At 72.3% G+C, this 55,705-nt stretch carries 57 protein-coding genes (2 of these 57 cut by a window edge); 33 read left to right on the forward strand and 24 right to left on the reverse strand.

Features of this window, described 5'->3' with window-relative positions; translation table 11 throughout:
- A protein-coding gene (locus ASC58_RS05070) for a hypothetical protein (protein ID WP_157598368.1) crosses the window boundary here: on the forward strand, positions 1-336 show its end. The gene continues 1,251 nt to the left of window position 1, outside the view; the window shows 336 of its 1,587 coding nt (coding positions 1,252-1,587); its start codon lies off the left edge, out of view; its stop codon occupies positions 334-336.
- Between the two features lie 6 nt (positions 337-342).
- On the opposite strand, the gene ASC58_RS05075 is transcribed toward ASC58_RS05070, so the two are convergent.
- Together ASC58_RS05075 and ASC58_RS05080 are read right to left on the reverse strand one after the other, a co-directional pair.
- Positions 343-567 (reverse strand): RNA-binding S4 domain-containing protein, encoded by a 225-nt coding sequence (locus ASC58_RS05075; RefSeq protein WP_056916633.1) that lies wholly within the window; start codon positions 565-567, stop codon positions 343-345.
- A 19-nt stretch (positions 568-586) separates the two neighbouring features.
- Complete coding sequence (locus ASC58_RS05080; RefSeq protein WP_056916634.1) at positions 587-880, reverse strand: WhiB family transcriptional regulator; 294 nt, start codon at positions 878-880, stop codon at positions 587-589.
- A 205-nt stretch (positions 881-1,085) separates the two neighbouring features.
- On the opposite strand from ASC58_RS05080, the gene guaB reads away from it, so the two are divergent.
- The 4 genes from guaB to ASC58_RS05100 all read left to right on the forward strand — a co-directional run bounded on the left by guaB (position 1,086) and on the right by ASC58_RS05100 (position 7,471).
- A complete protein-coding gene (guaB, locus tag ASC58_RS05085; RefSeq protein WP_082552979.1) occupies positions 1,086-2,642 on the forward strand; it encodes an IMP dehydrogenase in 1,557 nt (518 codons plus the stop codon).
- A 270-nt stretch (positions 2,643-2,912) separates the two neighbouring features.
- Entirely contained in the window at positions 2,913-4,034 is a 1,122-nt protein-coding gene (locus tag ASC58_RS05090; protein WP_056916635.1) for a GuaB3 family IMP dehydrogenase-related protein, read from the forward strand.
- 129 nt (positions 4,035-4,163) lie between these two features.
- Positions 4,164-5,756, forward strand: coding sequence for a succinic semialdehyde dehydrogenase (locus ASC58_RS05095; protein ID WP_056916636.1), 1,593 nt, complete (start codon positions 4,164-4,166; stop codon positions 5,754-5,756).
- The gene (locus ASC58_RS05100; protein WP_056918570.1) at positions 5,753-7,471 is read left to right on the forward strand and encodes a GMC oxidoreductase; all 1,719 of its coding nucleotides are present in this window, start codon (positions 5,753-5,755) and stop codon (positions 7,469-7,471) included. Before ASC58_RS05095 ends, ASC58_RS05100 begins: the two co-directional genes overlap by 4 nt.
- A 134-nt stretch (positions 7,472-7,605) precedes the next feature.
- On the opposite strand, the gene ASC58_RS05105 is transcribed toward ASC58_RS05100, so the two are convergent.
- Positions 7,606-9,351, reverse strand: a complete 1,746-nt coding sequence (locus ASC58_RS05105; protein WP_082553052.1) for an ABC transporter ATP-binding protein — start codon at positions 9,349-9,351, stop codon at positions 7,606-7,608.
- Positions 9,352-9,449: 98 nt separating this feature from the next.
- Entirely contained in the window at positions 9,450-11,204 is a 1,755-nt protein-coding gene (locus ASC58_RS05110; RefSeq protein ID WP_056918571.1) for an ABC transporter ATP-binding protein, read from the reverse strand.
- Positions 11,205-11,312: 108 nt separating this feature from the next.
- Between ASC58_RS05110 and ASC58_RS05115 the strand changes: the two genes are divergently transcribed.
- The 9 genes from ASC58_RS05115 (at position 11,313) to ASC58_RS05155 (ending at position 18,720) form a co-directional block, all read left to right on the forward strand.
- On the forward strand, positions 11,313-12,608 hold the full coding sequence (locus ASC58_RS05115; protein ID WP_157598369.1) for a YncE family protein: 1,296 nt from the start codon (positions 11,313-11,315) through the stop codon (positions 12,606-12,608).
- Between the two features lie 4 nt (positions 12,609-12,612).
- Complete coding sequence (locus ASC58_RS05120; protein ID WP_056916640.1) at positions 12,613-13,410, forward strand: SURF1 family protein; 798 nt, start codon at positions 12,613-12,615, stop codon at positions 13,408-13,410.
- Positions 13,382-13,750: a DUF3817 domain-containing protein gene (locus ASC58_RS05125; protein WP_082553053.1), complete on the forward strand. Its 369-nt coding sequence runs from the start codon at positions 13,382-13,384 to the stop codon at positions 13,748-13,750. Before ASC58_RS05120 ends, ASC58_RS05125 begins: the two co-directional genes overlap by 29 nt.
- An 86-nt stretch (positions 13,751-13,836) precedes the next feature.
- Positions 13,837-15,417 (forward strand): glutamine-hydrolyzing GMP synthase, encoded by a 1,581-nt coding sequence (guaA, locus tag ASC58_RS05130; RefSeq protein ID WP_157598394.1) that lies wholly within the window; start codon positions 13,837-13,839, stop codon positions 15,415-15,417.
- 7 nt (positions 15,418-15,424) lie between these two features.
- Positions 15,425-16,159, forward strand: coding sequence for a 1-acyl-sn-glycerol-3-phosphate acyltransferase (locus tag ASC58_RS05135; RefSeq protein WP_235529111.1), 735 nt, complete (start codon positions 15,425-15,427; stop codon positions 16,157-16,159).
- A 146-nt stretch (positions 16,160-16,305) separates the two neighbouring features.
- Entirely contained in the window at positions 16,306-16,638 is a 333-nt protein-coding gene (locus ASC58_RS05140) for a cupin domain-containing protein (RefSeq protein WP_056918573.1), read from the forward strand.
- 111 nt (positions 16,639-16,749) lie between these two features.
- Positions 16,750-17,082, forward strand: a complete 333-nt coding sequence (locus ASC58_RS05145) for a hypothetical protein (RefSeq protein ID WP_056918574.1) — start codon at positions 16,750-16,752, stop codon at positions 17,080-17,082.
- A 223-nt stretch (positions 17,083-17,305) separates the two neighbouring features.
- Positions 17,306-18,313, forward strand: a complete 1,008-nt coding sequence (locus ASC58_RS05150; protein ID WP_157598370.1) for a molybdopterin-dependent oxidoreductase — start codon at positions 17,306-17,308, stop codon at positions 18,311-18,313.
- Positions 18,314-18,360: 47 nt separating this feature from the next.
- Complete coding sequence (locus ASC58_RS05155; protein ID WP_056918576.1) at positions 18,361-18,720, forward strand: MmcQ/YjbR family DNA-binding protein; 360 nt, start codon at positions 18,361-18,363, stop codon at positions 18,718-18,720.
- 67 nt (positions 18,721-18,787) lie between these two features.
- Here the strand turns inward: ASC58_RS05155 and ASC58_RS05160 are convergent, their stop codons facing one another.
- Entirely contained in the window at positions 18,788-19,219 is a 432-nt protein-coding gene (locus ASC58_RS05160; RefSeq protein ID WP_056918577.1) for a DUF309 domain-containing protein, read from the reverse strand.
- Between the two features lie 121 nt (positions 19,220-19,340).
- On the opposite strand from ASC58_RS05160, the gene ASC58_RS05165 reads away from it, so the two are divergent.
- Both ASC58_RS05165 and ASC58_RS05170 read left to right on the forward strand, forming a co-directional pair.
- On the forward strand, positions 19,341-19,646 hold the full coding sequence (locus ASC58_RS05165; protein WP_200947740.1) for a putative quinol monooxygenase: 306 nt from the start codon (positions 19,341-19,343) through the stop codon (positions 19,644-19,646).
- Positions 19,647-19,687: 41 nt separating this feature from the next.
- The gene (locus ASC58_RS05170; RefSeq protein WP_056918578.1) at positions 19,688-20,440 is read left to right on the forward strand and encodes an AraC family transcriptional regulator; all 753 of its coding nucleotides are present in this window, start codon (positions 19,688-19,690) and stop codon (positions 20,438-20,440) included.
- 95 nt (positions 20,441-20,535) lie between these two features.
- Here ASC58_RS05170 and ASC58_RS05175 read toward each other — a convergent pair whose 3' ends face one another.
- Positions 20,536-21,042 (reverse strand): DUF4232 domain-containing protein, encoded by a 507-nt coding sequence (locus ASC58_RS05175; protein WP_056918579.1) that lies wholly within the window; start codon positions 21,040-21,042, stop codon positions 20,536-20,538.
- Positions 21,043-21,259: 217 nt separating this feature from the next.
- Between ASC58_RS05175 and ASC58_RS05180 the strand changes: the two genes are divergently transcribed.
- A complete protein-coding gene (locus ASC58_RS05180; protein WP_056918580.1) occupies positions 21,260-21,907 on the forward strand; it encodes a hypothetical protein in 648 nt (215 codons plus the stop codon).
- Between the two features lie 74 nt (positions 21,908-21,981).
- On the opposite strand, the gene ASC58_RS05185 is transcribed toward ASC58_RS05180, so the two are convergent.
- The gene (locus tag ASC58_RS05185; protein ID WP_056916649.1) at positions 21,982-22,311 is read right to left on the reverse strand and encodes a VOC family protein; all 330 of its coding nucleotides are present in this window, start codon (positions 22,309-22,311) and stop codon (positions 21,982-21,984) included.
- Positions 22,312-22,493: 182 nt separating this feature from the next.
- Here ASC58_RS05185 and uvrA point away from each other — a divergent pair, with 182 nt between their 5' ends.
- Positions 22,494-24,974, forward strand: coding sequence for an excinuclease ABC subunit UvrA (uvrA, locus tag ASC58_RS05190; protein ID WP_056918581.1), 2,481 nt, complete (start codon positions 22,494-22,496; stop codon positions 24,972-24,974).
- Positions 24,975-25,086: 112 nt separating this feature from the next.
- Here uvrA and ASC58_RS05195 read toward each other — a convergent pair whose 3' ends face one another.
- Positions 25,087-26,208, reverse strand: a complete 1,122-nt coding sequence (locus tag ASC58_RS05195) for an FAD-dependent oxidoreductase (RefSeq protein WP_056918582.1) — start codon at positions 26,206-26,208, stop codon at positions 25,087-25,089.
- A 241-nt stretch (positions 26,209-26,449) separates the two neighbouring features.
- Here ASC58_RS05195 and ASC58_RS05200 point away from each other — a divergent pair, with 241 nt between their 5' ends.
- The 3 genes from ASC58_RS05200 to ASC58_RS05210 all read left to right on the forward strand — a co-directional run bounded on the left by ASC58_RS05200 (position 26,450) and on the right by ASC58_RS05210 (position 29,025).
- A complete protein-coding gene (locus ASC58_RS05200) occupies positions 26,450-26,893 on the forward strand; it encodes a hypothetical protein (RefSeq protein ID WP_056918583.1) in 444 nt (147 codons plus the stop codon).
- A complete protein-coding gene (locus ASC58_RS05205) occupies positions 26,893-27,180 on the forward strand; it encodes a transcriptional regulator (protein ID WP_056916653.1) in 288 nt (95 codons plus the stop codon). The genes ASC58_RS05200 and ASC58_RS05205 overlap by 1 nt, the downstream gene beginning before the upstream one ends.
- A 210-nt stretch (positions 27,181-27,390) precedes the next feature.
- The gene (locus ASC58_RS05210) at positions 27,391-29,025 is read left to right on the forward strand and encodes a DHA2 family efflux MFS transporter permease subunit (RefSeq protein ID WP_056916654.1); all 1,635 of its coding nucleotides are present in this window, start codon (positions 27,391-27,393) and stop codon (positions 29,023-29,025) included.
- 9 nt (positions 29,026-29,034) lie between these two features.
- On the opposite strand, the gene ASC58_RS05215 is transcribed toward ASC58_RS05210, so the two are convergent.
- Positions 29,035-29,853: a hypothetical protein gene (locus tag ASC58_RS05215; protein WP_056918584.1), complete on the reverse strand. Its 819-nt coding sequence runs from the start codon at positions 29,851-29,853 to the stop codon at positions 29,035-29,037.
- A gap of 182 nt (positions 29,854-30,035) precedes the next feature.
- Here ASC58_RS05215 and ASC58_RS05220 point away from each other — a divergent pair, with 182 nt between their 5' ends.
- From ASC58_RS05220 to ASC58_RS05230, 3 genes are read left to right on the forward strand one after another with little or no spacing between them, the layout of a single operon-like run.
- Positions 30,036-31,352, forward strand: coding sequence for a Mur ligase family protein (locus ASC58_RS05220; protein ID WP_056918585.1), 1,317 nt, complete (start codon positions 30,036-30,038; stop codon positions 31,350-31,352).
- The gene (locus ASC58_RS05225) at positions 31,349-32,170 is read left to right on the forward strand and encodes a type 1 glutamine amidotransferase (RefSeq protein ID WP_056916657.1); all 822 of its coding nucleotides are present in this window, start codon (positions 31,349-31,351) and stop codon (positions 32,168-32,170) included. The genes ASC58_RS05220 and ASC58_RS05225 overlap by 4 nt, the downstream gene beginning before the upstream one ends.
- A gap of 47 nt (positions 32,171-32,217) precedes the next feature.
- Positions 32,218-33,117, forward strand: a complete 900-nt coding sequence (locus ASC58_RS05230) for an aminoglycoside phosphotransferase (RefSeq protein ID WP_235529112.1) — start codon at positions 32,218-32,220, stop codon at positions 33,115-33,117.
- 10 nt (positions 33,118-33,127) lie between these two features.
- Here ASC58_RS05230 and ASC58_RS05235 read toward each other — a convergent pair whose 3' ends face one another.
- From ASC58_RS05235 to ASC58_RS05245, 3 genes are read right to left on the reverse strand one after another with little or no spacing between them, the layout of a single operon-like run.
- Positions 33,128-33,565, reverse strand: a complete 438-nt coding sequence (locus ASC58_RS05235; RefSeq protein ID WP_056918586.1) for a hypothetical protein — start codon at positions 33,563-33,565, stop codon at positions 33,128-33,130.
- Positions 33,558-34,646, reverse strand: a complete 1,089-nt coding sequence (locus ASC58_RS05240) for a lysylphosphatidylglycerol synthase transmembrane domain-containing protein (RefSeq protein WP_056918587.1) — start codon at positions 34,644-34,646, stop codon at positions 33,558-33,560. Before ASC58_RS05240 ends, ASC58_RS05235 begins: the two co-directional genes overlap by 8 nt.
- Positions 34,643-35,464 carry a PIG-L deacetylase family protein gene (locus tag ASC58_RS05245; protein ID WP_056918840.1) on the reverse strand — a complete coding sequence of 274 codons (822 nt, stop codon included), beginning with the start codon at positions 35,462-35,464 and terminating at the stop codon, positions 34,643-34,645. Before ASC58_RS05245 ends, ASC58_RS05240 begins: the two co-directional genes overlap by 4 nt.
- A gap of 35 nt (positions 35,465-35,499) precedes the next feature.
- Here ASC58_RS05245 and ASC58_RS05250 point away from each other — a divergent pair, with 35 nt between their 5' ends.
- Both ASC58_RS05250 and ASC58_RS05255 read left to right on the forward strand, forming a co-directional pair.
- Positions 35,500-36,624 (forward strand): glycosyltransferase family 4 protein, encoded by a 1,125-nt coding sequence (locus ASC58_RS05250; protein ID WP_056918588.1) that lies wholly within the window; start codon positions 35,500-35,502, stop codon positions 36,622-36,624.
- Entirely contained in the window at positions 36,621-37,310 is a 690-nt protein-coding gene (locus tag ASC58_RS05255; RefSeq protein WP_056916662.1) for an NUDIX hydrolase, read from the forward strand. The genes ASC58_RS05250 and ASC58_RS05255 overlap by 4 nt, the downstream gene beginning before the upstream one ends.
- Positions 37,311-37,322: 12 nt before the next feature.
- Here the strand turns inward: ASC58_RS05255 and ASC58_RS05260 are convergent, their stop codons facing one another.
- Together ASC58_RS05260 and ASC58_RS05265 are read right to left on the reverse strand one after the other, a co-directional pair.
- Positions 37,323-37,862, reverse strand: a complete 540-nt coding sequence (locus tag ASC58_RS05260) for a hypothetical protein (RefSeq protein ID WP_056918589.1) — start codon at positions 37,860-37,862, stop codon at positions 37,323-37,325.
- A 5-nt stretch (positions 37,863-37,867) separates the two neighbouring features.
- A complete protein-coding gene (locus tag ASC58_RS05265) occupies positions 37,868-39,292 on the reverse strand; it encodes a PspC domain-containing protein (protein ID WP_056918590.1) in 1,425 nt (474 codons plus the stop codon).
- Positions 39,293-39,417: 125 nt separating this feature from the next.
- Between ASC58_RS05265 and ASC58_RS05270 the strand changes: the two genes are divergently transcribed.
- Complete coding sequence (locus tag ASC58_RS05270; RefSeq protein ID WP_082552982.1) at positions 39,418-40,821, forward strand: ATP-binding protein; 1,404 nt, start codon at positions 39,418-39,420, stop codon at positions 40,819-40,821.
- Positions 40,808-41,488: a response regulator transcription factor gene (locus ASC58_RS05275; protein ID WP_056918591.1), complete on the forward strand. Its 681-nt coding sequence runs from the start codon at positions 40,808-40,810 to the stop codon at positions 41,486-41,488. Before ASC58_RS05270 ends, ASC58_RS05275 begins: the two co-directional genes overlap by 14 nt.
- 18 nt (positions 41,489-41,506) lie before the next feature.
- Here ASC58_RS05275 and ASC58_RS05280 read toward each other — a convergent pair whose 3' ends face one another.
- Positions 41,507-42,013: a pyridoxamine 5'-phosphate oxidase family protein gene (locus tag ASC58_RS05280; protein ID WP_255353251.1), complete on the reverse strand. Its 507-nt coding sequence runs from the start codon at positions 42,011-42,013 to the stop codon at positions 41,507-41,509.
- A 145-nt stretch (positions 42,014-42,158) separates the two neighbouring features.
- Between ASC58_RS05280 and ASC58_RS05285 the strand changes: the two genes are divergently transcribed.
- Positions 42,159-42,515, forward strand: coding sequence for a hypothetical protein (locus ASC58_RS05285; protein WP_056918592.1), 357 nt, complete (start codon positions 42,159-42,161; stop codon positions 42,513-42,515).
- A gap of 6 nt (positions 42,516-42,521) precedes the next feature.
- Here ASC58_RS05285 and ASC58_RS05290 read toward each other — a convergent pair whose 3' ends face one another.
- The 4 genes from ASC58_RS05290 to ASC58_RS05305 form a co-directional block, all read right to left on the reverse strand.
- Positions 42,522-43,628 (reverse strand): DNA polymerase IV, encoded by a 1,107-nt coding sequence (locus tag ASC58_RS05290; RefSeq protein WP_056918593.1) that lies wholly within the window; start codon positions 43,626-43,628, stop codon positions 42,522-42,524.
- Positions 43,629-43,659: 31 nt separating this feature from the next.
- A complete protein-coding gene (locus tag ASC58_RS05295) occupies positions 43,660-44,643 on the reverse strand; it encodes a quinone oxidoreductase (protein ID WP_056918594.1) in 984 nt (327 codons plus the stop codon).
- Between the two features lie 97 nt (positions 44,644-44,740).
- Positions 44,741-45,310, reverse strand: a complete 570-nt coding sequence (locus ASC58_RS05300) for a GNAT family N-acetyltransferase (RefSeq protein WP_056918595.1) — start codon at positions 45,308-45,310, stop codon at positions 44,741-44,743.
- Positions 45,252-46,142, reverse strand: a complete 891-nt coding sequence (locus ASC58_RS05305; RefSeq protein ID WP_056918841.1) for a uracil-DNA glycosylase — start codon at positions 46,140-46,142, stop codon at positions 45,252-45,254. Before ASC58_RS05305 ends, ASC58_RS05300 begins: the two co-directional genes overlap by 59 nt.
- A gap of 73 nt (positions 46,143-46,215) precedes the next feature.
- Here ASC58_RS05305 and ASC58_RS05310 point away from each other — a divergent pair, with 73 nt between their 5' ends.
- Positions 46,216-47,556, forward strand: coding sequence for an FUSC family protein (locus ASC58_RS05310; RefSeq protein ID WP_157598372.1), 1,341 nt, complete (start codon positions 46,216-46,218; stop codon positions 47,554-47,556).
- 176 nt (positions 47,557-47,732) lie between these two features.
- Here ASC58_RS05310 and ASC58_RS05315 read toward each other — a convergent pair whose 3' ends face one another.
- Both ASC58_RS05315 and ASC58_RS05320 read right to left on the reverse strand, forming a co-directional pair.
- Positions 47,733-49,109, reverse strand: a complete 1,377-nt coding sequence (locus ASC58_RS05315; RefSeq protein WP_056918597.1) for an MFS transporter — start codon at positions 49,107-49,109, stop codon at positions 47,733-47,735.
- A gap of 66 nt (positions 49,110-49,175) precedes the next feature.
- Positions 49,176-49,742: a GNAT family N-acetyltransferase gene (locus ASC58_RS05320; RefSeq protein ID WP_056916672.1), complete on the reverse strand. Its 567-nt coding sequence runs from the start codon at positions 49,740-49,742 to the stop codon at positions 49,176-49,178.
- Between the two features lie 45 nt (positions 49,743-49,787).
- Between ASC58_RS05320 and pcrA the strand changes: the two genes are divergently transcribed.
- Positions 49,788-52,232: a DNA helicase PcrA gene (gene pcrA, locus ASC58_RS05325; RefSeq protein WP_056918598.1), complete on the forward strand. Its 2,445-nt coding sequence runs from the start codon at positions 49,788-49,790 to the stop codon at positions 52,230-52,232.
- A gap of 164 nt (positions 52,233-52,396) precedes the next feature.
- On the opposite strand, the gene ASC58_RS05330 is transcribed toward pcrA, so the two are convergent.
- Positions 52,397-53,188, reverse strand: a complete 792-nt coding sequence (locus tag ASC58_RS05330) for a M23 family metallopeptidase (protein ID WP_157598373.1) — start codon at positions 53,186-53,188, stop codon at positions 52,397-52,399.
- Positions 53,189-53,333: 145 nt separating this feature from the next.
- Positions 53,334-54,356: an alpha/beta fold hydrolase gene (locus ASC58_RS05335; RefSeq protein ID WP_082552985.1), complete on the reverse strand. Its 1,023-nt coding sequence runs from the start codon at positions 54,354-54,356 to the stop codon at positions 53,334-53,336.
- A gap of 124 nt (positions 54,357-54,480) precedes the next feature.
- On the opposite strand from ASC58_RS05335, the gene ASC58_RS05340 reads away from it, so the two are divergent.
- Positions 54,481-54,882 (forward strand): cobalamin B12-binding domain-containing protein, encoded by a 402-nt coding sequence (locus ASC58_RS05340; protein ID WP_056916675.1) that lies wholly within the window; start codon positions 54,481-54,483, stop codon positions 54,880-54,882.
- Between the two features lie 97 nt (positions 54,883-54,979).
- On the forward strand, positions 54,980-55,321 hold the full coding sequence (locus tag ASC58_RS05345; RefSeq protein WP_056918600.1) for a helix-turn-helix transcriptional regulator: 342 nt from the start codon (positions 54,980-54,982) through the stop codon (positions 55,319-55,321).
- A gap of 13 nt (positions 55,322-55,334) precedes the next feature.
- Here ASC58_RS05345 and ASC58_RS05350 read toward each other — a convergent pair whose 3' ends face one another.
- Positions 55,335-55,705 carry the 3' portion of a ClpP family protease gene (locus ASC58_RS05350; RefSeq protein WP_056916677.1) on the reverse strand. It continues 229 nt past the right edge of the window, so only the last 371 of its 600 coding nucleotides appear in the window; the start codon falls outside the window, past its right edge — the gene reads right to left on this strand; the stop codon is at positions 55,335-55,337.

The raw sequence follows: 55,705 nt of genomic DNA on the forward strand, positions 1-55,705 counted from the left end.
CTCGTCGAGGCCACCGCCTGCCTGCACCCGCTCGCCGAGGCCAGGCCACCCGGCATACCGAGCTTCCGGGCGGTCCGCGCCAACGTGCTGGGCGGCCCGACCGTGGCCCAGCTGAACGCCGACCTGGCCCGGTCCGGGTCGAGGCGCACCGGCAAGGGCGACTGCGCCTCGGGGCCGCAGCGCTACGTGATCAGGGCGCGCACCGACACCGGGCGGCTGGTCGAGCTCAGCAGCATCTGCGGTCACGAGTTCGCGGTCGACGGGCACCTGCGCGACACCTGGCGGGTCAGCGGTGAGACGACGAGCATGCTGCGGGCCCTGCTCGTCGCGAACTAGCGAGCCTCAGCCGCCGGCGACCACGCGGATCGTCTGGTCGGCGAAGGTGACGCTCTGCCCGGGACGGACCTGGGCGCCACGACGGGTCTCGCGCGAGCCGTCGACCGACACCTCGCCGAGCTCGATCACCGACCGCGCCATCGCCCCGTCGTCGACGACGCCGGCGAGCTTGAGCAGCTGACCCAGCCTGATGGACTCGTCGCGGATGGGGACCTCGTGCTCGGCGTTCACGAGGGGAGTCTACGAGCGCTCAGCTCGCAGCCGAGACCGCCCGGCCCGAGTAGTGGCGCTCGCGGTCGTCCTCGGTCATCGCACCCCACACGCCGTAGGGCTCGCGCACCCGAAGGGCGTGCTCGCGGCACAGCTGCAGGACGGGGCAGCCGAGGCAGACCTCCTTGGCCTGCGAGTCGCGCGATCGGCGAGCAGGACCGCGCTCACCCTCGGGGTGGAAGAAGACCTCGGGGTTGACCTGGCGACAGGACCCCTCCATCTGCCAGTCCCACAGGTCGGCCACCGGTCCCGGAAGTCGTGACAACTCCGCCATGTCTTCCCTCAGCTCTCCGACGGCTCCGTGCCGCTCGGTTCGGACGCTACTCGTCGCTGACCTGCAGGAACTTGTGCAGAACGTATGGACTTGTTCAAGGGCTGGCCACGTTTGGCCCGAGCGGTCGCCGGACGGGAGCCGTCCGCGACCCGGACGCCGGACGGGCGCGTCGGTCGCACCCGCAGCGCTGCCTTACGATTGGGCAATGAGCCTTGGGTTTGACGACCGCCTCCCCGAACTCGCCCAGCAGGCCCCCGACGTCGAGGACCACGACCCCTTCGCGAAGCTCGGGCTGACCTACGACGACGTGCTGCTGCTGCCCGGCGAGACCGACGTCATCCCGTCCGACGTGGACACGACCGCGCGGCTCACCCGCGAGATCTCGCTGCGCATCCCGCTCGTCTCGGCGGCCATGGACACGGTCACGGAGTCGCGGATGGCCATCGCGATGGCCCGGCAGGGCGGCCTCGGCGTGCTGCACCGCAACCTCTCCATCGAGGACCAGGCCTACCAGGTCGACCTCGTGAAGCGGACCCAGACCGGGATGATCAGCAACCCCATCACGATCGGGCCCGACGCGACGCTGGAGGAGCTCGACCGCATCTGCGGTGAGTACCGCGTCTCCGGCCTGCCGGTCGTGCAGCCGGACAACACCCTGATCGGCATGATCACCAACCGCGACCTGCGCTTCACGCCGGTGGCGGAGTGGGCCGGCACGCGCGTCCGCGACGTGATGACCCCGATGCCGCTGGTCAGCGGCGCGGTCGGCATCTCCCGGGACGACGCCACCGCGCTGTTGCGCCAGCACAAGCGCGAGCGGCTGCCGCTGGTGGACGACCAGGGTCGCCTCGCCGGCCTCATCACGGTCAAGGACTTCGTGAAGTCCGAGCAGTTCCCGCACGCCAGCAAGGACGACCACGGCCGGCTCCTCGTCGGTGCCGCCATCGGCTTCTTCGGCGACGCGTGGGAGCGGGCCACCACCCTCGTCGAGGCCGGGGTGGACGTGCTCGTCGCCGACACGGCGAACGGCCACGCACGGCTCCTGCTCGACATGATCCGCCGGCTCAAGGCCGACCCGGCCACGCGCCACGTCCAGGTCATCGGCGGCAACGTCGCGACCCGGGCCGGGGCGCAGGCCCTCGTCGATGCCGGCGCCGACGGCGTCAAGGTCGGGGTCGGCCCCGGCTCCATCTGCACCACCCGCGTCGTCGCCGGCGTGGGCGTTCCCCAGGTGACGGCCATCCACGACGCGTCGCTGGCCTGTCGCAGGGCCGGGGTGCCGGTCATCGGTGACGGTGGTCTGCAGTTCTCCGGCGACATCGCCAAGGCCCTCGTGGCCGGCGCCGACACCGTGATGCTGGGCTCCCTCCTCGCCGGTTGCGAGGAGTCGCCCGGCGACCTGATCTTCGTCAACGGCAAGCAGTTCAAGTCCTACCGCGGGATGGGTTCGCTGGGCGCGATGGCCTCCCGTGGCAAGAAGTCCTACTCCAAGGACCGGTACTTCCAGGCCGACGTCGCCAGCGACGACAAGATCGTCCCGGAGGGCATCGAGGGCCAGGTGGCGTACCGCGGCCCGCTCGGCAACGTCGTCCACCAGCTCGTCGGGGGCCTCGCCCAGTCGATGTTCTACGTCGGCGCCAACACCGTCCCCGAGCTGCAGGCCCGCGGGAAGTTCGTCCGGATCACGTCGGCCGGGCTCAAGGAGAGCCACCCGCACGACATCCAGATGACCGTCGAGGCCCCCAACTACGGCGGCCGCTGACCCTGGTACGGCTGGGGCTGGTGGTGTCCAGGGTGGTGTCCAGCCGGGGGTACGCCATCCGGCTGAGCCGCTGCCTCGACCCGCGCTCCTAGTCTGCTTCCACGACCCATCCCCCACGGTCGCAGCTGGGCTGTGCCCGTGCTGACGTCGTCGGGCGACGCCTTGCGCGTGCCCGACGATCCCAGATGCCCCGTCGCCGGACACCCCCCTCACCCGGCGGCGGGGCATCGCCCTTTTCGCCCCTGCGTCCGCGGCCGATAGCCTTGCGCGGTGACTGAGATCGAGATCGGCCGAGGCAAGCGCGGCCGTCGGGCCTACTCCTTCGACGACATCGCCGTCGTCCCGTCCCGCCGCACGCGCGACCCCGAGGAGGTGTCGGTGGGCTGGCAGATCGATGCCTACCACTTCGACATCCCGGTCATCGCCGCTCCGATGGACTCGGTGATGAGTCCCGAGTCGGCCATCAAGCTCGGCAACCTCGGCGGCCTGCCGGTGCTCGACCTCGAGGGCCTGTGGACGCGGTACGACGACCCGACGCCGCTGCTCGCCGAGATCGCGACGCTGGACCCCGCGACCGCGACCGCGCGGATGCAGGAGATCTACGCGGCCGAGATCCAGCCCGAGCTCATCGTCGAACGGCTCAAGCAGGTCCGTGCGGCCGGCGTGACCGTGGCGGGGGCGCTCAGCCCGCAGCGCACGCAGCAGTTCTGGAAGCACGTCGTCGACGCCGGGGTCGACCTGTTCGTCATCCGTGGCACCACGGTGAGTGCCGAGCACGTCTCCGGCCGTGCCGAGCCGCTCAACCTCAAGCGCTTCATCTACGAGCTGGACGTGCCCGTCATCGTCGGCGGCGCCGCGTCGTACACGGCGGCGCTGCACCTCATGCGCACCGGTGCCGCCGGTGTCCTCGTCGGCTTCGGTGGGGGAGCGGCGCACACCACGCGGCGCACCCTGGGCATCCACGCCCCGATGGCCAGCGCCATCGCCGACGTGGCCGCGGCGCGTCGTGACTACCTCGACGAGTCCGGCGGCCGCTACGTGCACGTCATCGCCGACGGAGGCATGGGCGACAGCGGTGACATCGTCAAGGCCGTGGCCTGTGGCGCCGACGCGGTCATGCTCGGTGCGGCGCTCGCGCGGGCGACCGACGCACCCGGTCGCGGGCTGCACTGGGGTCCCGAGGCGCACCACCAGGAGCTGCCGCGCGGCTCGCGCGTGGAGGTGGGCGCCGTGGCCCCGCTCGAGCAGATCCTGTTCGGGCCCGGCCGCACCGCCACCGGCCAGACGAACCTCATCGGTGCCCTGCGCCGCGCGATGGCGACGACGGGCTACTCCGACCTCAAGGAGTTCCAGCGCGTCGAGGTCGTCGTGGCCCCCTACCAGGCCACCTGAGCCCCGCCCGACGCCACGACGGCGGCCCCACCGGAGACCTCCGGGAGGGCCGCCGTCGTCGTCACGGGACCGTGAGATCCCGCTAACTTACTACTGGTAATAACCGTGGGGCCCACCTACGCTGCCCCTATGGCTCCCGAGCTCATCGCCGACCCCGAGACCGACCCCACTGCGACGTATGCCGTGGACCCGGCCCTCGTCCGACGGCTGGCCAGGAGGGTGGTCGCCGCGCCGCGTGCGGAGCACCACGTGAGCCACACCCCGATGACCGGCGCGCCCCTGGCGTCGCTGCCGCTGTCCACCCGTGAGGACGTCGTCGTGGCGGTCGACGCGGCGCGGGCGGCCCAGCGCGCGTGGTCCCGCACGCCGATGGAGGTCCGCGAGCGGATCATGCTGCGCTACCACGACCTCGTCCTGGACCGGCAGGTCGAGCTGCTCGACGTCGTCCAGCTCGAGTCGGGCAAGACGCGGGGTCAGGCGTTCGAGGAGGTCGCCGACGTCGCACTGGTGGCCCGGCACTACGGCCGCTCGGCGGCGGCATACCTGCGTCCGAAGCGGCGGGCCGGACTGTTCCCGGTGCTGACACAGTCGACCGAGCACCACCACCCGCGCGGGGTTGTGGGGATCGTCAGCCCGTGGAACTACCCGCTGTCCCTGGCCATCACCGACGCCATCCCGGCGATCATGGCGGGCAACGCGGTGGTCCTTCGCCCCGACCTCCAGGCCTCGCTCACGGCGCTGCAGGCGGTGCAGCTGCTCACCGAGGCGGGTCTGCCCGAGTCGGTGCTGCAGGTCGTGCTCGGTGACGGGCCGACGGTGGGGCAGGCCGTCGTCGACCTCGCGGACTACGTCTGCTTCACCGGTTCCACGGCGACCGGGCGCAGCGTCGCGACGTCCGTGGCGGGACGCCTCGCCGGGTACTCCCTCGAGCTCGGTGGCAAGAACGCGATGTACGTCGCCGACGACGCCGACCTCGACAAGGCCGTCGCGGGGGCGGTGCGCGCGTGCTTCTCCTCGGCCGGGCAGCTGTGCATCTCGGTGGAGCGGCTCATCGTGCACGAGAGCGTCGCCGACGAGTTCACGAGCCGGTTCGTCGAGGCGGTGGGGGCGATGAGCCTGGGGCCGGCGCTGGAGTTCGGCACCGACATGGGTTCGCTGGTCTCCGCGGCGCAGCTCGCCCGCGTGACCGCGCACGTCGACGACGCCCGCGCCAAGGGGGCGCGCGTGCTCACCGGTGGCCGGGCCAGGCCCGACCTGGGGCCCTTCTTCTACGAGCCGACCGTCCTCGCGGGGGTCTCCGCGGCGATGGACGTGCGCGACGACGAGACGTTCGGCCCCGTCGTGGCGATCTACCGCGTGCACAGCGACGACGAGGCGATCCGTCTCGCCAACGACACCGACTACGGCCTGAACGCCTCGGTCTGGACCCGTGACGTCGCCCGCGGACGCCGCATCGGGACGGCCATCGCGGTCGGCACGGTCAACGTCAACGAGGGGTATGCCGCCGCGTGGGGGAGCGTGGCCGCGCCGATGGGCGGGATGAAGCAGTCCGGTGTCGGGCGCCGCCACGGGTCCGAGGGCATCCTCAAGTACACCGAGTCGCAGAACGTCACAGCGCAGCACGTCCTGCCGATCGCCCCCTCCCTGGGCCTGTCCGAGGAGGCGTACGCCCGGGTGATGACCGCGGCCCTGCGCACCCTGAAGGCGGTCGGCCGCCGATGACCGGCCCGGTCGAGAGCTCATCCAGCCTGCCCGCGGGCAGCCACGTCGACGTGATCGTGGTCGGCTCCGGTTTCGGCGGGTCGGTCACCGCGCTGCGCCTCGTGGAGAAGGGGTACCGCGTCCACGTCATCGAGTCGGGCCGCCGGTTCCGCGACGAGGACTTCGCCAGGACGTCCTGGGACGTGCGCAGCTACCTGTGGGCGCCGAAGCTGAAATGCTTTGGGGTGCAACGGATCCACCGTCTCCCGGACGTCATGGTCCTGGCTGGTGCCGGTGTCGGCGGTGGTTCGCTCAACTACGCCAACACCCTCTACGTCCCGCCGGAGTCGTTCTTCCGTGACCCGCAGTGGAACGACATCACCGACTGGCAGTCCGAGCTCGAGCAGCACTACGCGACGGCGTCGACGATGCTCGGCGTCGTCACGAACCCGTGCGAGGGCATCGTCGAGGACGTCATGCGCCGCACCGCCGAGGACATGGGCGTCGGCGACACCTTCCGCAAGACGCCGACCGGGGTGTTCTACGGCATGCCGGGGCGGACCGTCCCCGACCCGTACTTCGGCGGTGCCGGGCCCGAGCGCACGGGCTGCACCCAGTGCGGCAACTGCATGGTCGGCTGCCGGGTGGGCGCCAAGAACACGCTCGTCAAGAACTACCTCGCGCTGGCGGAGAAGCTCGGTGCCACCATCGAGCCGATGCGCACCGTCGTGCGGGTGGCCCCGCGCCGGGGCGGCGGGTATGCCGTGTCGCACGAGGCGACGGGGGCATGGCTGTGGCGCGACCGGCGGTCCGTGACCGCCGACCAGGTGGTGTTCGCCGGCGGGACCTGGGGCACCCAGAAGCTGCTGCACACGCTGCGCCAGAACGGTGTCCTGCCGCGGCTGTCCTCGCGGCTCGGGCACCTCACCCGCACCAACTCCGAGGCGCTCAACGGGGTGATGGTCGAGAAGGTCCCGCGCGGGGAGAACCTGTCGAAGGGTGTGGCGATCACCTCGTCGTTCCACCCCACGGCCGACACCCACGTCGAGAACTGCCGGTACGGCCCGGGCTCCAACCTGATGGGCGCGATGGCGACGATCCTCGTCCCCGGCGACCGGCTGCCCCGCCCGCTGCAGTTCCTCGTCGAGGCGGCGAAGCACCCGGTCGTCTTCGTGCGCTCCCTGTCGCAGTACCGCTGGAGCGAGCGCACGATCATCGGGCTGATCATGCAGAACCGCGACAACTCCTTGAACGTCACCGGGACCAAGAGCCTCCTCGGTGGACGAGGCCTCACCTCACGCCAGGGCCACGGCGAGCCGAACCCGACGTACATCCCCGCAGGGCAGGAGGCGATGAAGGCCGTGGCCGCCAGGCTCTCCGAGGCGACCGGTCTGCGCGCCTTCGCCGGGGGGAGCATCGGCGAGGTGGTCAACATCCCGATGACCGCGCACTTCCTCGGCGGCGTGACGATCGGCTCCAGCCCTGACCGCGGGGTCATCGACGGCTACCAGCGGGTCTGGAACTACCCCGAACTGCACGTCGTCGACGGCTCCGCGATCTCCGCGAACCTCGGGGTGAACCCGTCGCTGAGCATCACCGCCCAGGCCGAGCGGGCCATGTCGCTGTGGCCCAACAAGGGTGAGCAGGACCCGAGGCCCGCCCAGGACGAGGGCTACCGCGCGGTGGAGCCGGTCAAGGCGGCCAACCCCGCGGTGACGAGGTACGGCGCGGCCTGACCCCGGACGTTCGGAGGCGGCGGTTGGTGGGTCCCTGCACCCCGCAACCGCCGCCTCTGATCGTGTGGCCCAAGATGAGCCGGGGGTGGGATCTCCAGCCACACATGAGGGTCAACGAGCGCTGGGCGCCCGGGTTACGCGCTCCCGCCCGATTTCTCCGAGTCGCCCCGTCCACCGGCCCCGGTGCCTCGTCCGGCGGGGGCTTCGTCGCGCCAGGACGCCCACAACGCGGCATACGCGCCGTCGGCGGCGACCAGCTCGTCGTGGGTGCCGATCTCGCTGACCAGGCCGTCCTCGACGACGGCGACGCGGTCGGCGTCGTGGGCCGTGTGCAGGCGGTGGGCGATGGCGACGACGGTGCGGCCCTGCACCACCGCGGCCAGCGACCGCTCGAGGTGGCGGGCGGCGCGCGGGTCGAGCAGGGACGTGGCCTCGTCGAGGACGAGGGTATGCGGGTCGGCGAGGACGAGCCGGGCGAGGGCGAGCTGCTGCGACTGCGCCTCGGTGAGCGCGTGCCCTCCGCTGCCGACGACGGTGTCCAGGCCGTCGGGGAGCCCCGAGGCCCAGGCCCACGCGTCGACCGCGCGCAGGGCGTCCGCCAGCTCCTCGCGGGTGGCCTGCGGCCGGGCGAGCAGGAGGTTGTCGCCGAGCGAACCCACGAAGACGTGGTGCTCCTGGGTCACCAGGGCCACCTCGCCGCGCAGCTCGCCCAGCTCGAGGTCGACCAGCGGCACGCCACCGACGTCGATCCGCCCCTCGCGGGGGCCGTCGATGCCGGCCATCAGGCGCCCGAGGGTGGACTTGCCCGCTCCGGACGGCCCCACGATGGCCAGGCGTTCGCCGGGGCGCAGGTCGAGGCTCACGCCGTGCAGCACGTCGTGGCCGGGGCGGTAGGCGTAGCGGACGTCGTCGACGGTCAGGTCCGAGCCCTCGGGGTGCTCACCGGTGGCCGTGCGGTCCGGCGGGACGGACCCGACGCCGATGACGCGGGCGAGCGAGGTCGCGCCGACCTGGATCTCGTCGAGCCAGCTGAGCACCTCGTCGAGTGGTCCGACCATCTGCTGCAGGTAGAGCGCCACCGCGGTCGCGGCGCCGGCCGTGATGTGGCCGTTCATCGCGAGCCAGCCACCCCAGAGGACGGCAGCGGCGGTCGGCACGTAGTAGCCGAACACCACCGACGGGAACCACCGCAGCCGCAGCCCCAGGGTGTACCGCTCGGCGCGGTAGCACTCGCGCAGGGCCTCGTGGAACCGGTGCCGACGTACGCCCGCGAGCGACAGGGCGTCGATGGTCCGCGCCCCGTCGACGCTCTCGGTGACGACGCCGTTGAGCGAGGCGTAGGTGGCGCGCTCCCACAGGTAGCCGTTCGCGGCATACCGGAGGTAGCGGCGGGTCGAGAACCAGTAGAAGGGCAGGCCGGCGAGGATGGCCAGGCTCGCCAGGGGTGAGGTGAACAGCGCTGCGACGACGGTCATCGCCACGGTCATGGTGGCCACGAACAGGGACGGGATCCCGAACCGCACCACGTGCGAGAGGGCTTCGACGTCGTTGGTCGTCCGGGCGACGAGGTCGCCGGTGCCGGCCCGCTCGACGGTCGACAGCGGCAGGTTGACCGCGCGGGCGACGAACTGTTCGCGCAGCTCGGCGAACACCGTCTCGCCGAGGATGAACGACAGCCGGCGCGCCGCCCAGGTCAGCCCGGTCTGCGCGACGACCGCGACGGCCAGGCCCACGGCGATCCGGTCGACGGCGCCGAGGCTGCCCCGACCGCTCACCTCGTCGACCAGCCGGCCGACGAGCCACGGGGCGGCGAGCGCGGCCAGGGCCGCGAGGGCGTGCAGGCCCAGGACGCGGCCCAGCAGGCCGCGGTGGTTCCCCATCAGCTCGCGGGTGTGCTCCCACACCGCCCGGGAGTCGGCGACGGGCAGCGTGCGGCGGGTGTGGTCGGTGCGCACCTCGTCGGGGTGCGTCTGGGCGCTCACGTCTCGTCCTCCTCGGTGCGCAGCACGACGTGCCGGTATGCCGCGTGCTCCAACAGCTCGCGGTGGGTGCCGCGGGCGGCCACGAGCCCGTCCTCGAGCAGGACGACCTCGTCGGCCTGCCCGAGCAGCAGCGGGCTCACCGTCGTCACGACCGTCGTGCGGCCGCGCCGGTGGTCGGCGAGCCGGGACGCGATGCGGGCCTCGGTGTGGGCGTCCACCGCGCTGGTCGGCTCCACGAGGACCAGCACTGGGGCGTCGGTGAGGAGCGCGCGGGCCAGGGCGAGGCGCTGGCGCTGGCCGCCGGAGTAGGACCGGCCGCGCTCCTCGACCGTGCCGTCGAGCCCGTCGGGCAGGGCCTCGAGGACATCGGTGCCGCTGGCGGCCTCGAGGGCCCGCAGGACCCGGGCGTCGGCGTGGTCGGGCAGGTGGTCGCGGCCACCGGCCCCGGCCGTGGCGGCGGCGCCGAGCAGCTGGTCGCGCAGGACACCGGTGAACAGGCGGGGATCGGGCTCGCTGACGACCACCCGCCGGCGCACGTCGGCGATCGCCAGGTCGTCCAGCCTCGTGCCACCCCACGTCGTCTGGTGCGGTCCGGGCCCGTGGCGCCCCAGCCGGTCGGCGACGGCCGCGGAGTCCTCGGGGCGGGCGGAGACGATCGCGGTCAGGAGGCCACCACGGACGACCGTGCCGGAGAGCGGGTCGACGAGGTCGTCGTTGTCGCGCGGCGCCGCGACGGAGCCGGGGCGGGACGCGTCGTGGTCCGGCGGGACCGCCAGCACCCGCAGCACCTTGCCCGCGGCGATGTGCGCGCGGATGCCGCGGTCGACGATCTCGATCGCCGTCTGCAGGGGCATGGTGAGGAAGGCGGTGTACCCGTAGAACGCCACGAGCTGCCCGGCACTGATCTCGCCCTGGAGGGCCATCCGGGCACCGAGCCACGTGACGAGCACGACGAACACGCCGGGCAGCAGGACCTGGGCGGAGTCGAGGGCGGCCTGGATGCCGGCCACGTGCACGCCGCGGTGACGGACCTTCTGCGACTGCGCCTCGTAGCGACGCAGGAACGTCTGCTCGCCGCCGATGCCGCGCAGCACGCGCAGCCCGGCCACGGTGTCGGCGCCGAGCGTCGTGAGGCGACCGGCCTCCTCGCGCTGGAGCGCCTGACGACGCTGCAGCGGGCGGACGATGAGGCTCAGGCTGGCGAGCATGATCGGGCCACCGGCCAGGACCAGCAGTCCGAGCGGGGGCGAGGCGGCGAGCAGGATCGTCCCCACCACGACGTAGCTCGCGACCGCACCGGCGAACCGGCCCATCGCGTCGTACAGACCACCGAGGCGCATCACGTCGTTGGCGAACACGGTCACGACCTCACCCGAGGGCATCGCACGGGTGAGCGCCGGGCCGGCCTTCTCGGCGCCCTCGGCGGTGAGCTGCGCGCTGCGGTAGGAGGCGTACAGCCAGTTGTGGACGGCGAACCAGTGTCGCGCCGCGGCCGTCGACGCCGCGATGGCGCCGAGGCCGAGGAGGGCCAGGGCCCACTTCACGAGGCCGTCGACGTCGCCGGGGACGATGCCCTCGTCGACCCCCTTGCCGAGGGCGGCCGGGATGAGGGCGATGGAGACCATCCACACCATGCCGGTCACCGCGCCGAGCGCCTGGGTGCGCCACTGCTCACGACCGATCCACAGCATGAACCGCAGCGTGCTGCGGGTGTCGGGACGGCCGGGATCGGGGTAGGGGATCTCGCGCATCAGGGTCCCCACCGTAGGCGTGCGCACCGACGGCCCGACACTGGTTTTCGACGCCGGGGCCCGGTGCGCCTGCGGTCGCTGTCGGTGGGGTCTGCCTACCATGGGCTCGTGCCACCCGCGGGGCCCACGCGCAGAGCCCGCCTGGAGACGAAGTTCATCCGGCGGCGCATCGTGGCGGCCTCGGCCGCAGTCGGGTTGCTCGCGGTCACCTCGTTCGGCGTGAGCCAGCTCGCGGGCCTGTTCGCCGGCGGAGCGGCTGCCACTCCCGCGGCCGCCCCGGTCGCGAAGGTCGTCACGAAGGCTCCCCCCACCACGAAGGTCACGCCCAGGGTTCCGGCCCCGGTGCCGAGCCCGGTGGCGAAGCAGGGCGGGGTCGGAGGGACGGCCGCCGAGACCGCGCTGGTCCGCACCATGCGGCTCACCGGCGACCTGACGCCGAAGTCGGTGGTCGCCTCACCCGCCGGCGTCGTCGTCGCCCAGAACATGATGTACCGCCACTCGATCTCGGCGTTCGGTGCCGACGGCGCCCTCCTCGCGACGGTCAAGGACTCGGTCGACCTGGCGCGGTTCGGCATCAAGGGGCACCCCGGCACGACCAAGGGAGCCCCCGTCGAGGCCGCCTTCACCAAGGACGGCAAGCACGCCTGGGTGTCCAACTACTCCATGTATGGCGCGGGGTACGGCCCCGAGGGCCTCGACAGCTGTCGCGCAGGGGACGGGACGTCGCCGAGCACCGTCTACCGGGTCGACACCACGACGTTCGCGATCGACCGGGTGGTCCAGGTGGGCGCGGTCCCCAAGTACGTCGCCGTGACGCCCGACGACAAGACGGTCCTCGTCACCAACTGGTGCACGTGGGACCTGTCCGTCATCGACATCGCGAAGAACAAGGAGGTGGCCCGGATCCCGCTCGGTGGCAGGTACCCGCGCGGCATCGTCGTCGCCCCCGACAGCCGCACCGCGTACGTCGCGCTGATGGGCTCCGACCGCATCGTCACGGTCGACCTGCGCACCAGGGCGGTCTCCCGCTTCGCGACCACCGGCGACGGTCCTCGCCACATCGTCCTGAGCCCCGATGCCAAGTACCTCTACGTCACCAACAACGGCTCGGGCACCGTGACCAAGCTGGACCGCGCGACCGGTCGGGTGCTCGCCTCGAGGCGCGTGGGTGACCAGCCGCGCTCGCTGACCATCTCCACCGACGGCACCGCGATCTACTCCGTGAACTACGAGTCGTCGACGGTGAGCAAGCTGCGCACGAGCGACCTGTCGCTGCTCGGGCAGGTCGCGACGGACTACCACCCGATCGGCATCACCTACGAGCCGACGCGCAAGGCCGTGTGGGTCGCCTGCTACGGCGGGAGCATCCTCGTCTTCGACGACTCGAGGCGTCCCGTAACCTGACGAGGTGCTGCGAACCGCCCTCAAGCCCCGTTGGCTGGGACTGTTCGCCCTCCTCGTCGTCGTCCTCGTGACGTTCACGCAGCTCGGTTTCTGGCAGCTGCACGTCGCCCAGGACAAGGGCCTCGCGGATGCGCTGCGCAAGGCCCACGAGGCCCGGCCGGCCCTGATCGACTCCGTCGTCCGGCCGCACCAGGACTTCCCGAACCCCCAGTCCAACCGGGCGGTGACCGCGATCGGCGAGTATGTCGCGAAGGACCAGTTCCTCGTGGGGCCGCGTCGGCTCGACGGCGTCCAGGGGTACTGGGTCGTGGCGCCGATCGTCGTGGCCGAGACCGGGGCCCGCCTCGCGGTGGTCCGCGGGTTCGTCACCGACCCCGCGGCTGCCGGCACCGCCCCGTCCGGCAAGGTCACGGTCGACGGGTCGCTCGCGCCGGGGGAGTCGCCGGCCGTCGCGCCGACACCTGCCGCCGCCACCGGGGGAACCGGCTCGGGCGGCTCCGGCGGGACGGCCCCCGAGGTCCTCGGGTCGATCGACCTGTCGATCCTCGTGAACCGCTGGCCCGGTGACATCTACAACGCCTTCGTCTTCGCCCAGACCGAGCGGGCCGCCAGCGGCACCGCGATCGCTGCGTCGGCAGGCCTCGAACGGGTGCCCCCACCCGAGGTGACGGGCGGCCTGAAGTGGCGCAACGCGGCATACGCGCTGCAGTGGTGGGTGTTCGCGGGCTTTGCCGCGTTCATGTGGTTCAGGATGGTGCGCGATGATGCTCAGCATGAGCGAGCGAACGAGCAAGGCGACTGAGGCCAAGGGGACCAAGGACCCCGCGCGCACCGAGCGTGCCCTGAAGTGGTTCAAGGTGATGGCGTTCACGGCCGGTGCGGCCATGTTCGTGCTCATCGCCGAGATGGTCCTCAAGTACGGCTTCGACAACGAGGTGCTCTCGTGGTGGAGCCCGGTGCACGGCTTCATCTTCATGGGGTTCGTGTTCACGGTGTGGAACCTGGGGACGATGTTGCGCTGGTCGTTCGGCCGGATGGTCGCCATCGTGCTGGGTGCCTGCATCCCGTTCGTCGCGTTCGTGATCGAGCGCAGGGTGGCCGCGGAGGTGGAGCCGACGCTCGCCGGTAGCCTTGCCCCGTGAGTGAAACCCCCGCCGGCGACACCGCCGACATCACCCAGGCCCAGGACGACGACCGCGTCGAGGCGCCCCACGGCGACCGGGTGGAGGTGGACTCCACCCCGCTCCAGGCGAAGCCGGTGCTCGTCGTCGACTTCGGCGCGCAGTACGCGCAGCTGATCGCGCGGCGCGTGCGCGAGGCCAACATCTACAGCGAGGTCGTCCCGCACACCATGGCGGTCGACGAGATGCTCGCCAAGGGCCCGGCCGCGATCGTGCTCTCCGGTGGCCCGTCGTCGGTCTACGCCGAGGGTGCCCCGTCGCTCGACCCGGCCCTGCTCGAGGCCGGGGTCCCGGTCTTCGGCATGTGCTACGGCTTCCAGGCGATGGCCCAGGCGATGGGTGGCACGGTCGCCCACACGGGGCTGAGCGAGTTCGGCTCGACACCTGCCTCGATCTCCGACTCCGAGTCGACGTTGTTCAACGGCCAGCCGGCCGACCAGTCGGTCTGGATGAGCCACGGCGACTCCGTCACCGAGGCCCCCGCGGGCATGCGGGTCACGGCGGCCACCGCGGGTGCGCCCGTCGCCGCGTTCGAGGACGACGAGCGCCAGCTGTATGGCGTGCAGTGGCACCCGGAGGTCATGCACTCGACCTTCGGCCAGCGCGTGCTCGAGAACTTCCTCTACCGCGGCGCCAGGCTCGAGGGCGACTGGACCGCGGCGAACGTCGTCGACGAGCTCGTCGACGCGATCCGCTCGAAGGTGGGGGAGTCGCGGGTCCTCTGCGCGCTCTCCGGCGGTGTCGACTCCTCCGTCGCCGCGGCCCTGGTGCAGAAGGCTGTCGGCGACCAGCTCACGTGCGTGTTCGTCGACCACGGTCTGCTGCGCTCCGGCGAGGCCGAGCAGGTCGAGCAGGAGTTCGTCGCGGCCACCGGGGTGGACCTCGTCGTCGTGGACGCTCGCGAGCAGTTCCTGTCCGCGCTCGCCGGGGTGTCCGACCCCGAGGAGAAGCGCAAGATCATCGGGCGCGAGTTCATCCGCGTGTTCGAGCAGGCGGCGCGCGACGTCGTCGGTTCGCGTGGCGACTCCGACCACCCGGTCGAGTTCCTCGTCCAGGGCACGCTCTACCCCGACGTCGTCGAGTCCGGTGGCGGCACCGGTGCGGCCAACATCAAGTCGCACCACAACGTCGGCGGCCTCCCCGACGACCTGCAGTTCAAGCTCGTCGAGCCGCTGCGGTCACTGTTCAAGGACGAGGTCCGCCAGGTCGGGCTCGAGCTCGGTGTGCCCGAGGCGATCGTCTGGCGCCAACCGTTCCCGGGCCCCGGCCTCGGCATCCGCATCGTGGGCGAGGTGACCGCCGAGCGGCTCGAGATCCTCCGGGCCGCCGACGCGATCGCCCGCCACGAGCTGTCGGCCGCCGGGCTGGACCGCGACATCTGGCAGTGCCCGGTGGTGCTGCTCGGCGACGTGCGTTCGGTGGGGGTGCAGGGCGACGGCCGGACGTACGGCCACCCTGTCGTCCTGCGCCCGGTCTCGTCCGAGGACGCCATGACGGCCGACTGGACGCGGGTGCCCTACGAGGTGCTGGCCAAGATCTCGACGCGGATCACCAACGAGGTGCGTGAGATCAACCGTGTCGTGCTCGACGTGACGAGCAAGCCGCCGGGCACCATCGAGTGGGAGTGACCCGGTCGTGGCGCTGAGGGGCGATGCGCTGGCGGCGGTCGAGGACAAGGCAAGTCGCTGGGTGATGCGGCACGTCCTCATCGGGCCGCCGCTCAAGCTGCTCACCGGACTGCGGGTCGAGGGGCGCTCGAACGTCCCGCGCGAGGGCGCGCTGATCGTCGCCTCGAACCACCTGTCGTTCATCGACTCGATCGTCATCCCACTCGCCTGCGCCCGGCAGGTGCACTTCCTCGGCAAGGCGGAGTACTTCCAGGGGACCGGCGTCCGCGGCGCTGCCGCCCGCTGGTTCCACTCGACCGCCGGCACCATCCCGGTCGACCGCAACGACCCCCGCGCCGCCGCGGGTTCGCTCACGCTGGCGGAGGAGGTCCTGCGCCGAGGTGAGGCGTTCGGCGTCTACCCCGAGGGCACCCGCTCGCCCGACGGTCGCCTCCACCGCGGTCGCACCGGCGTCGCCCGTATGGCGCTCAGCACCGGTGCGACGCTCCTTCCCTGCGCTGTCACCGGGACCGACAAGGTCCAGCCTGCGGGGTCGAACGGGTTCCGTCCGGGGAAGGTGACCGTGCGCTTCGGCGAGCCGATCGACGTGGCCGGGCTGGGCGAGAAGTACCAGAAGGCCGCGCTGCTGCGGGCCGTCACCGACGCCACGATGGATGCGATCGGCGCGCTGTCGGGGCAGGAGCGGTCGGGGCTCTACGCCTCCGACGTCAAGGCCGCCATGACCTCCGACCTCCAGGGCTGACGGCTCACCCCGAACCGCGGTGCGCGCTCGTCGCCACCGAGCGCAGTGCACGTACAGGTCGGGCTCGTGAATGTCGTCGGCGAGGGCTGTGACCTGGGCGCGCGGTTGGACCCGACCGGTTCGAGGTGCCGTCGTAGGCTGGTCCGGTGGCCGACTTCGTGATCCGTGAATGGCGGCTCGACCCGTTCCCCGGGGACCAGGCCCCGCTGCACGTCCACCATCGTGGCGACGAGGCCTTCTACGTGCTCGACGGACTGCTCGACGTGCAGGACGGTACGCTCCGGCACCGGCTGGAGCCGGGGTCCCTGCACGTGGTGACCGCTGGTTCGCCCCACACGTTCGCCACCGTGGGTGACACCGGTGCGCGCATCCTCGTCATCATGAGCCCCGAGGTCGACGCCCTCGTCGCGGCCCTGCACTCAGGTGAGTCATCGGATCTTGCGTCGGTGTGGGAGCAGCACCACTCCTCACTCGCCTGAGAGTGCCGGCGCCCGGTGGTGTGCAGCTGGAGCGACGTCGGGGGGATTCCGTGAGGTGAGGCAGGACCCAAATCGGTTGCCCGGCAACAGTGGCCGTGTCACGCTCGCGAGATGTCCACCAGCATCGCCGACAAGCTCTCCAGACAGTTCGGGGAGACCGCCGTCGCTGTGGTGCAGGCGCGTCCTCAGGTGGATCGGGCCATGGTCGAGGAGATCTTCGACGAGGCGGCGACGTTGCTGCACAACGGACTTGCCCTCGACCACCTGGATGACCACGACGCCGACATCGTCATCTCGGAGCTCTGTGTCGCCCTCGTCGATGCGGACGTGACCACGGCGTTGCTGGCCCGGTTCTACGGGGCCACCGACCAGCCCACGAGCCTGCACGACCCGGAAGGTGTTGCCCTGGCGTACGAGAACGTCCTCAGGATCCTGCAGCTGTGACGCCCTCGGGTCACGCGCGGCCGGGGCCGCGAACACCGTGCTTCTCAGGCCTTCGCGCCAGCCGGGTGCAGGATGGGATGGTGAAGCCTTCGCGGGACCCGCACGACAGCCACACCCGGTGCGCGGGCATCGACCGCGCCGTGGGTCACCGGGTCGACCAGGACGTGGACCACCACGGTCGAGTCGTCGCCGATCTCGGGTGCAGGGTTTCGTCCCGACGCCGATGAAGGGTCGACTGGCAAACCTCGCCCTGCTGTTCGTGGTCCCGCTGGCGGCCGTGACCGGGTTCATGATGTTCCTGCTGGGCAGCGGACCGGTCTGGCCGGTCGCCATCCTCCACGGGGTCGTCGCCCTCCTGGTGGTCGTCCTGGTGCCGTGGAAGTCGACGGTCGTCCGCAGGGGGCTACGCCGTCCCGGACGGACACGGCAGCGGGGTCGGGCCGTGTCGTTGCTGCTGGGCCTATGTGTGGTGCTGGCCCTGCTCACGGGCCTCGCCCACGTCATCGGTGTGTTGTTCGCCGACTCGAGGGTGACGACCATGCAGCTGCACGTGGGCGCCGGCATCGTCGCCGTGGTCCTGACGGTTGCGCACGCACTGCAACGTCGCATCCGCGCGCGCCGAAGTGACCTGTCGCGTCGGTCGTTCGTCCGTCTCGTGGGGCTCACCGCCGTCGCCCTCGTGCTCGAGGCGGGCGTCCAGGCGACGGGCGCACTCACGGCACGGCGCGGCATACGCCGGGCGACCGGGTCGTTCCAGCTCGCGTCCTCCTCGGTCGCGGCGATCCCTGCCACGTCGTGGCTGTTCGACCAGGCCCCCGAGCTCGACCCGGCCTCGTGGCGCTTGACGGTGACGACGAGCGGGACCTCGCGCGAATGGTCGCTGGTCGAGCTCGCCCGGTGGCACGACCGGCAGGTGGCTGTCCTGGACTGCACCGGCGGGTGGTGGACCGAGCAGGAGTGGTCAGGCGTGCGCTTGAGCAGGCTGCTGCCCCCAGGGGCCGGGGGAACCGTGGAGGTGACGAGCGCGACGGGTTACACCAGACGGCTGCCGCTCACCGACCACCTGCTCCTGGCCACGGCGATCGACGGTGCGAGTCTCTCCGGGGCGCACGGGGCGCCGGTCCGCCTGGTGGTTCCCGGTCGACGCGGGTACCACTGGGTCAAGTGGGTCGTTCGGATCAGCCACGACGACCGCCCGTGGTGGGTGGAGCCACCCCTGCCGCTGCAGTGAGCGTGCGGAGTCGATCTCGTGCACGCATCGCCACCAGGGAGGCCAGCATGACCGGCATCGAGGACGTCCTGAGGTTGGGTACCGAGCTGGAACGCTCCTACCCGGTCCATGTCCGGGGCAGGCTCAAGTTCCGGGTCGGGCAGATCGTCTACGTCGCCTTCTCCCTCGACGAGACCATCATGGGATTCGCCTTCCCCAGGGACGAACGCGCCTCCCTCGTCGCGGGCGATCCGCACACCTTCTCCATGCCATCGGCGTCGGACCTGCGATTCAACTGGGTCCACGCCAACCTGGCCGCCCTCGACCCGAGCGAGGCTCGAGAGCTGGTGGTCGACGCCTGGCGCATGGTCGTGCCCCAGAAGGTGTCCCGGGCCTACGACCTCACCCACCCGGACGGTCCCGGTTGAGGGGACCCCTCCGTGGCTCGCAGCCGCCGCGATCCAGGGCCGTGTCCTTGCCGCGTGAGGCGCATCGTCAGAACGAGCCGACGTGCGTTCGCGCTCGCTCCGCCACCAGCGGGAGGTCAAGACCGTAGGCCCACCGTCCTGTGGCTGCGAACGCCTCCAGTCTCTGGGCGGCACGGTCGAAGAGCCGATCGGCCCCGACCTGATTTCCACGTGCAGCGTGCGTGATGGCAACACACACCTGCGCGAGCCCCTGCCACAGGTCCCGTTCTTCGTTCGGCCCAGCCTTCCAACGGGCCTCCAGCACCTCGTGGGCGGCGAAGGGGCGTCCAGCCTCGACGAGCCCTCGAGCGGCCTCGAGCGTGTCCTCCGGTGGCAGGGGCTCCTCGGACACCGGCTCCACACCCTCGGCCCCGTACGGCAGAGGACGGCCCAACGCGTCGCGCGGTCTTGCCTGGCGAGCACGTCCACCGGTGTCCCGGTCACGATCAGGTCCTGTCATGTGCACAGTCTCCCAGTTGTGTGTCCGTTGGCCGCCGGTAAGGGTCCGTTGCACGGAGGCGCACGAAGGCCCCTTGGCGTGAGTCTGGAACGGCCATCAGAACCAGCAACACCAAGGAGACATGATGTTCATCGCCATCGTCGATTTCGGGACCTCTGCAGCAAACCGCGCCCGTGCCCTGAGCCAGCTCGAGTGCGAGAGGCCTGTCGTCCGCTCGATGCCGGGCAACCTTGCCTTCCGCGTGTACGAGTCGCGTGAGGACGACCGCACCGTGACCGTCGTCCACGAGTGGACCGACCAGCCCTCATTCACCGCATACCTCGCCTCCGAGGCGTTCGCCCGGTCCAACGCCGTCCTGCGAGCGTTGGTCACCGAAGGGCCGGTGAGCCGACGGTTTCGGGCCGATCTCGTCGAGTCCGTGGCCTGACGGGAACGGCGTCCCTACGATCGGCCCGTGGGAGACCTCCCGTGACCCGTGAGGCGTTCGCCTTCACCCGGTCCTTCGCGCCGACCCCGGCGACCGAGCTGCTCGTCGACCGCCACTACCTGCTCTGCGCCTCCCGGGGCGCCCTGCGCCTGGAAGCCGAGGGGCAGCGCTGGCTGCTGCCTCCGGCCCGGGCCGCCCTCCTGAGCGCGGGGCGGCCCGCCACCGTCACCATCCCGGCCCCGGCGACGACCGCCTCGGTGCTCTTCCACGTCGACTTCGTCCCCCCACCGCGGGAGGGGCTGGCAGTCGTCGACCTCGACCCCCTGGCTCGTGCCCTCGTCGCCGAGTGCGGCGGGTGGCAGGAGTCGGAGGAGCCGCTGCCGCCGTACGCCCGCGCCATCTTCGCGGCGCTCGCCGCAGTGGTGTGGCGGCTCGCCGAGCGACCCAGCCCCGTCAGGATGCCGGCCGGGCGCTCGGCCGAGGTGCGGACGGCGTTGCGGCTCACCGAGGAGCAGCTCGCCGACGAGGTCAGTTTCGCGGACGTCGCGGCGAAGGTCGGGCTGGTGCCGCGCTCCCTGGCTCGCAGGTTCGAGGCCGAGATCGGTATGACGTGGCGGGCCACCCTCCGGCGGATGCGGGTCCTGCGGGCGGTGGAGCGACTCGCAGCCGACGACACCCCGGTGACGACGATCGCGCACGAGGTGGGCTACGGCTCGCTGTCGGCGTTCAACGCCGCGTTCCGTGAGCTCACCGGGACCACGCCGTCGGACTACCGGGCGACGTTCACCCGGTGAACCTGCACCGAACGCCCACCGTCGGACAGCCGCCGTGAAGCGTTCTCGTGGCTCGCGTTGCGGCCGGGCCGCGCCCCCTGCCTGGCGCGGTCGGTCTAGCGGGCCAACGGCCTGACGAAGATCGTCGTGATGGTCGTGGACCTGCAGCCTGTCGTCCGGTGGGGGACGAACTTGGCCAGGGTGGAGCCGGGCACGTACACGCGCAGTCCGTCCACCGGTGTGGGCCGACACGTCGATGCGGGGTAGTTCTGCACGTTCACCAGGCGTATGGGTGCGTCCGCATGCTGCCCGGGTGACAGCGTGATCGTCGTGACGGCTCCGGCGTCCCAGGTCGCTGCACGTCCGATCTGGGTGCCGTTGCCGAAACCCACGTAGGAGACACCCGGGTAGCCCCGCGTCCAGCAGTGGCCACGGGAGACGTTGGTCAGGCGCAGGTCGCCGACCTGGCTCCCTGCGGCGCCCTGGAGGTGGACGAGGCTCGCAGCCAGGGCGGAGTTGGTGCAGTGCGGCACGGCGGCTTGCGCGGACGTCGGTGCCGCGACCAGCGTCGCGAGCGCAAGCCCCGCGGTGCTCGTCATGGTGAGGATCAGTTTGTTGCTCATGGGAAGGACCCCCTGGTCGGTTCCGGCGGGCGGTTGCCCGCCACCCTCTGTGACGTCCGGGGCGCGCCCGGGGTTGTGGGGACGCAACTGGTAGGCGCGGTCGGGCACGGGTGTCGCCGGGACGACACAGCAGCGGTGTCACGGCGAACAGTCGGATCCCGACGGGGCGACGACAGTTGGGGTCAGCCGAACAACCGCACCGACCAGGGAGATCCCGATGAACACCACGACTGCCACCACCGCCGGGACCGACGCCGGGACCGACGCCGGGACCCACGCCCCCACCCGGGCCACCAAGGTCCGCCCCGGTCTGCGCCGCCGACTGGTCTGCGGCCTGGTGGCGGCCGGCGCCGGCCTCGGCCTCACCCTCACCGGGGTCGGCCCCGCCTCGGCGGCCACGGCCCAGTACACCAACGTCAACTGCGGTTGGTACCTGCAGCCCCACGCCGCCGGCGGGTTCGCCGACCTCAAGGTGTCCACGACCGGGCTGCCGTACGTGACCGGCACGACCACCGCGGCGCAGCTGGTCTGGGTGTACGTCGAGTTCGTCCACCCGAGCCCGACCGGACCGAGCACGTACCGCTCCGGCTGGTTCTACACGTACGCCAGGGCCGGGGTCTGGACGCGCACGTGGACCTCCTACGCCACCGGTGCCACGAACCAGACGACCGTGCACGACGCCGGCGGAGCAGGCGAGAGCGGCTTCACCGGGGCCGAGCTCCCCAACGAGGACGTCGCGATCCGGCTCAGCCTGAGCTGGATGAGCAGCAGCAACACCAAGGTGGCCTCCACGGTCATCGTCGCCAACGCCGTGTACAACGCCAACAACCGGATGGTCTGCAACGGCGGCTCGAACATCTACTGACCGGGCGCGGGCAACGGGTCGCGGCACGCGCTACTCGCGGCGCGCGGGGGCCTGCGGTACCGCGAAGTGCGCTGCTACTTGCCGCGCAGGCCGATCGGATTGCCGTCGGCGTCTGCGAGGACGCAGACGCGCGCACCGGGTGCCACCTGGCGCGGCTCGTCGCGCTCGGTGGCTCCAGCCGCGAGCAGCGTTGCGCGGGTTGCATCGAGGTCGTCGACATCGGCGAACGCCACCGGGCCGCCACCTGCACCTGCCGGGTTGAGGGCGACCTCGAAGCCGTTGACGTTGTACCCGACGTAGTACGGCTCGTCGGTGTGCGGTGCGCCGAACAAGGCCGTGTACACGGCCTTGGTGGCCTCCAGATCGGATACCGGGATCACCAGACTGCTGATCGTGGGACTCATCTTCGACACCTCCGGGTCAGGACGGTCGTCTCGCCGACCGTCGGGTCATCGACGAGGAACAAGGCTACGAGCGGCCCGGTGACCGGCGCTTCTCGATTCCTGATCCATCGGTGCAGCCCTCTGCGTGATCCACCACCCCGCGGTCACAGTGCGGGCCGGCCGGTGAGCGACTAGACAGGAGTGTGCCCCACGACCCGAACGACCCCTACGTCCACGTCCGCGGAGCCAGCGAGCACAACCTCAAGAACATCGACGTGGACCTCCCACGGGACGCGATGGTCGCCTTCACCGGCGTGAGTGGCTCCGGCAAGTCGTCGCTCGCCTTCGGCACGCTGTATGCGGAGGCGCAGCGGCGCTACTTCGAGTCGGTCGCGCCATACGCACGCCGGTTGGTGCAGCAGATGGGCGCCCCGCACGTCCAGGAGATCACCGGGCTGCCACCCGCGGTGGCGCTGCAGCAGCGTCGCGGTGCCCCGAGCTCACGCTCCAGCGTGGGCACCCTCACCACCTTGTCCAACCTCCTGAGGATGCTCTACTCGCGCGCCGGCACCTACCCGGCCGGGGCGCCTCGCCTCGCGGCAGAGGCGTTCTCGCCCAACACGGTCGCCGGTGCCTGCCCGCGGTGCCACGGCCTGGGGGAGGAGCACGACGTCAGCGAGGAGCTGATGGTCCCGGACCCCTCCCTGAGCATCCGCGAGGGCGCGATCGCCGCCTGGCCAGGCGCCTGGCAGGGCGCTAACCTGCGCAGCATCGTGACCGGTCTCGGCATCGACGTCGACACCCCCTGGCGGTCGCTCAAGGCCAAGGACCGCAGGTGGCTGCTCTTCACCGACGAGCAGCCGAAGGTGTTCATCAAGCCGGAGCGCGACCGCGTCGACCACGGGTACCACGGCCTGTTCTGGAGTGCCCGCGCGCACGTCCACCACGTCCTGGCCACCTCCAAGAGCCAGATGATGCGGGACAAGGCAATGCGTTTCGTGCGCAGCATCCCCTGCCCGGACTGCGCAGGGACCGGGCTGCGCCCCGACGCCCTGGAGGTGACCTTCCGCGGCCTCAGCATCGCCGAGGTGAACGCACTGTCGTTCGCCGAGCTGGTCGCCCTCCTCCGTCCGGTGGCCGAGCTGTCCGAGGCCGCCGCGGCGACGTCGTCGGCGGGCTCGGGCGAGGGGACCGAGGTGGCCGTGCGGCTGTGCGCCGACCTCGTCGCCCGCGTGGGGGTCCTGCTCGACCTCGGGCTCGGTTACCTCTCGCTGGGCCGCAGCTCCACGACGCTGTCACCCGGCGAGGCCCAACGGCTGCGCATCGCCACGCAGCTGCGGTCGGGGCTGTTCGGGGTGGTGTACGTCCTCGACGAGCCGTCGGCCGGTCTGCACCCCGCAGACGCGGAGCCGTTGCTCGAGGTCCTGCAGACGCTCAAGGATTCGGGCAACTCGCTGTTCGTCGTCGAGCACGACCTCGACATCGTCCGGCGGGCCGACTGGGTCGTCGACATCGGCCCCGGCGCCGGAGAGGGGGGTGGGCAGGTCCTCTACTCCGGACCGGTCGCGGGTCTCGAGGACGTGGCGGACTCGGTGACCGGCGCGCACCTCTTCGGTCGCGTCGAGGCAGCGCCCCGTCCCGGGCGAGCGCCCCAGGGGTGGCTGCACCTGCGCGGGGTCAGCCGGCACAACCTCGAGGACCTCTCCGTGGACGTGCCCCTGTGCGTCATGACTGCGGTGACCGGGGTGTCGGGATCGGGCAAGTCGACCCTGGTCACCCAGGTGCTGGCCGAGCTGGTGCGCCGTCACCTCGGTCAGGCCCCCGACGACGCCGAGGACACCGAGCTCGAGATCGACGTCGACGACGCCACGGGCCTGGAGTCGTTCGACCGGCTCGTGCGCGTGGACCAGCGACCGATCGGCCGCACCCCGCGCTCCAACCTCGCCACCTACACGGGCCTGTTCGACGCCGTGCGCAAGGTGTATGCCGCGACGCCGGCAGCCCGCGATCGGGGGTACGGCGCGGGTCGCTTCTCGTTCAACGTCGCCGAGGGGCGGTGCGAGACGTGCCAGGGGGAGGGGTTCGTCACGGTCGAGCTGCTCTTCCTGCCCGGCACCTACGCGCCCTGCCCGGCCTGCCACGGCGCGCGCTACAACCCGGAGACGCTGGAGATCGAGTACCGCGGCAAGAACGTCGCCGAGGTGCTGGCCCTGTCGGTCGACGAGGCGTCCGACTTCCTGGCCGACGTGCCGGCGGCTGCTCGCAGCCTCACCACCCTGGCCGAGGTCGGGCTGGGGTACCTGCGCCTGGGCCAGCCCGCCACCGAGCTCAGCGGCGGGGAGGCGCAACGGATCAAGCTGGCCACGGAGCTGCAGCGAGCCCGTCGGGGCCATGCGCTCTACCTGCTCGACGAGCCGACGGCAGGACTGCACCCCGCCGACATCGCGCTGCTCCTGCGCCAGCTGCACCGGCTGGTGGACGCCGGCAACACCGTGGTGCTGGTCGAGCACGACCTCGACACGGTCATCAGTGCCGACTGGGTCATCGACCTGGGCCCGCGTGGCGGGGACGAGGGCGGCCGGGTGGTGGCCACGGGCACGCCGGAACAGGTCGCCCGCGCCGAGGACAGCGCCACCGCGCCATACCTGGCCGCGCGGCTCGCGTCGCGGGCGAACGAGGGGTGATCGCCGAGCTTGAAGCGCGTGGTCCACGAGGCGTTCTCGAGCAGAACGCACGGTGGGAGACCTTGGGCGCGCCCCTGTGGACCGTCGCCCAGCCGCGTTGTCCCCGAGACCGTCAGCGGACCTGGAACTGGCGGGGGAGCGGGACGCGGTCGATGAGCGACTGGGCCACGAGCTCGCCGAGCAGGGGAGCGAACTTCGCTCCGTGCCCCGAGCATGCCGAGAGGATGGTGATCCCCTCGAAGCTGTCGATGACGAAGTCCTCGGTGGGCGTCATCGTGAACAGGCAGGTGGTCTCGGCGTACGGCTCCGGCCGCAGGCCCGGATACAGCGCGCGGACCTTGTCGATCATCAGGGCCCGACCCGAGTCGGTGACGACCCCGTCCTGGTCCGCCGCTGAGAGCAGTGGCTTCCCGGCCCGGAACTCGGCGATCTTCAGACCCTGGAACCCCGCGTCCCGACCGCCGGGCAACGCGTAGGACAGTGAGTCGGTCGTCCTGTGGATCACGGTGGGCCAGGTCTCCGCTGGGAAACCCTCGGCGTAGGGGAAGTGGAAGGCCTGCTCCTGGGTCACCTCGAACGGAGGGAGCGCGCTGCGGAAGGCCTGCGAGAGCGGCAGCACCGGCAGCAGCTGGGGCAGCCAGCCACCCGCAGCGACGATGACCTGCTCTGCGCGGAGCTCGTCGCCCTCAGCACTGCGAAGGACGTAGCCGCCGGCATCGGGCTCGACCGCGGTCACCGTCCACCCGATGCGGACGTCTGCGCCCTGGCGTCGTGCCAGGTCCAGCATGCCCGTCACCGTTGACTCCGCGTCGAGGACGCCCGCGCCGGGTTGGAAGAGAGCCTCGGACTCGAACCCGAACTGTGGCCAACGGTCGGCCGCCTCGGAAGCGCTCAGCACGGTGTGCGGAACTCCGCGGGCCTCGAGGACCGCGGCGAGCTCCCGCGTCGTGGCCGCTGTCCCGTGGTCGATCCCGCCGGTCCGCACCATCAGGTCGCGGCCGGACTCGCGGGCCAGCTCCTCCCACCACGGCTCGGCCCGCTGGACCAGTGAGGTGTAGAGGGCGTCCGGATAGGCATAGCGGAAGATGCGCGCCGAGCCGTGGGAGCTGCCACGTGGAGACGCGGGACGGTCGCGCTCGAGGACCAGCACGTCCACGCCTCGCCGTGCCAGGTGCCAGGCCGTCGAAGCGCCCGCCAACCCCGCACCGATCACCACGTGAGTAGTCGAGTCCATGACCTCTCCGAATGCCGCACCTGAGCCCCCACCATCATGCCGACCGCGAGTCCCGTGCCTGCATGAGGGTTGTTCATTGCCGTACTTGCCAAACTGGAAAGTTCGCGGCATGCTTTCCAACATGGAAAGCATGCCGTTGGCCCAGCAGCCAGAGGATCCGAGCTCTGTCCTCGCTGCGGCCGGCCGCGCTCGCGACCGCCTGGCTGATGGCCTTCGGCTACCGAGGGGGCTCTTCCCCGCCGTGGCACTGGCCGTCGCGGTCCAGGTCGGGGCCGGTGCCTACGGGGTCGCGGCGCAGACCACCGCTGGCCTGGCCGTGGTTCTGGCCGGCGCGGCGGTCTTCCTGGGAGTTGCGGCGCTCGTACTCGTGCAGTTCCGGCGCGTCAACGGCGTCAGGCTGGACGGACTGGCCAGCACGATCGTCCTCGGAACGGGCACGATGTCGACGCTCGTCTACATGGGCACGTTCGCGGCCGCGACCTGGGCCGCCTTCGAGTCGCGTTGGTGGCTCGTGGTGATCGCGGCCGTGGTGGGTGGGGCTGCCTACTCCCTCAACGCTTTTCTCTGGTGGCGCGCCTACCGCCTCAACCCGGTCGAGCGGGCGGGTGGCGTCTCCTCGCGAACCCTCGCTCTGCTCGCCCTCGCGGCCTGCGTGGGTTTCGCCGTGCTCATGGTCGGCAGCTGATGCCCGAGCTCGACCCGTTGATCCACGCACCCGCTCGGCTCCAAGTGATGACGACCCTGTCGGCGGTGTCCGAGGCGGAGTTCGCCACGCTGCGCTCCGCTCTCGAGGTCAGTGACTCGGTCCTCTCCAAGCACCTCTCAGCCCTGTCCGAGGCCGGCTACGTGCGCCTCCGCAAGGGCGTCCTGGCGGGGCGGCGAACGACCTGGGTCGCCCTCACCAGGACCGGCCGCAAGGCCCTGCGTGAGCACGTCGCCGCTCTGCGCCGGCTGATCGACCTGGTGGACTGACCAGGGTGTCCTGACGACCGTCCGGCCATGCGGGGAACTCCGAGGACCGGCCGTCGATCTCGCGCCGCGGACGGTCTTTCGTGACGTAACGGACGTAGGGCCCGGCGTCCGGAAAATGACTGGATCCACTGTCGGTGGCCGGGGCTAGCCTTGAACGTGCATTCGCAGCGCCGCACTGACGCCGCCGCCCTTCGAGTCGAAGAGGTACCCGTGTCTGCACCGTCCACCACTCCCGTGGAGTACCCCGACAACATCGACGCTGCCGTCCTCAAGGTGGCCGGCGTCGTGGTGCTCGGGGCGATCATGTCCATCCTCGACATCACCGTCGTGAATGTCGCCCTGCGCACGTTCCAGACCGTGTTCGCCGACGGCGGCGCCCCGCTCGACTACTCCGCCGTGGCGTGGACGGTCACCGGGTACACGCTCGCCCTGGCCACGGTCATCCCGTTGTCCGGTTGGGCCGCCGACCGGTTCGGCACCAAACGCCTCTACATGATGGCGATCCTGCTCTTCACCCTCGGCTCGGCGCTGTGCTCCATGGCCAGCACGATCGGCATGCTGATCGGCTTCCGCGTCCTGCAGGGCCTCGGCGGCGGCATGCTGATGCCGCTCGGCATGACGATCATGACCCGCGCCGCCGGCCCGAAGCGGATGGGCCGACTGATGGCGATCCTCGGTGTGCCGATGCTGCTCGGCCCGATCTTCGGGCCGATCCTCGGCGGCTGGCTGATCGACCACTTCAGCTGGCACTGGATCTTCCTCATCAACGTCCCGATCGGCGTCGTGGCCCTGACCTACGCGTGGTTCGCGCTGGAGAAGGATAACCCGTCCCCGTCCGAGTCCTTCGACTTCGTCGGCATGCTCATGATGAGCCCCGGCCTCGCGCTGTTCCTGTATGGCGTCTCGTCCATCCCGGGTGAGGGAGGCATCGGGCACACCAAGGTCCTGGCCCCCGGGCTCATCGGGCTCGCGCTGATGGTGGCGTTCGTCTTCTACAGCTTCCGGCCGAAGCACCCGCTGCTGGACCTGCGGCTGTTCCACAACCGCAACCTCACGGTCTCGATCATCACGATGTTCATCTTCGCCGCGGCGTTCTTCGGAGGACTGCTGCTCGTGCCGCAGTTCCTCCAGCAGGTCCAGGGCGAGACCCCGCTCTCGGCCGGTTGGCTGGTGGCTCCGCAGGGCCTCGGCGCCATGTTGACCATGCCGATCGCGGGCTCGTTGGTGGACCGCATCCCCGTGGGCCGGATCGTGCCGTTCGGCCTGCTGCTCATCATCGGCGGCATGTTCACCCTGACCCAGATCGAGGCCGACTCCTCCCACTGGGGCTTCATCATCCCGACGCTGTTCGTCATGGGCCTCGGCATGGGCGGCACGATGATGCCGATCTTCACCACGGCGCTCAAGACGTTGACCGCGCACGAGGTCGCCCGTGGCTCGACCCTGCTCAACATCACCCAGCAGATCGCGAGCTCGGTCGGCGTGGCGACCCTGTCGGTCGTCCTGACCAACCAGTTCAAGGACCGGCCCCTCATCGGCCAGGGCGGCCAGTACTTCGAGGCACTTCAGTCGCAGGGCCCCGACGCCGCGCAGGCCGCAGCGGCCAGGCTGCCGCTCGTCGACCAGTTCCTCCAGGCAGCCGGCAACCCGTCAGCCGCCGGCCAGAAGCTGGGCGCAGAGATCGCCACCCAGGCGGCCGACGCGTTCTCGCACACCTTCTGGGTCGCGGCCGTGCTCGTGGCGCTCACCCTCGTGCCGGCGCTGTTCCTTCCGCGCAAGCGCGAGGAGTCGCACCTGCTCGACGCCGAGAGCGCCGAGGGGGCACCCACGGTGATGATCCACTGACAGGAGGGTTCAGGCCCCCGGGGTGAGCACCCTGGACCGCGGGTCCTTCGTCCACGGGAACGGCGGCCTGATCCTGCGCCACCTGCGGGCGAGGACCACGAGCGGCACGCTGCCCCACCAGGCCAGTGCGGCGACGGGGAGCACCAACCCCAACAGCCAGAACGAGCGCTGCCACAGGGCCAGCCCGACCAGGGCCAGCGCGACCACCCCGGCGACCATGTGGGCCATCCCGACGACGAGGATGCTGGCGGTCTCCACCTGCTCCGCGTGCTTGAACGCCGTGTTCGCCATGTCGACGACGTCGTCGAGCGAGCCGAGGGGGACGGCGACCGTGGTGCGTTCGCGCTCGACGCGGCGCACGTGGTCGCGGTGCCGCGCGAGGACCTGGGCGGGGGAGCCGTCCGCGATGACGATGCTGCGGCCGTCCGCGGCGTGCCGGGTCATCTCGGTCTCGAGTGAGGTGAGGCGGACGGCACGCTGCATCTTGCGGGGCCACGGCGGCATGCAGGGCCAGCGGAGCTTGGTCTCGACGAGGGCGCCGTCGGCCATCACCGTCCGCACCCGCATGCTCGGGCCCCCGTGCCAGTCGCTGACCTCGACGGTGACCGTGGCGTCAGGGGTGACGAGGATCGGCTCGGGCCGCTCCGCGTTCTCCAGGAAGTAGCGGCTCGCGCCCTCGTCATACGGCTCCGTCCAGGCGAGCGACGTGTCCTTGCCGTTGTCCAGGACGAGGCAGCCCGCGGGGATCAGCCCGAGACCTTCGAGCTCCTCGACGAGCTCGGGGTGGTGGGCGTGGTCGATCAGCCACGGGGCAGCGCGATAGTGCACGGTTGTTCGTTCCTCACTCCAGCTACACAACGGCACCCCTGCCGTGGCACACGGTATGGCGCCCGGTGCCGTCCTCGACGGAGGTTCTGGACAGGGTTGGCCGATCGGACGATGCAGCCGGGTCCTGCCGGTCGCCGGGTCGCGTGCGATCCGGTGGCACCGCGACCGTTAGGGTTTGCAAGGTGCTGAGGACGACGGCGGCAGTGGTCGCAGGCAAGGCGGCGCGGGCGGCATCACGCCTGCGTGGTGGTGGCTCCGCCCTCCCGGGGCTGGTGGCCGAGAAGGTCGACCCCGGGTTCCTCGCCCACGCGCTGGCCGACGTCCGGGGCGGGATCCTCGTGGTGACCGGGACCAACGGCAAGACGACGACCACGAAGATGCTGGTCGCGGTGCTGCGCGCCCACGGTCGCACGGTCTTCACCAACCCGACGGGCAGCAACTTCACCCGCGGCGTCATCTCCTCCATGCTGGGCGAGCTGCCGCTGCGCGGCCGACTCAGGGCCGACATGGCGGTGCTCGAGCTCGACGAGGCGCACGCCCTGAAGTTCGCCGCCGCGGTGAAGCCGACGCACGCCCTGCTGCTCAACGTCGCCCGCGACCAGCTCGACCGGTTCGCCGAGATCGACCACACCGCCCAGCTGCTCGCCAGCCTCGCCGAGCAGACCACTAGTGGTGTCGTGCTCAACCTCGACGACTCGTTCGTCTCCCGGATCCGCGACCGCGTCGCCGACGGGGTGGCCGTCCACTACTTCGGGGTCGACGGCTCGATCGCCGACCGGCTGCCCGAGCTGCAGGAGCAGGACGTGCGGTTCGAGGACGACTTCGTCCCGCCGGTCGCCGGGCCCGACGACGGTCTGCTCAAGCCCAACGACGAGCGGTCGTTCGAGGTCCTCTTCGGTGGCGGGGGGCCGGGGTCCGGTACCGTCGGCCCGCTCGAGCTCCAGCAGCGCGGACTGGCCGCCATGATCAACGCCACCGCTGCGACGGCCACGGCCCGGATGCTGCTCGGCGACGCGTTCGACCCGGCTCGTGCGGCGTCGGCCCTGCGCGCGGTCACGCCGCCGTTCGGCCGTGGCGAGGTCGTCGACGTCGACGGCCAGCCGCTCGAGCTGGTGCTCGTCAAGAACCCCGCCGGCTTCACCGTCGCGCTGGGCACCTACGGCAGCACCCCCGTCGCGACGATGGTCGCGATCAACGACAACTACGCCGACGGCCGTGACGTCTCGTGGCTCTACGACGTGAGCTTCGAGAGCCTGCGCGACCGCGGGGTCGCCGTGACCAGCGGGGTCCGCGGCTACGACATGGCGCTGCGGCTGCAGTACGACGACGTGGCCGTCGAGCGCGTCGAGCCCGCCCTCGAACCCGCGCTCGACGCCTTCCTGGCCGCCCACCCCGACGAGCCCAAGCGGATCTTCTGCACGTACACCGCGATGATGGCGCTGCGCCGCGTGCTCGCCGCGCGGTACGACCTGCCCGACATCGGCGAGGAGGCCTCATGACCGTGCCCGGTGAGTCCGCGGCATACCCGCAGGACGTCTTCATCCCCGGCGAGCCGAGCGACTCCGCGGTGGTCCCCGACGGCGACCGCGTCGGCAAGGGCGCGATCCACCTCGTTCACCTCTACCCGCGCGAGATGAGCATCTACGGCGACCTCGGCAACACCCGCGCCCTGGCCGCCCGCATCCGTCGCCACGGGTACAGCCCCGTCGTCCACCAGCACCACCCGGGCAGCGCGTTCCCCGAGACCGTGCACCTGGTCCTCGGTGGCGGTGGGCAGGACTCGGGGCAGGTCCGCGTCGAGGACGACCTCGAGCAGATCGCCGACCGGCTCCGCGACCTCGCCGCCGACGGGACGCCGATGCTCATGATCTGCGGGATGTACCAGCTCTTCGGCAACGCCTTCATCACCGTCGAGGGCAAGCGGCTTCCCGGTCTCGGCATCCTCGACGTGACGACCCAGGGCAACGCCAAGCGGATGATCGGGCCGGTGGTGCTCGACACCGAGTTCGGTGACGTCGTGGGTTACGAGAACCATTCCGGCTCAACGACTCTGGGTGCCGGCCAGGCGCCGTTCGGCACCGTGAGGTCGGGGTTCGGCAACAACGGCACCGACCAGACCGAGGGCGCGCGCACCGGCAACGTGTTCGGCTCCTACCTGCACGGCCCGATCCTCCCGGCCAACCCTGCGCTCGCCGACGCCCTCATCGGGCTCGCGGCCGAACGTGCCACCGGACGGCCCTTCGAACCCGAGCAGCAGGACGACGCGTTCGCCGACGAGGCCCGTGGCCGTCAGGTGCGCCGGCTCGTCAAGCGCTGAGGGACCGACCCGGTATGCCGCAGGCCCACCCCGCGTCGGAGACCACAGTGACGTCGTCGTCACCGGTGCCGGCGCGCGTCCTCGACCTGTTCGCCGTCCCCGACGACGTCCGACCGTTGCCGGGAGGGCAGGGTCGCAGCGTGGTCGCCGGCGACCTCGTCCTATCTCCCGGTCGTGATGCGGTGACCCAGGACTGGCTCAGCCCGGTGCTGGCTCGACAGGCCGTGGCCCTGGACCTCGAGCTCGCCGGTGCGACCGGTGCGACCGGTGCGCCGGGTGTTGCCGCCGCGGCGCGCCCCGGTGGACTGGTGGCCCGGGCGGCCCGCGGTGGTGCGGTGCGGATCGCGATGCCGATCCCCGCCCGGGACGGGTCGTGGGTCGTCGACGGCTGGGCGGCCAGCCGGTACGAGCCGGACACCACGGCCTGCACCGACCTCGACGTCCTCGTCGCCACCGGTCGGGTGCTGCACGCACGCCTCGCCGTGGCGGTGACCGAGCGCCCGGCCGGGCTCGGCGACCGCGACGACCGGTGGGCCGTGGCCGACCGGCTCGTCTGGGGGTCGGTGCAGGCGCTGGGCGCTGCCGTGGCGGCGTACGGCTCTGCGGTCGCGGACCGCTGGGTGGCCGAGCTCTGCGGCGACGAGCAGGGCGGCCTCGGGCCGGGCCCGGACCAGCTCGTCCACGGCGACCTCGCCGGGAACGTCCTGCTCGACGGGCACGGCACCCCGGTGGTCATCGACCTCGCGCCGTACTGGAGACCGGCCCTGTGGGCCGAGGCGGTCTGCGTCCTCGACGCCGTGGTCTGGCACGGCGCGGACCCGTCCGCGCTGGAGGGGTGGCGTCACGGAGCCCGACGGCAAGCGGTGCTGCGGGCCGCGTTGTTCCGCGTGCTGAGCGAGGACCCGGGCAGCGCACTGGTTGCCGACGTCGTGCGCGCGCTCGCCTGAGGCGGACGACTCAGGCGTCGGGGTCGCTGCCCCAGGCGAGCCGCAGTCGCAGCAGCTCCTCGAGGGTCGCGGACTCGCCGTCGCGCGCACCGGCCCCGACCTGCAGCGGGGGAGGCGTGGGCTCGACGGCGACGGTGCGCCACCGTCCGAACCGTTCGGACGGCACGACGAGCACGTAGTACGACCCGTCCGTGCCGATGCCGATCGACTGGTCGCGGCGCAGGTACCAGCCGGTGATGCCGGTCTTGTAGCGCCCCTTCCCCGACCACGGCCGTGCGGTCAGCTCCTGCGTCGGGAAGCCGTCCGCGGTGACCTGCTCGACGAACTCGTCGACCATCGCCTGCGCCTTGACCGACTCGCGTTCGCGCCGCTTGCGGTCGGCCTCGACGTGGTAGTCGGCACGTTCGGCCCGTTCCGCGCGCCGCCGGGCCGCCTCGTCCTCAGCCATGGGACGGCTCCGCGTGCGCCACGTCCTCGACCGGCGCCTTCTTCGGGCTGACCGACCACGCCAACCAGCCCAGGGCGCCGAGCGGGATCTCCATGAGGTGCGTGTAGACCGAGAAGAGCACGGCCCCGGCCACGGCCTGGGCCGGGTCGGCGCCCCACGCGATGAGGGCGGCCGAGGTCGCGGCCTCGGTGACGCCCAGGCCGCCGGGGGTGACCCCGACCGCGGTGAGGAGACGACCGAGGGCGTACGCCGCGAACAGCTGCCCGTAGAACAGGTCCACGCCGGTGGTGTGCATGCACACCAGGAACAGCAGGTAGTAGACCCCGAAGAACCCGACCAGCCCGAGCGACATGCTCAGCCAGCCCGTGCGGACGATGTCGTTGATGCGCGCCCGCAGGTCGATGACGAGGGCCTTGACGCTCATGTTGCGCCGCCGGAACAACCGTCCCAGCACCTTGTCGAACCCCTGCCCGATCCCGACCGCCGCCCGCTCCGACACGAGGATCGCCACGAACGTGCCCAGGATGAGCGCGCCGCTCACCGCCCCGGCCACCGCGGCGTCCTTGAGGGCCCTGGGCACGTCGGAGTCAGCGCCGGCCAGCAGAGCGGCGATCGCTATGAGGGGCAGGGCGATTCGTGCGAGGACGTTCCACACCCCCGTGACGATGGCCGACGTGGAGATGTCCCGTCGAGAGAAGCCCCACGACCGACAGATCGTGTAGGTCGCGGCGAGACCAGCCGCGCCGCCGCCGGGGAGGAGGTTGCCCACCGACGACCCCGCGACGTTGACGATGAGGGCCTGCCAGTGCCGCAGGCCGTGCAGCGAACCGGTCAGCGTGAACGTGTAGCAGTAGAGGCCGATGACGACCCCGACGAGCAGCAGCAGCGCCGTCGACACCGGGACCCCGCTGAGCACCTTCCAGATCTCCGGCCAGGTCACGTGGGCGACGCGGGGCAGGCCCCAGACCAGCAGCACCGCGGCCAGCCCGAGCCCGAGCGCCCCCTGCAGGAAGGTCCGGGCCCAGGACCGCGGGCGGTCCGTCGACTCGTCGACGCCGCCCGCCCTCGTGGAGGCGCTCACGGCAGTCCCTCGAAGACGTCGGTGGCGATGGGTGACCCCGCCGGACGAGCCGGGTCCACGAACCACTCCCGGCCGAACACCAGGTCGTAGAGCGGGCGCGGGATGCGCAGGAACGCCGCGAGCGTGCGGTCCGCGCCGGCGTCCGCGCTGGCCTGGGAGGCGTGGGCACGCATGGAAGCCCGCTTCGCGGCGGCATACCGGCGGACGTTGATGCGGTGGGTGATCTCGTCGCGCGCGCTGAAGGCGCGGTCGAAACCCTCGCGGTCGAACTCCGGCGGGAAGCGGTAGACCCTCGCGGCCAGGTCGATGGCCCGGGTCATGGTGTCGCGCGGGACGGTCGCCTGCAGGACGCGCGGGGTCCCGGCGAGCTCCGCGGCCCGGGCACCCACCTCGTGGACGCGGACGTGGTCGCGGTGGCCGTACCCGCCGTTGCGGTCGTAGGAGAGCAGCACGTCGGCGTCCTCCTCACGCAGGATCGTGGCGAGGCGCTCGGCAGCCTCGTCGACGTCGGCGAGCACGAACCGCACCCGACCGTCGGGGTCGGGGTCGAGCTCGCCGACCATGCCGCTGTCGGCGTACCCCAGCCACTCGACGCGGGCGACCCCGAGTGCGCGCGCACTCTCGTGGAGCTCCGCGAGGCGCCGGTCGCCGAGCCGGCCGTCGGCGGCGAACTCGCCCGAGGCCAGGCCCAGGTCGCCGTCCGTCGCGACCACGACGACCACCCGGTGACCCTCCGCGGCGGCGCGTGCCAGCGTCCCCGAGGTGAGCAGGGCCTCGTCGTCGGGGTGGGCGTGGAAGGCCACGAGGGTGTGGGTCATCACGAGCCATCCTGTCGCATGGCAGGCTCTGGGCTGTGAAGGTGGCCCTGCTGACGGACTGTTACCTGCCCCGGCTGGGCGGTATCGAGGTCCAGACGCATGACCTCGCGGCCCAGCTGCAGGCTCGCGGGCACGAGGTCGAGGTGTTCACCGCGACCCCGGGAGCCCTCGGCGAGCGCCACGGTGTCGTCGAGGTGGTCGACGACGTGCCGGTGCACCGGATGGCCCTGCGCCTGCCGTGGGAGCTTCCGGTGAACCCCCTCGCGCCTCCCGAGGTGCGCCGCCGGCTGCGGTCCGGCGGGTTCGACGTGGCCCACGTCCACATGGGGGTGGTGAGCCCGTTCGCCACCGACCTCGCCGGCGTCGCGCTCGGCCTCGGCCTCCCGACGGCCGTCACCTGGCACTGCCTGATGGAGCGCTCGCGACCCGTCTTCCGGCTCCTCGGCCACGCACGCCGGTGGGCCGAGCAGGGCGCCGCCCTGTCGGCCGTGTCGGGCGTGGCCGCGGCCTCGGTGCGGACGGTCGTGGGCGACCACGAGGTGCGGGTGTTCCCCAACGGCATCGACCCCGCCCGCTGGACCCCGCCGGACGGCGGCGTCCGCGACCACGGCGGCCCGGTCGAGGTCGTCGCCTCGATGCGGTTCGCGGCGCGCAAGCGACCGCTGGCGGTGCTGGAGGTGGCGTCCCGGGCGCGGGCCCTGCTCCCTGCCGACCACGAGATGCGCCTGACCATCTTCGGCGAGGGGCCGGAGCGTCGGCGGCTGGAGAAGTTCGTCGCCACCAACGCGATGGGAGACTGGGTGCACCTGCCCGGCCGGGTCACCCGCGACGAGCTGCGGGAGAACTACTGGCGCAGCCACCTCTACCTCACCCCGGCTCGGCTGGAGGCGTTCGGGATCGCTGCCCTCGAGGCGCGCACGGCCGGTCTCCCCGTGCTGGCCCGCGCCGACACCGGGGTCGGTGACTTCGTCGTGGACGGGGTCGACGGCGTCCTGGGCGCCGACGACAACGCGCTCGTCGCCGGCCTCGTGCAGCTCGTCACCGACGACGCGCTGCGCCACCGCATCGCCGCGCACAACGCTTCCGTCGCGCCCGAGCAGTCCTGGCCCGCCGTGGTCGACCTGGCCGAGTCCGAGTACCGCCGGGCCGGTGCCGGGTGAGCACCCCGCTGCACGTTCAGGGCCGGGCAGCGGACGGTCGCGAGGTGGCGTTCGTCCTCGAGCACGGTGCCGACCCGGTCCGCGAGCTCGCCGGCCGGGGCTGGGCCGTGACCGGCCTGCTCGACGCCGTCCGGGAGCCCGACGGCTCGCTGGCGCTGCGCTACGCCCTGGAGCCGGCCGGCGTCGTCGAACCCCCGGCGCCGCACGTGCCGACCGACCCCGGCCTCGTCCTCGAGCCCGGCGAGGTCGCGGAGCCCTACCAGCGCACCGCGGCCTACGGAGTGGTCACCAGCGAACGCGGCGTCCTCCTCACCGAGCTGTCGGCCCTCACGTCCTCGCCCGGTCGCTGGACGCTCCCCGGCGGCGGCCTCGACCCCGGCGAGGAGCCGGTCGCCGCCCTGCACCGCGAGGTGTGGGAGGAGAGCGGCCAGCAGGTGCAGGACGTCCGCCTCCTCGAGGCGCACACCTCGCACTGGATCGGGCGTGCGCCGAGCGGCCGGTTGGAGGACTTCCACGCCGTCCGGATCGTGTATGCCGCGTGGTGCCCCGCGCCGACCGACCCCGTCGTCCACGACGTGGGTGGGTCGACGGAGTCGGTGCGGTGGGTGCAGGTCGAGGACCTCGGGCGCTACCACCTGGGGCGGTCGTTCGCCCCGCACATGTCCCGGTGGCTCAACCGCACCTGACCGGGCGGTCGGTCAGGAGCGGGCGCTGCGGCGGTTGGAGCTGATCAACCCGACGGCGCCGAGCACGACCAGCACCGCGCCGACGGCGACGAACCCGAGCGGGCCGACATCGCCCCAGTCGACGGTGAGGTTGCCCAGCTCCTGCGCGAGGACGATGCCCGCGATGGCGAGCACGACCAGGCCCAGGATGATCGCCGGGGTGTGCGGACCGGTCGGTCGCGGGGGCACCGGGGGCGGCCACTGCTGCGACGCGGTGGCGGTGGGAGCGGTGGTGTCCGGGCCCGCCGCGTCCGCGGCGACGCCGGCCGTGGCGATCGGTGCGATCGGTGCGGTCGGTGCGGTCGGGTCGTCGGCGGGCGGAGCCTCGGCGGCCGGAACGGCGCCGAACACCGCCGTCTCGACCGGCTCTCGGATCTGCGTCGACTCCGCCTCGTCCTGCACGGGCAGCTGCTGCGTCGCCTCGGTGCGGGGGAGCTGCTGGGTGCGGTCGTCCACGGTGGCCTCGGTGTTCTCGTCCTGGGGGGTGCTCGTCGGGTCGTTGGTCTCGTTCATGGGGTTCACTCCTTGCCGATCAGGATCTGGCCGAGGCCGACGTGGGCGTCGATGACGACGTCGGCGTCGCCGGTGCCGAAGGTCTGGACCGTGCTGATGTTGCGTCCGTTGTCATTGGTGTCGTCGTGGACGATCGGGTCGGAGTCGAGCGACGGGGGCAGCGGGTCGAACGACCCGAAGTCCGCGCGGGTGATGTCGCCCGCGGCGACCGAGCTGTGCACCTCGACCGTCAGGTTCTTCGGGATGTGGATCCTCAGCTCGCCCATGCCGACCCTCGCCTCGAGGTGACGCGCGGTGTCCGGGTTGTCGGGCAGCTGCGAGAGGTCCAGGTCGGCCGAGCCGATGCTGAGCCGGTAGCTCTCGGTGGTGTCCGTGACCGACGGGCGCCAGACCCGCTCACCGATGCCGCCACCGAACGTCACGTCCGGCACGACCGACGAGGTCCAGGTGACCAGGGCCAGCACGACCGCGAGGAACCCGGTGAAGCCGGCTCGGCGGCCCGCGAGACCGAGGCCGAGGACGCCCAGGCCCACCACCCCGAGGGCGGCGCACAGGGCGACCGTCTGGTCGCTGCCGGCCCAGTGGTTGGCCTGGTGGGCCCACGAGGTCAGGCCGTAGGCCGCGACGGCCAGTCCGCCGACGAGCAGGGTGGCGCCGAACCCGCCCGAGCGCCGACGCGGCGGCTTCGGTGCACGCGGAGGCCTGGGGGGACGCGGCTGCCGGGCAGCCGGAGGAGCCGGGGGCCAGCCGCCACCGGGAGGGGTGGCAGCGCCATACGGGGCGGTGGGCGCGGTCGTCGTCGAGGAGGTGGCCGCCGAGGTGGGGGTGGCCACGCTCGCCCAGGTGCCGGGCTGCGACCGCTCGGCCTGCTCGACGTCGGCGTCTGCCGAGCGGGTGCTCGCGTCGGTGGTCCAGGTGGGTGCCTGCGTGGCTCCCTGCATGGCAGCCGGTGCGGTTGCCGGCTGGAAGGAGGGGCCCGAGTCGCGCTTGCGGGTGACGAGCCAGAAGACGAGGCCGACCGGGATGACCACCCACCAGATCCAGCCCATGCCGGGCACGTCGCCGGCGAACCCGGTGCCGCCGACCAGCGACAGGCCGATGACGATCAGCAGGATGATGCCGAGCACGTCACCGTCGCGCAGGGCGCGCTCGGCGACGATGTCCTCCTTGTCGTTGGGCAGGAACGCCCAGGCGATGAGGTAGACGGTGATGCCGAGCCCTCCCATGACGACGAGCAGCACCAGCACCGCGCGGATGACTATGGGGTCCACCCCGAGCCGGGTGGCGATGCCGGAGCACACGCCCGCCAGCCACTTGTCGTCGCCGTCGCGGCGCAGGTCGATGGACCGGAGCCAGCCGAAGAAGCGGTCGAGGCCCGAGGCGTTGGTGTCGTTCGTCGGGCCCGTCGTGGGCCCAGAGGTCTGCGTCATGTCATCCATGGTGTCGACGCGCAGGCCCCGGAACCATGAGGGTCGACCCTGAACGGACCCCGAGAGCCCCGCTCCGCACCCTGAGGAGGGTCTCTTTCCGCCCCGGAGTAGGTCAGGATGAGGGCATGCCGACTCCTTACGAGCGGCCCGTCCCCCCACAGGAGGCGAGGGCCGCAGAACGCCGCGCCGCCCGCCGCGTCCTCACCCGCCCCGCCGAGGGCAAGGTGATCGCCGGCGTGAGCGCCGGACTGGCCGAGCACCTGGGCTGGTCCGTGCGCTGGATCCGCGTGCTGTTCGTCGTGCTGTCGATCCCCACGGGCGCCGGGCTGGTGGCCTACGTGTTCCTGTGGGCCCTGACGCCGCTGTCCCGGGGCGGGTTGGTCAACGGCCAGCGCCCCACCATGGACCCGGCCGACCCGGTGGGCGAGACGGGAGGTCCCGGTGGCGGTGCCCCCGTGGGTGCTCCGGTGGGGGCCCTGCCCGAGGCCGAGCGAGACGCCACGCGGGTGCTGCTCGTCGGTGGCCTCATGCTGGCCGTCGGTCTCGTCGTCGTGGCCCAGAACGCCGGCCTCAACGCGCGTCTCGGCATCCTGCTGCCCCTGCTCGTCGTCGCGGCCGGTGCGGTGCTGGCGTGGTCGCAGCTCGACGAGCGACAGCGGGGGCGGTGGCTCGGGGACGGTTCCGGGACCGGCCGGTTCAGTGCGGCACGACTCGTCTTCGGTGGGGTGCTGGCGCTTGCGGGCCTGGTCATCATGGCCACCCGTGGTCGGTCGCTCGAGGCCATCTGGGACATCGGTGCCGCCGTGGTCGCCGTGCTCGCCGGAGTGGCGCTCATCGCCGCACCCTGGGGCCTGAGCCTCTGGTCGGACCTGCGGCACGAGCAGGCCGAACGCGCTCGCGCCACCGAGCGCGCAGACATCGCCGCCCACCTGCACGACTCCGTCCTGCAGACGCTGGCCCTGATCCAGCGCAAGGCCGACGACCCCGCCGCCGTCACCCAGCTCGCCCGCGCGCAGGAGCGTGAGCTGCGGTCCTGGTTGTATGCCGGACCCACCGACAGCGATGCGACGCTCGCCGCCGCCGTGGCCGAGGTGGCCCACGAGGTCGAGGACCTGCACGGCACACCCATCGACCTGGTTGCGACCGGCGACCGGCCGCTCGACGACGGCGGCCTGGCCCTGTCCCGGGCGGTGCGCGAGGCGCTGCTCAACGCCGTCCGGCACGGTGCGGCGCCGGTGTCCCTCTACCTCGAGGTGGGTCCGTCCGGCGTCGAGGCGTTCGTCCGCGACCACGGACCCGGGTTCGAGCTCGAGGAGGTGCCCGACGACCGCCTCGGCGTCCGCCAGTCGATCCTCGGCCGGATGGACCGGCACGGCGGCACCGCCCGGGTCCGCCGACTCGAGCACGGCACCGAGGTCGTGCTCACCCTCCCTCCGGTGCCTGCGACCCCGCCGCCCACCGCACCACCGCCGCCCACCGCACCGCCGCCGTCCCAGCCCGTCCCAGAGGAGACCCGTGAACACGCCTGACCGCAAGCCCGTCGAGGTCGTGCTCGTCGACGACCACCGGATGTTCCGTTCCGGGGTCAAGGCCGAGCTGGGCGACGCGGTGTCCATCGTGGGCGAGGCGCCCGACGTCGACACCGCCATCGCCGTGATCCGTCAGACCAAGCCGCCCGTGGTCCTCCTGGACGTCCACCTGCCCGGGGGCAACGGCAACGGTGGGGTGGACGTCCTGCACGGGTGCCGCGGGCTCGAGACCACCGCCGGCCAGCCAGTGCGGTTCCTCGCCCTGTCGGTCTCCGACGCCGCCGAAGACGTCATCGCGGTGATCCGCGCCGGTGCGCGCGGGTACGTGACCAAGACGATCAGCGCCACCGACCTCACTCGCGCCATCCAGCGGGTGGCCGACGGGGACGCGGTGTTCTCGCCGCGGCTGGCGGGCTTCGTGCTCGACGCGTTCGGGGCGGCCGCGGGCGAGATCGCCGAGGTCGACGAGGAGCTCGACCGCCTCTCGGCCCGTGAGCGCGAGGTGATGCGGCTCATCGCCCGCGGCTACCAGTACAAGGAGGTGGCCAAGGAGCTCTTCATCTCCGTCAAGACCGTCGAGACCCACGTCTCCTCGGTGCTGCGCAAGCTCCAGCTGTCCTCGCGCCACGAGCTCACGGCCTGGGCGATGGGCCGCCGCCTGCTCTGACGGCGACCCATCTGGGGGCTAGAGCTGGACGGTCTCGTTGTCGCCCACGTCCGGACGGTCGCCCGTCACCTTGCTCTTCACGAGGGCGATGACGCTGGCCACCTTGCCGCCGGGGGTGTCCCAGTACTCCGCGGTCTCGGTGCTGACCTTGAGCAGGACCACGTCGGGGTCCTCCGGGCCGTTGGCGAACCACGCCTCGGCGAACGGGTTCCACAGCTCCTTGTTCTTCGCGACGTCGCGGACGACCTCGGCGGTGCCGGAGACGGACACCCACGAGGACGAACCGGCGTACCCGATGTTCACGCGCGGGTCGGCCTGCACCTCGGACACCTTGGGGGAGGCGGCCGAGGCGAAGAACCACAGGTCGCCGTCGAACTCGACCTCCTGCGTGGCCATCGGGCGGCTGACGATGGCGCCGTCGGGCCCGATCGTCGTGAACATGCACGTGCGCTCGTCCTTGACGAGGTCGCGCACCTTGGCGACGGAGTCGGGGTCGTGCGTCGGGGTCTGCTGCGATTGGGTCACGGGTACGTCCTTCGTCGGCATCTGCCCTGCTCAGGGGCCTGTGCTTCGACGCTAACCCGCGGGCCGCGAGGCGGCACCTCCTGCAGCCGTCGCAGCGCAGACCGCGGTCCGGCCGGTCCACCGTGGGCGCCGATAGGATCCACGTATGCAGCTCGTGTACGACCTCGTCGTCGTTGCCCACCTCCTCGGCATGGCCGCCCTCGTCGGTGGTTGGCTGGTGCTGCTGGCGGGCGCCGGCTCCACGAGCGTCATGGCGTGGGGTGCTCGAGCGCAGCTCGTCACCGGGCTCGTCCTCGTGGGGCTCGCCGAGGGCGTGAGCTCGCTCGACGAGAACCTCAACCACACCAAGATCGGCGTCAAGCTGCTCATCGCGATCGCGGCCCTGGCCCTCGTGGAGATCGGTCGGGCCCGGACCAAGCGCGCACAGGACGGCGCGGGGCTCGTGCGCGCCGCCGGGGCCCTCGGCGCCCTCAACGTCGTCGTCGCGGCCGTCTGGAGCTGACGCCCCTCAGCGGGCGGGCGGGCCCCCGCGACCGACGGTGCGCGGTGGGTCGTAGCCACCCTCGGGCGGCACCATCTCCGCCCTCACCCCGAGCAGCCTGATCGGCCGGTCGTCGCCCAGTGCCCGCAGCAGCTCGAGCGCGGTCGTGGCGATGACCGTGGCGTCGAACGTCGGCTCGGCGAGCCTGCGGATCCGGGTCGTCGTGAAGAACGGCGCGAAGCGCACCTTGAGGTGCACCCGCACGCACGCGCGGTCCTCGCGGCGGATGTCCTCGACGACCTGGTCGGCGAGGGCGTGCACGGCGTCCGAGATCTCCTGCGGCTCCACGAGGTTGGTCTGGTAGGTCGTCTCGCGTCCGTGGGCCCGGGCGATCCACGGAGTGTCGTCGACGGTGGTCGTGCCGGCGCCCTGTCCGAGCCGGCGGTAGTGCGGTCCCATCGACGGGCCGAACTCGCTCGCCAGCACCGCCTCGTCGGCCGTGGCCAGGTCGTGCACCGTCGCGATGCCGTGGGCGGCAAGCCTGGCGGCGATGCGGGACCCGACGCCCCACAGGGCATCCGTCGGGCGCGCCCCCATCACCTCGAACCAGTTGTCACGCGTCAGCTCGAACACCCCGCGCGGCTTGCCGAAGTCGGTGGCGATCTTGGCGCGCACCGTCGTGTCGCCGACCCCGACCGAGCAGTGCAGGTCGGTCCGTTCGAGCACCGCGGCCTGGATCGACCGGGCCACCGCCCACGGGTCGTCGGTCTCGATGCCGACGAACGCCTCGTCCCACCCGAGCACCTGGACGACCGCCCCGGGAACGGCCTTGAGGGTGGCCATCACCTCGGCTGACGCGGCGTCGTAGGCGGGTCCGTCGACGGCGAGCACGACGGCCTCCGGGCACTTGCGGACGGCGAGCTTGAGCGGCATGCCGGAGTGGACGCCGAAGGCGCGCGCCTCGTAGGAGGCGGTGGACACCACGGCCCGCTCGGTGGGGTCGCCGCGTCCGCCGACGATGACGGGCAGGCCTGCGAGCTCCGGGCGGCGCAGGATCTCCACCGCCGCGATGAACTGGTCGAGGTCGACGTGCAGGACCCAGGGCCGGGCGGCGGGCTGGACCTCGGGTGCCATGGGCCCATCCTGCCCGGAGGGGGTGACGGTGTCAGGGGACCAGCAGCAGCTTGCCCCTGGTGCGGCGGCCCTCGAGGTCGTCGTAGGCGGTGGCGGCGTCGGAGAGGGCGTAGCGGCCGCCGACGTCGATGGCGAGGCGTCCGGCCGCGATGTCACCGAGCACGGAGGTGCCTCGCTCGAGCAGCTCCTCACGCGTCTGGAGGTAGCTGCCCAGGGTCGGTCGGGTGACGAACAGCGAGCCACCCGTGTTGAGCCGCTGGAGGTCGAACGGCGGCACCTGACCGCTGGCGCCGCCGAAGAGCACCATCATCCCGCGCGGGCGCAGCGAGGCGAGCGAGGCGTCGAACGTGGACTTGCCGACGCCGTCGTAGGCGACGTCGACCCCATTGTCCCCGTTGGCCTTTCGCACCTCGGCGGCGAGGTCGTCGACGTCGCTGTAGTTGATGGTGGCGTCGGCGCCGAGAGCCTTCGCGATCTCCAGCTTGTCGGCCGAACCCGCCGTCGCAACCACCCGGCCACCCTTGGCCTTGACCATCTGCACGAGCAGCTGGCCGACCCCGCCCGCTGCTGCGTGCACCAGGGCCACGGTGCCCGGCCCCACGGCATACGTGGAGTTGACGAGGTAGTGCGCCGTCATGCCCTGGAGCATGGCGGCCGCGGCGACGTCGAGGTCGACCCCGTCGGGGACGGGCACGAGCGAGTCGACCGCCCGGTTGGCGACCTTCGCGGCGGACCCGAGGCCGGAGCCCCAGGCGACGCGGTCGCCGACGGCGACTCCGGTCACCCCCTCGCCCAGCGCGGTCACCGTGCCGGCGCCCTCGGAGCAGGCGACGTACGGGGTGTCCATGGGGTAGACGCCCTGGCGCTGGTAGACGTCGATGAAGTTGACGCCGACCGCTGCCACCTCGACGTGCACCTCACCCCCGCCGGGCGGTGGGACGTCCCACTCCCGCACCTCGAGGACCGAGGAGTCGCCGTGCCGGGGGACCACGAGGGCGGGAGTGGTGGAAGCCATGCTCCCTACGCTAGGCGAGCGCCTTCTGGTAGGCGACCAGGGCCTTGACCGGAGCCTTGCGGGCCCTGCTGCCGCTCGAACCCGGGGCGGCACAGCGTCAGGCGCCGGTCTCGATCCAGTAGCGCCGCTTCCCGCTCTGCTCGCGCTCGAAGCGTCCCCCGTTGGCCTCGATCGTGCGCGCCGAGGCCGTGTTGTCGAGGTCGCAGGTGACGAGCAGCCGGTCGATCCCGCGGGTGGCTGCGATCGGGATGACCTGCCGCAACGCGTCGCTGGCGAACCCTCGCCGCCGTGCTCCGGGCCGCACGCCGTAGCCGATGTGGCCGCCGATGCTCGCGAGCAGGGGGTGGTCGATCCGGTGCCGCAGCGAGATCGACCCGACGTACTCGTCCGGCCGCTCGGGGTCCTCCATCCACCAGTAGGTCGCGGTCGACCAGCCCGGAGGGCGCAGGCTCGCCTCGTCGGCGTCCCCGACGCGGTTGGCGACCAGGCGCTCGAACTCTGCCGGGTCGTCCAGTGCCTCGCGGGTGAACACCACCCCGGGGAAGTCGCCTTCGGCGGGCCAGTTGACGATCCCGTCGTAGGTCGCCTCCCCGGCGGCGCGGAACTCGTCAGCCGCCTCGAGGAACGAGCGGTGGAACCGGACGTGCGGGGTCGCCAGAGGCACCATCCGCATACTCTCCCAACCGGTTGATGACGGCGTCCAGCATCGGCTCGGTGAGCTTGCCGGTGAAGGTGTTCTGCTGGCTCACGTGGTAGCTCCCGACGAGCCGCACCTTGCGCCCAGCCGGCGTCCTGAGCAGCGCCTCGGCGCCGTGGCCGAACCGCGGCTTGGGCCGGGGCACCTCCCACCCCGACCGCCGGGCGCTCCCCAGGAACGCGTCCCACCCGATCGCCCCCAGCGCGAGGACGGCACGCAGCCGCGGCGCTGCCAGGGCCAGGTCGCGGTCCAGCCACGGGGCACAGGTCGCCTTCTCGACGGTGGTCGGCTTGTTGTCGGGTGGTGCGCAGCGGACCGCCGCGACGATGCGCAGGTTCGTCAGGACCAGTCCGTCGCCGGAGGCCCACGACGTCGGCTGGTTGGCGTACCCACCGCGGTGCAACGCGGCATACAGCCAGTCCCCGGACCGGTCGCCGGTGAACATGCGGCCGGTGCGGTTGGTGCCGTTGGCCGCAGGGGCGAGACCCACGACGAGGACCTGCGCGTCGGGGTCCCCGAAGCCGGGTCCCGGACGGCCCCAGTAGGGCTGGTCCGCGAACGACGCGCGCCGGCCGGTCGTGGCCACCGACTCCCGCCACTGCACGAGGCGCGGGCACGCGCGGCACACGCTCACCCGCGCGTCGAGCTCGGCGACGTCGGTGGCGGTGGTGGCCAGGCGCGCCACGTCATCGGGGGACGAGGCGACCGGGGTGTGCGGCGTCGCGGGGTCGCCGGGCCACCCCGTGCCGGGTGGCACGGGGGAGTCGAACGGCTGCCCGGTGACGGGGTGCGAGTCGCCCACGCGGCCACGGTAGACGCGCAGGTGCCGGGGCGCTCGTCTGTCGCCCGCGCCCGGGTCGTGCCACCCTCGGGGCGTGGCCGAGGCGAGAGACGAACGCGGGTGGCTGGCGGTGGTCGCCGACCGGGCCTGGCCGGGGCGGCCCACCCGCTGGACCGACCTGCCCACCCGCCTGCGACCGACCCTCGCGTGGGTGCTGCGGCTGACCTCGGCCGCCGTCATCGCGTGGCTCATCGCGGGCCGGGTCACGGGCATCTCGACCGACCTCACGGCGCCGCTGACGGCTCTTCTGGTGGTCCAGGCGTCGGCGTTCTCCACGCTGCGGATGAGCGTGCTGCGCGTCGGTGCCGTCCTCACCGGGGTCCTGGTGGCCGTGGCGTTCTCGGCCCTGGCGGGGTTGTCGTGGTGGAGCCTGGCGGCCGTGATCGCTGCGTCGCTGGTGCTCGCCAAGGTCTTCCGGCTCGGGGAGCAGGCGCTGGAGGTCCCGATCAGCGCCATGCTCATCCTGGCCGTCGGGTCGGCGGACGTGGCGGCCGAGGCACGGGTCGCCCTGACCCTCGTCGGGGCGGCCGTGGGGGTCGTGTTCAACCTGCTGCTGCCGTCGGCCGTGCCGAGCGGCCGCGCGGGTTTGGCGGTGCTGCGCGTCGCGTACGCCATGGCGGACTGCCTGGACCGGGCCTCCCGGTCGATGGCCACCGACCGGCTGCGCCGCAGCGAGGTCGAGAGGTGGGCCGACGAGACGCGCGGGGTGGCCGCCCGGGTGGCAGAGGCGTCGGCGGTCGTGACGCAGGTCAAGGAGGGGCGCCGGTTCAACCCGCGGGCCCTGACGACGACCGACGTCGAGCCGGGGCTGCGGGAGGGCCTGGACCGGCTCGAGGCGAGCCTGCTGGCGATCCGGGCGCTGTTCACGGTGATCCTCGCCGAGCTCCCGCCCGACGCCGACGGGGACGAGGCTGCCGGCGCGGCCGCGGACGACGCGTTCGACGAGGACGCCCGCCAGGCGCTCTCGGTGGTCCTGGCCGACGTGGCCGACTGCCTGCGCGCCTACGGGCGGCTCGTGCACGCCGAGGCCGGTGGGGCGCAGGAGCGTGCCGAGGAGGCGCTCGCGGAGAGCCTGGAGATCCTGCGGGAGACCCGCGCCATCCTCACCGAGCTCCTCACGAGCCGGCCGGAGGGGCGGGTCGAGCTGTGGCTGCTGCGGGGTTCGGTGCTGGCCGCGGTGGAGCAGGTGCTCGTGCAGCTCGACCTCGAGCGACGGGCCCGGCTGCGGGCCGCGTGGCAGCGGCCGACACCCATCTCGGTGGTCGCCCCACTGGTGCGCGACGCCCTGCCTGGCGCACGCACGCGGCGCCACGGCAGCTGGTCGGGCGCGCCCGACGCGGTCTCGGGCACGAGCACCACCCATCAGCCGCGCTGACCCGCGAAGACTCCGCGCCGACCCGCGCTGACCTGCCTGACCTCCCCCCGATGTGCGGATCCCGGCGGTCCACCGGTGCCGTTTCCGGCGCGAATCGCCGCTGTCCGGCGAAGCCGGGGGCCATGCGTGCCGGATCCGGCGCTGGTCGTCCCCGCTGCCGGGTGGGCGGCCGAGCGTCAGGGGAGCGGGTGCACCGGGTCGGGGTCGGCCGCGAGCGGCTGCGTGCCTGCCGGACCGGGGGCGACGAGGTTGCGGACGCCCGGCGACAGCAGTGCGAGCGCCGTCGACACGACCATGACGACACCGCAGACGAGCAGCGCGCGGTGGGCGCCGAAGCGCTCGGCCGCCGGTCCGGCCAGGACCAGGCCGAGCGGTCCCAGCATGAGCGAGCCGAGCGCGTCGTACGAGCTCACCCGGGACAGCGAGGCCGCCGGGATGACCCGCTGCATCGTGGTCTGCCACAGGATGCCGAACAGGTCGAAGCAGACACCCATGACGAAGGCCGAGAGCACCACGACCCAGAGCGGGGCGCTGGCGCCGAGCAGGAGGTAGGGCGGCGCCGCGCCCAGGGTGAGGACGACGCCGAGCAGGATCGGGCGGCGAGGACGCAGGCGCAGGGCCACCAGGACGCCGACGATCAGCCCGACCGCCTCACCGGTCAGGACGGCGGTCCAGGCGGTGGGCCCACCGAGCTCGTTCCGGGCGACCACCGGCCCCAGGACGAGGTGCGCCGCCTGGAACACCATGACGAGCAGGGAGAACTGCACGACGACGACCCACAGCCACTGCCGCGACCGGAACTCGTCCCATCCGTCGCGCAGGTCCGCGAGCACCGAGCCCGACCCGTCGGCCACCGGGGTCCCGTCGACGACCGCGTCCCCGACGAGCCCGGCCCCGTCGGCCACGTGCCCGACGGCCACGTCCCCGTCGGGCTCCCCGGAGGCTGGCTCGGCGGCCCCCGAGGGCAGACGGATGAGGGCCACCATCACCCCCGCCGCGGCGAACGAGGCGCTCGCCAGCGCCAGCGCCCACCCGCCTCCCACGGCCGCGACCACGAGACCACCGGCGACGAGCCCGGAGACCCGGGCGATGTTGGTGCCCAGGGCGAGCAGCGCGTTCCCCTGCTGGAGGTGCTCGGGCGGCACCACCTCCGGGATGATCCCCGTGAGCGCCGGCCAGACGGTGGCCGTGGCCGTGCCCGACAGGACCGCGGCGGCCACCAGCCCCCACAGCGGCGCGCGCTCCATACCGATCATCAGGGCCAGCGCGGCGTGGGCCAGCGCGTTGGCCCACTCCGCAGCCTGGAGCACGCGGTGGCGCGGGTAGCGGTCGGCGACCACGCCGCCCGCGAGGATGAACACGACCACGGCGACCGCCTCGGAGGCGAGGACCACCGACAGCGTGGTGGGGGTGGCGCCCGGGAGGTCGAGGATGCCGAAGGCCAGCGCGACGGGCGCGAACGCCACGGCGAGCATCGACAGGGTCCGGGCACTGACGAGCAGCGCGAACGGGCGTTCGCGCAGCAGGTCCCTCACCCGGGTGTCGGTGGCCACGTCCTCACGCTACGCAGCAGGGCAACCGGGTTTTCCGCCCGAACCCGCGCCCGCCCGGCGCAGGCCTCAGGCGGGCCGGGTCGGGATCCAGTAGCGGCGCACCCCGTTGCGGCTGTCCTCGTACTCGCCCCCGTTGCCCTCGATGACGGCCCGCGACCCGACGTTCTCCTCCAGGCAGGTGACGAGCACGCTCGGGCCGTCGACCACCCCGTGGGCGAGCACCAGCGCGCGGGCCAGGGCCCGGCTGGCGTGCCCGCGGCGACGCGCCGTGGGGCGGACGCTGTAGCCGATGTGGCCGCCCTCCTCGAGCAGCCGGTCGGTGAGCCGGTGCCGGATCGCCATCGACCCCACGTACTCGTCGCCGACGACCATCCACAGGAACGTCACGGGCGTCCAGGCGTGCCGGCGCGGGGCGTCGTCGTCCCGGGCGCGCCGCCGCAGGGCGACGAACCGGGCGAACTCCTCCGGGTCGCGCAGGCTCTCGCGGGTGAAGCTGAAGCCGGCGTACCCGGGCTCGGGCTCGTGCACCCAGTCGCCGTCGCCGTCACGCTGCTCCCGCGACGCGAGGAACTCGTCGGACGCCGTCAGGTAGGACTCCTGGTGGCGCAGGTGCGGGGCGACGAGACGGGTCATGCGGCGACGCTACCTGTCGGCACGGGCACGTAGGCTGGGGCCAACATGAGCACGCTGTTCGACGACCTGCCCTTCGACGGTCACCCGTCTCCCGACTCCCGACCTTCGGCAGCGGCTGCCCGAGCGACCGCCGTGGACGAGCGTGGTGTGCCCACGTGGGCCCAGGCCGCCGCCGAGGGCCATGGGCCCGACGACGCCGCCGCCGGTCACGCCGACCCCGAGAGCCTGCTCGAGGGACTCAACACCCAGCAGCGTGAGGCCGTGCTGCACGAGGGTTCGCCCCTGCTCATCGTCGCCGGTGCCGGGTCGGGCAAGACCCGTGTCCTCACCAACCGGATCGCCTACCTCCTCGGCGCCCGTGGGGTGCAGCCCGGCCAGGTCCTGGCCATCACCTTCACCAACAAGGCCGCGGCCGAGATGCGCGAGCGCGTCGCCGCCCTGGTGGGCCCTCGCGCCAAGGCGATGTGGGTCATGACCTTCCACTCGGCCTGCGTGCGGATCCTGCGCCGCGAGGCGACCAAGGTGGGGCTGAAGTCGACGTTCTCCATCTACGACGCCGCCGACAGCCAGCGGCTCATGGCGATGGTCATGCGCGACCTCGACCTCGACCCGAAGCGCTACCCGCCGCGGTCGTTCAGCCACCAGGTGTCCAACCTCAAGAACGAGCTCGTCGACGAGGAGACCTTCTCGTCCCAGGTCGCCGAGGGCACCCACCAGGAGCGGATGCTCGCCGAGGCCTACACCGGCTACCAGCGGCGCCTGCGCCAGGCCAACGCCCTCGACTTCGACGACCTGATCATGACCACGGTCAACATCCTCCAGGCGTTCCCCGACGTCGCCGAGCACTACCGCCGCCGGTTCCGCCACGTCCTCGTCGACGAGTACCAGGACACCAACCACGCTCAGTACCAGCTCGTGCGTGAGCTGGTCGGTGGTGCCGCCGGCACGGCCGGTATGCCGCTGGGTGACGGACCCGAGGTGCCGCCCGCCGAGCTCGTGGTGGTCGGCGACGCCGACCAGTCGATCTACGCGTTCCGCGGCGCGACGATCCGCAACATCGTGGAGTTCGAGCAGGACTACCCCGACGCGCGGACCATCCTGCTCGAGCAGAACTACCGCTCGACCCAGACGATCCTCCAGGCCGCCAACTCGGTCATCGCGAAGAACCCCGAGCGTCGCAAGAAGAACCTCTGGACCGACAGCGGCGACGGCGCCCTCATCGTCGGCTACGTCGGCGACAACGAGCACGACGAGGCCGCCTTCGTGGCCAAGACGATCGACGAGCTCGGCGACTCGGCCGGCGTGAAGCCCAAGGACGTCGCGGTCTTCTACCGCACCAACGCCCAGTCCCGGGCGCTGGAAGAGGTCTTCGTGCGGGTCGGCCTGCCCTACAAGGTGGTGGGGGGCACGCGGTTCTACGAGCGGCGCGAGGTCAAGGACGCCCTGGCCTACCTGCGCGTCATCTCCAACCCCACCGACACGGTGAACCTCCGCCGCATCCTCAACGTGCCCAAGCGCGGGATCGGTGACCGCGCCGAGGCCTGCGTGGCGGCCCTGGCCGAGCGCGAGCGCATCCCGTTCGTCGCCGCCCTCGGCCGACCCGAGGACGCTCCCGGCATCGCCACCCGCTCGGTCGCCGCCATCAAGGGCTTCACCGGCCTGCTCGAGGAGCTCGGCCGCGTCCACGCCGACGACGAGCAGGGCATCGGTGCGCTGCTCGAGGCCGTCATCGAGAAGTCCGGGTACCTCGCCGAGCTGCGTGCGTCCCACGACCCGCAGGACGAGACCCGGGTCGAGAACCTCGCCGAGCTCGTGGCGGTCGCCCAGGAGTTCGACGAGACCCGCGCACAGACCGGCGAGGTCGCCACCCTCGAGGACTTCCTCGAGCAGGTGTCGCTCGTCGCAGACGCCGACGAGATCCCCGACGGCGAGGAGGCCGAGGACCTCGGGGTCGTGACGCTGATGACGCTGCACACCGCGAAGGGCCTGGAGTTCCCCGTCGTGTTCCTCACCGGGCTCGAGGACGGGACCTTCCCGCACCTGCGGTCCCTGGGCGACCCCAAGGAGCTCGAGGAGGAGCGGCGGCTGGCCTACGTCGGCATCACCCGGGCCCGCGAGCGACTGCACCTCTCGCGCGCCGCGGTGCGCTCTGCATGGGGAGCCCCGCAGTACAACCCGGCGAGCCGGTTCCTCGACGAGATCCCGGCCCACCTCGTCGACTGGCAGCGTGCGGAGGCCGCGACCAGCTACCGGCGCTCCTCGACCCCGGCGGTCGCCCGCCTCGCCGAGCGTCCCGGTGTCCGCTCGCCCGGCAACCGCCCGCTCATCTCGTTGCACGCCGGCGACAAGGTCACCCACGACAGCTACGGTATGGGGACGGTCGTCAAGACCGAGGGCGAGGGCGACAAGACGCAGGCGCACGTCGACTTCGGCGGCGACACCGGCGTCAAGCGGTTCCTGCTGCGCTACGCCCCGCTCGAGAAGCTCTAGCCCGCAGGCTCCAGCCCGCAGGATCTGGCCCGCAGGCTCCAGCCCGCGGGCTCTGGCCCGCAAGGCTCGGTCGGCCCGGCGCCATACCCGGGTATGGGGCGTGGCCGGACGACGAAGGCGCCCCGCGGGAGTCCGCGGGGCGCCTTCGTCGGTGCGCACGGGGCCTACTGGAGGCCGTGGTCCTTGAGCCAGGGGGCCGGGTCGATCGCCGCGCCGCCCTCGGGGTGGATCTCCAGGTGCAGGTGGGGGCCGGTCGAGTGCCCGGTGTTGCCGGAGGTGCCGACCAGGTCGCCGGGGGCCACCTTGTCGCCCTCCTTGACGCTGATCGAGTTCATGTGGCCGTACACCGACACGGTGCCGTCCCAGTACTCGATCTCGACCTTGTTGCCGTACCCGCCCTGGACGCCGGCGAAGACGATGGTGCCCGTCGACATGGCGTGCAGCGGGGTGCCCACGGGCGTGCCGAAGTCGTCGCCCTGGTGCATCCGGCCCCAGCGCCAGCCGAAGCCGGAGGTGAAGACCGCGCCCTTGATCGGCATGAGCCACTTCTCGGCGTTCTTGCGCTTGGCCTCGGCCTTGGCGATCGCAGCGGCGGCGACCTTCTTCTTCGCGCCCGCCGCGCGCTCCGCGCTGCGCGCGATCCGCTGGGCCTCGACTGCCCGGCTCTCGGCGGTGGTCACCTGGAGCTCACGCTGCTGGGTGGCCTCGACGCGGTCGAACTCCGCGAGGGCGGCGCTCTGGGCCCGGCTCTTGGCCTGGGTGCCCGCGAGGTCGAGGTGGACCGGGGACGACTCGGCCACCGTGGCCCCGGTCGTCGTCACGACGAGGGCAGCGGCTGCCGCCGTCGGGAGGACGAAGCCGCCACGGAATCCTGCGGGGATGCGCGGCCCACGCCGGGGCGCACGGTGGCGGCCCGGGACGCGGTGACGGCCCTGGTAGGAGGGGGAGGAGCTCACGGAGAAAAGTTGCCTTGCGTGCGGGGACACGGAAGCCAATACCGTAGCGTGACCAGTTCGTTATCCAAAATGCGCGTCCACGGTCGGGACGTTATCCTCCACCGCCGCGTGGGTCTGCTCGGCCGGACCGCGACGTCCTCGCAGGTCAGGAGGTTGCGCGGGACGTCCGACGGGGGAGCTCGGTCACGCCGGGGGTGACCGTGTGCCCCTCGGAGTCGAGGTGCGCCAGGGTCGAGGAGATGCCGTGCACCACGCTGCCGATGATGGGCAGTGACATGTGGCCGACCCCGTGGAGGTCGATGTTCCGCACGCTCAGGTCGGGGTGCTCGAGGGCGGCGTTGCGCTGCGGGAAGACCATCTGGTCCAGGTCGGACCAGTAGACGACGAAGCGCGTGCGGCACTGCGGCACGGGTTGGTCGAGCTCGCGCATCAGGCCGCTGTGCGGTCGCAGCTGGCGGGTCAGCTGGTTGTGCCAGCCGTAGGCCGTGTAGGTGCCCTGGTGCGGGGTCCCCAGCGTCACGAGCGTGTGGACGCGGGCGTCGCCGCCCAGGCGGGTGATGTAGTACCGGGCGATCAGGCCGCCCATCGAGTGCCCGACCACGTGGATGCGCTCGTACCCCGTCTCGGCCACGAGGGCCTCGACCTCCTCCGCCAGCTGCGCGGCGGCCACGCGGACGTCGGCGGTGAACATCGAGTAGTTCATGCTCACGACCCGGCCGAACCCGCGGCGGCGCAGGCCGAGCCGCAGGAGGGTGAAGATCGAGCGGTTGTCGACCATGCCGTGGACCAGCAGGATCGGCGTCCCCGCAGCCTCCACGTCGGAGATGACGAGCCCGCGCTGCGTCGGGGGCAGGTGCTCGACGCGGTACTCCAGCTGGCTGTCCCGACCCTGCCGTCCGACCAGGCCCCAGGGGTACAGCGCCAGGTGCGTCGTGAGCCAGGCCGCCTCGACCGCGGCGCCGAGCAACCCGGTGGGGGTGGCGAGGGCCTTGGCAGCTCCGCCGACCACGTCCTGGGCCGCGGTGGTGGCGGCGACGACGGTCCCGGTGACCCGACCGGCCGCCCCACCGGCCAGCCGTCCGATCGCCCGCGCCTGGCGCGGGACGTCACCCGACGGCGACCGCAGCGCTGCGGGGCGTCGGCGCGGACGCGGGCTGCTCTGCGACATGACCCCCCGAACCTAGCCGAGCGGGTGCCCCCTCGCGCGCGCAACGGGCCGGGCGGAGCGGGTGTGGCGTGCGTCGCCCCGAGGCGATGCCCGGATGTGTCCACGGAGTGGATAGTGTGCGGCTATGACTAGCTCACCGTTGCGCGTGGTCGTGGCCAAGCCCGGACTCGACGGGCACGACCGTGGCGCCAAGGTCGTGGCCCGGGCCCTGCGGGACGCCGGCATGGAGGTCGTCTACACCGGCCTGCACCAGACGCCCGAGCAGATCGTCGAGGCGGCCATCCAGGAGGACGCCGACGCCGTGGGCCTGTCGGTCCTCTCCGGCGCGCACATGACGCTGTTCGCCAAGGTCATGGACCTGCTGAAGCAGCGTGACGCCGCCGACATCGTCGTGTTCGGTGGCGGGATCATCCCGGAGGGCGACATCCCCGAGCTCACGAAGATCGGCGTCGCCAAGGTCTTCACCCCCGGTGCCACCACGACCGAGATCGTGGAGTGGGTCCGGGGCAACGTCACCCAGCAGTAACCCCCTGGCTGACCACCCCCTGGCTCCGGTGTCCGGGTCGTTCTGCCGTCGGCGAACGCGCCTTCCCGGTGGTCAGCACCTCGCCTAGCGTGGGCAGATGAGCAGCGCGCCGAGCCTGACGCTGGTGGGCCACGATCGACCGGTACCCCTGCGCCCCGAGCCCCTGTGGCGGGAGGTCGTCGGTGCCCGGCTGCGCCACCTGCGCCGACGCCGCGGGCTCACACTCGTCGAGACGGCCCGGCGCGCCGGGATCTCGCCGCAGTACCTGTCCGAGGTCGAACGGGGTCGCAAGGACCCGTCCTCGGAGGTGCTGGCAGCGGTGACCGGCGCGCTCGGGAGCGACCTCGTCGAGGTCACCCACCTCGCCTCGCTGGACCTGCGCCGCCAGCACCTCTCCGTGACGTCGCCGCCACCCGGGGAGATCAGGCTCTCCGCCTGACCCGGGCGCCGCGTCAGTCCGGCGCCGGTCGCGCGGCCACCAGCCGGTCGACCAGCCCGTAGTCCACGGCCGCCGCGGGCGTGAAGATCCGGTCGCGGTCGGTGTCCCGACGCAGCACGTCCAGGGCCTGCCCGGTGTGCCGGGACAGGACCTGCTCCGCCTCGGAACGCAGCCTGATCACCTCGTCCGCCTCGAGGATCAGGTCGGGTATGGCGCCCTGGCTGCGCGCCGAGGGCTGGTGCAGGAGGACCCGTGCGTGCGGCAGGATGCTGCGCTGCCCGGGGGCTCCCGCCGCGAGCAGGATCGCCGCTGTCGAGCACGCCTGGCCGATGCAGGTCGTGGCGACCGGTGCGTGGACGAACTGCATCGCGTCGTAGACGGCGA

This window comes from Phycicoccus sp. Root101, from assembly GCF_001426245.1.
Lineage (GTDB): Bacteria > Actinomycetota > Actinomycetes > Actinomycetales > Dermatophilaceae > Pedococcus.

Excerpts from the sequence above, each read along its gene's own strand:
- ASC58_RS05100 (WP_056918570.1), top strand. The coding sequence starts at position 5,753 with ATGACCGGCCCGGTCGAGAGCTCATCCAGCCTGCCCGCGGGCAGCCAC.
- ASC58_RS05175 (WP_056918579.1), bottom strand. The coding sequence starts at position 21,042 with ATGAGCAACAAACTGATCCTCACCATGACGAGCACCGCGGGGCTTGCG.
- ASC58_RS05340 (WP_056916675.1), top strand. The coding sequence starts at position 54,481 with ATGACTAGCTCACCGTTGCGCGTGGTCGTGGCCAAGCCCGGACTCGAC.
- ASC58_RS05225 (WP_056916657.1), top strand. The coding sequence starts at position 31,349 with ATGACCGTGCCCGGTGAGTCCGCGGCATACCCGCAGGACGTCTTCATC.
- ASC58_RS05235 (WP_056918586.1), bottom strand. The coding sequence starts at position 33,565 with ATGGCTGAGGACGAGGCGGCCCGGCGGCGCGCGGAACGGGCCGAACGT.
- ASC58_RS05295 (WP_056918594.1), bottom strand. The coding sequence starts at position 44,643 with ATGGCTTCCACCACTCCCGCCCTCGTGGTCCCCCGGCACGGCGACTCC.
- ASC58_RS05285 (WP_056918592.1), top strand. The coding sequence starts at position 42,159 with ATGCAGCTCGTGTACGACCTCGTCGTCGTTGCCCACCTCCTCGGCATG.
- ASC58_RS05095 (WP_056916636.1), top strand. The coding sequence starts at position 4,164 with ATGGCTCCCGAGCTCATCGCCGACCCCGAGACCGACCCCACTGCGACG.
- ASC58_RS05205 (WP_056916653.1), top strand. The coding sequence starts at position 26,893 with ATGCCCGAGCTCGACCCGTTGATCCACGCACCCGCTCGGCTCCAAGTG.
- ASC58_RS05185 (WP_056916649.1), bottom strand. The coding sequence starts at position 22,311 with ATGAGTCCCACGATCAGCAGTCTGGTGATCCCGGTATCCGATCTGGAG.
- ASC58_RS05145 (WP_056918574.1), top strand. The coding sequence starts at position 16,750 with ATGTCCACCAGCATCGCCGACAAGCTCTCCAGACAGTTCGGGGAGACC.
- ASC58_RS05300 (WP_056918595.1), bottom strand. The coding sequence starts at position 45,310 with ATGGTGCCTCTGGCGACCCCGCACGTCCGGTTCCACCGCTCGTTCCTC.
- ASC58_RS05195 (WP_056918582.1), bottom strand. The coding sequence starts at position 26,208 with ATGGACTCGACTACTCACGTGGTGATCGGTGCGGGGTTGGCGGGCGCT.
- ASC58_RS05320 (WP_056916672.1), bottom strand. The coding sequence starts at position 49,742 with ATGACCCGTCTCGTCGCCCCGCACCTGCGCCACCAGGAGTCCTACCTG.
- ASC58_RS05335 (WP_082552985.1), bottom strand. The coding sequence starts at position 54,356 with ATGTCGCAGAGCAGCCCGCGTCCGCGCCGACGCCCCGCAGCGCTGCGG.
- ASC58_RS05160 (WP_056918577.1), bottom strand. The coding sequence starts at position 19,219 with ATGACAGGACCTGATCGTGACCGGGACACCGGTGGACGTGCTCGCCAG.
- ASC58_RS05290 (WP_056918593.1), bottom strand. The coding sequence starts at position 43,628 with ATGGCACCCGAGGTCCAGCCCGCCGCCCGGCCCTGGGTCCTGCACGTC.
- ASC58_RS05080 (WP_056916634.1), bottom strand. The coding sequence starts at position 880 with ATGGCGGAGTTGTCACGACTTCCGGGACCGGTGGCCGACCTGTGGGAC.
- ASC58_RS05345 (WP_056918600.1), top strand. The coding sequence starts at position 54,980 with ATGAGCAGCGCGCCGAGCCTGACGCTGGTGGGCCACGATCGACCGGTA.
- pcrA (WP_056918598.1), top strand. The coding sequence starts at position 49,788 with ATGAGCACGCTGTTCGACGACCTGCCCTTCGACGGTCACCCGTCTCCC.
- ASC58_RS05105 (WP_082553052.1), bottom strand. The coding sequence starts at position 9,351 with ATGGGGAACCACCGCGGCCTGCTGGGCCGCGTCCTGGGCCTGCACGCC.
- guaB (WP_082552979.1), top strand. The coding sequence starts at position 1,086 with ATGAGCCTTGGGTTTGACGACCGCCTCCCCGAACTCGCCCAGCAGGCC.
- ASC58_RS05155 (WP_056918576.1), top strand. The coding sequence starts at position 18,361 with ATGACCGGCATCGAGGACGTCCTGAGGTTGGGTACCGAGCTGGAACGC.
- ASC58_RS05165 (WP_200947740.1), top strand. The coding sequence starts at position 19,341 with ATGATGTTCATCGCCATCGTCGATTTCGGGACCTCTGCAGCAAACCGC.
- ASC58_RS05260 (WP_056918589.1), bottom strand. The coding sequence starts at position 37,862 with ATGAACGAGACCAACGACCCGACGAGCACCCCCCAGGACGAGAACACC.
- ASC58_RS05125 (WP_082553053.1), top strand. The coding sequence starts at position 13,382 with ATGAGCGAGCGAACGAGCAAGGCGACTGAGGCCAAGGGGACCAAGGAC.
- ASC58_RS05180 (WP_056918580.1), top strand. The coding sequence starts at position 21,260 with ATGAACACCACGACTGCCACCACCGCCGGGACCGACGCCGGGACCGAC.
- ASC58_RS05150 (WP_157598370.1), top strand. The coding sequence starts at position 17,306 with ATGAAGGGTCGACTGGCAAACCTCGCCCTGCTGTTCGTGGTCCCGCTG.
- ASC58_RS05265 (WP_056918590.1), bottom strand. The coding sequence starts at position 39,292 with ATGACGCAGACCTCTGGGCCCACGACGGGCCCGACGAACGACACCAAC.
- ASC58_RS05110 (WP_056918571.1), bottom strand. The coding sequence starts at position 11,204 with ATGCGCGAGATCCCCTACCCCGATCCCGGCCGTCCCGACACCCGCAGC.
- ASC58_RS05270 (WP_082552982.1), top strand. The coding sequence starts at position 39,418 with ATGCCGACTCCTTACGAGCGGCCCGTCCCCCCACAGGAGGCGAGGGCC.
- ASC58_RS05245 (WP_056918840.1), bottom strand. The coding sequence starts at position 35,464 with ATGACCCACACCCTCGTGGCCTTCCACGCCCACCCCGACGACGAGGCC.